A 42731-nucleotide genomic window follows, 5' to 3' on the forward strand; every position below is an offset into this window, starting at 1 on the left:
GGGGTTCAGCAACCGGATGCTGGATAACTGTTTGGCGTTGTGCCGGGCTGGCTGAGCATGACAAGGCATTTTCGGCGCCTATGAAATCGAGCGCCGCCCGCGCGGCGCATCGCGAGCAAGCTCGCTCCTACATTTGTTTCGGGCCAGTCCATCCTGTGCCACTGGCGCGCGACCGCCTTGTTTGTACGACGCGATATCGAGCCATACGCCAGGGCGTTCGCGCGCAAATCCCACAGGCATAATTGGCCCGAAACAAATGTAGGAGCGAGCTTGCTCGCGATGCGCCGCGCGGGCGGCGCTCGATTTCAAATACACAGAAAATCCACCGCCAAGCGCCCGCAGACTCACAATCTTTACCTTTTCCTGATAATTCCACACTTGACCTGCCGCACGGATGATAAGCATTATCATTAACCTTTCGTCGGCCAGGTCCCCCCGTGAGTCAGTCCCGGTTCAACTCCGTCTTCCTCGTTCAGCGCTTAACCCTGCTGCGTACCCTGCAGCGCATGGTCGGTAACCCCAGCACGGCCGAAGACTTGCTGCAGGAAACCTACCTGCGGGTGTCCCGCGCGCTGGGCGAGCGGCCCATCGAGCACATCGAGCCGTTCGTGTTTCAGACCGCGCGCAACCTGGCGCTGGACCACCTGCGCGCACGCCGGGTGCAGGCACGCATGCTGGTCGACGACGTGCCCGACGAAGTGCTGCACAGTGTGGCCGCGCCCGCCACCAGCAGCGAGGATGCCGCCCACGCCGAGCAGTTGCTCAAGCACCTCAGCGTCAGCCTCAATCAACTGAGCGAACGCCAACAGCGCATTTTCATCCTTAGCCGCCTGCATGGCGCCACCTATCTGGAAATCGCCGAACAACTGAGTGTTTCGCCCAGCACGGTACAAAAGGAACTGAAACTGATCATGGCAATCTGCATGGGTGTTGCCGATCGACTCAAGTAAGCTGACCGCAGGCGAACAGCAAGGCAAAGCCCTTGCCACACCCCGTCTTAGCCTTGATCATTCGCAAAAAACCATTCAAGGATTCACCGTGACCGACAGCCCTGCCCCTCGCCCGTCACTTGCCCGGCCTAGCGCCCGTGCTCGTGCCATGGACGAGGCGCTGGACTGGCTGGTGCGCCTGCAATGCGCGGATGCCGCAGACACCCAGGCCTTTGAAGCCTGGCTGAGCGCCGCGCCAGAAAACGCCGAGGCCTATGTCGAGGCCGAGGCACTGTGGAACGGTACGCCATTGCATCAAGTGGCCACACAGATGCACCAGCAACAACGCCGTTCATGGCGCGGGCGCCTGCGCAGCCACTGGAAACCCCTGGCCACCGCAGCGCTGCTGCTGGTCGGGCTGTTCACCGTCGGTAACCTGCCCATGCGCCTGCAGGCGGACCACCTTACCGTGGTCGGCGAGCGCCAGCGCCTGCAACTGGAAGACGGCGCAAAAGTGCTGCTCAACACCAATTCGGCATTTACCAGCGAACGCCAGGACGGCCACCAGGTCGCCCGCCTGCTGCAGGGCGAGGCTTATTTCCAGGTTCCCGACGGCGCGCAGCTGCCGCTGGAAGTGAAAGCCGGGCCTTTGCGCGCACAGGTGCGCGACACCGACTTTGCCGTGCGCTACCTTGACGGCGAAGCCCAGGTGCGGGTGCAACGCGGCGATGTCGACCTGCAGGGGGAGCGCGACCAGCGCATCCGCCTGAGTGCCGGCGACAGCATCAGCGTCGGCCCCCAGGGCTTTGGCCCGCGCCAGCGCCCCGACATGCACAAGGACCTGGCCTGGATCGACGGCCGCCTGGTGTTCGAGAACTGTCCGTTGAACCAGGTACTGGCCGAAGTGCAGCGGTACTACCCGGGCTGGATCATCAACCGCAATGCGCAGCTGGAGCACGTTGCCGTCACCGGTAACTACCGCCTCGACCAGCCGCTGGAAACCCTGCGCGCACTGGCCCACATCACCTCGGCACAGCTGCATGAGTACCCGGCGCTGGTCATCCTGAACTAACCCTGAATTATTTTTACGCGATCGCACTCGGCCGCCCGTCTCGTTATAGCCAATGCAACTGATTCTTGTTTGAGAACGAGAACAGCCATCACCTATAACAGCCCGCGCGTCTGGGAGCGCTTCCGATGTCCACTGGTCCTACCCGCTCGTCCAACCTTCCCCGCCGTACAGGACAACTGTCCCTGTTGACCCTTGCCCTGCTCGCAAGCGGTGCCTGCAGCCTACCGGCGCTGGCCGCCGAGCCGGCCCAGGCCAGCAGCCCGCGTATGGGCGACTACCGCTTCAGCATCGGCCAGCAACCGCTGGTGTCGGCGATCAACGCCTTCAGCCAGGTCACCGGCTGGCAGGTCGGCTTCAGCGCCGAGCTGGCCGACGGCGTGGCTTCGCCAGGCGTACAGGGTTCGCTGCCGCCAGATGCTGCCCTCAAGCGCCTGTTGCGGGGTACCGGGCTGAGTTTTCGCAAGATCAGCAACGGCAATGTGGTACTGGAGCGCCAAACCGCAAGCAACGTGATCGCCCTGCAGCAGGTGACCGTCAGCGCCACCCGCAGCGCACAGGACGTCAGCCAGGTGCCGAGCACTGTCAGCGTGCAGACCCGTGAGCAACTGGACCGGCAGAACGTGAACAATATCCAGGATCTGGTGCGCTACGAACCGGGGGTGTCGGTATCCGGAACCGGCCAACGCAGCGGGCTGAACGGCTACAACATCCGGGGTATCGACGGCGAGCGGATCCTCACCCAAGTCGACGGCGTGTCGATCCCCGACAGCTTCTTCTACGGCCCCTACGCCCAGACCCAGCGCAACTATGTCGACCCGGAAATCGTCAAGCGTGTGGAAATCCTCCGCGGCCCGGCCTCGGTGTTGTATGGCAGCAACGCCATCGGCGGTGCGGTGAGCTACTTCACCCTCGACCCGGACGACATCATCAAGCCCGGCAAAGACGTGGGTGCACGCCTGAAAACCGGCTACAGCTCGGCCGACGAAAGCTGGCTGACCTCCGCCACCGTCGCCGGCCGCCAGGGTAATTTCGACGGCCTGCTGCATCTCAGCCAGCGCAACGGCCACGAGACCGAAACCCACGGCAGCCACAGTGGCGACGGCCTGTCACGCACCGAGGCCAACCCGATGGACGTGCGCACCACCAACGTGCTGGCCAAGCTGGGCTGGAACTACGCCGACGACGCGCGCCTGGCGTTCACCTACGAGCGCTACAAGGATGACCGCGACCAGAACATCCTCAGCGCAGTGGGTGGGCCGTTCATCCCCGGCTTCGGTGGCATGAACTCGTACCGCATGCGCCAAGGCAACGACACGATCACCCGTGAACGCTTCGGTCTCAATCATGAATTCGACCTCGATAGCGTGGTCGCAGATCACGTCAAATGGAGCCTCAACTACCAGATCGCGAAGACCGACCAACGCACCGATGAGCTGTATGTCGCCTCGGGACGCCAAGTGTTTCGGGACCGGCAGACGACCTACAAGGATCGCCAGTGGGTATTCGACGCCCAATTGGACAAGGCCTTCAGCATCGGCCAAACCGACCACCTGCTCACCTACGGCACCACACTCAAACAGGAGAAAGTCACGGGTTCACGTAGTGGCACCGGCACTTGCCTGAACATCGGTGGTACCTGTACCGCCATCGGACAAGACAGCGCGCGTGACGGACAGGCCTTGGTCAGCGACTTCCCGGACCCGACCGTGAATACCTACAGCCTGTTCGCGCAGGATGAAATCCGCTGGAACAACTGGACCTTCATGCCCGGCGCGCGCTACGACTACACCCGTATGGAACCCAAATTCACCGAGGAATTCTTGCGTGGTCTGGAGTCCAGCGGTACGGCGCCTACCGCCCAGGACGATTCGGACAAGAAGTGGCACCGCGTCTCGCCCAAGTTCGGCCTGACCTACGCCTTCAACGACAATTACACCTGGTACGGCCAGTATGCAGAGGGTTTCCGCACTCCGACCGCCAAAGCCATGTATGGCCGCTTCCAGAACCTGGACCAAGGCTACCGCGTGGAGGGCAACCCGGACCTCGAGCCTGAAAAGAGCAAAAGCTATGAAACCGGCCTGCGTGGCAACTTCGACGCCGGCAACTTCGACGTGGCAGTGTTCTACAACAAGTACCGTGATTTCATCGACGAAGATGCCGTGCAAAGCGCCAACCTGGAGCAGACCTTCCAGGCCAACAACATCAAGCACGCCACCATCAAGGGTGCCGAATTCAAGGGCCGCCTGAACCTCGACCACTTCGGCGCACCGCAGGGCCTCTATGCCCAAAGCTCGATTGCCTACACCTATGGTCGTAACGATGACACCGGTCAACCGTTGAACAGTGTCAACCCGCTCAAGGGCGTATTCGGCCTGGGCTACGAGCAGCAGAACTACGGCGGCTTGCTGAGCTGGACGCTGGTCAAGCGCAAGACCCGCGTCGACGACAGCACCTTCTATTCGCCTGACGGTTCTACCTCGAAGTTCCGCACCCCGGGCTACGGCGTGCTGGACCTGACCGGCTACTACAAGGTCACCGACGACATCACCATCAATGCCGGGCTGTACAACCTTACCGACAAGAAGTACTGGCAGTGGGATTCGGTGCGCAGCTACGACGGCCAGGGTGAGGCGGCTGTGACTCAGCCGGCCAACATCGACCGGCTTACCATGCCGGGGCGCAACTTCGGTATCAATGTGGTTTGGGATATCTGATCGCTTTAAATGTGCATTGGTTGTGAGATCGAGCGCCGCCCGCGCGGCGCATCGCGAGCGAAGCTCGCTCCTACATCTGTTTCGGGCCAGTTATTCCTGCGCCTTATGCGCGCGGCCCCTTGGTGTCCGACTCTGTATTGTGTCGAACCAACAAGGCGGTCGCGCGCGCGGTCACAGGTGTTATTGGCCCGAAACAGATGTAGGAGCGAGCTTCGCTCGCGATGCGCCGCGCGGGCGGCGCTCGATCTCTCAGGCGCTGCAATAACCAATCTGAAAAAAACCTTTTTTACTGTCCCGCCCCCGCTGTTTCGTCTTGTATCTAGACGCCCCCTCTCCAAGGACTGCCCCATGACCGAACGCCCAGCCCTGCGCTCCCAACGCCTGAACCAGATCACCCACGCCCCGCACGCCGAGCTGGATGCCCTGGTCAAATCCCACGCGCCTTTCGACAGCCGCGAAAGTTTCGCCCGCTTCGTCGTCGCGCAATACCTGTTCCAGTCCGAGCTGCAGGCCCTGTACAACGACCCTCAACTGATCGCCATCGTCCCTGACCTGGCTGAGCGTTGCCGTGCCGACCAGGCCCGCCTGGACCTCGCCGACCTCGACACCGAAGTACCGGCCGCCGTGCCGGGCGCCATGGGCAAGCCGAGCCTGGGCGAGGCAATGGGCTGGATCTTCGTCTCCGAAGGCTCCAAACTGGGCGCTGCGTTTCTGATCAAGCGTGCCGTGGCCCTGGAACTGTCCGACAGCTTCGGTGCCCGTCACCTGGGCGAGCCCGCCGGTGGCCGTGCCGAAGGCTGGAAGCAGTTCACCCGCATCCTCGATGGCCTGGCGCTCTCGCCTGAAGAGGAAGCGGCTGCCGAACGCGGTGCAGTGGCCGCTTTCGAGCGTTTCACCGAGCTGCTCAAGCACGCCTACGCTGCGGATGCCGCGCTGGTCTGATACGCCGTAGCCGGCCACCCCTCCGGTGGCCGAACCGTTTTATGCAGTGAGAACATGACCCAACCAGCCCGCTCGAAACTCGCCCGCCTGTTGTATGGAATCCTGGCCTACGTGAGCCTCGGGGTGGGCCTGGTCGCCATTGTGATCCCTGGCTTGCCGACCACCGAGTTCATCCTGCTGGCCGCCTGGGCCGCCACACGCAGCTCACCGCGCCTGTCGGCATGGCTGGAAAACCACCGTTTGTTCGGGCCAATTCTGCATAATTGGCGCAACGGCAAGGTAATCCAGCGCCGCGCCAAGGTCAGCGCAACCATCAGCATGCTGCTGTGTGCGGGCCTGATGCTGACCTTTCTGGAACACCACTGGCCGGTATTCCTGGCAATCGCCGGGATGACCTTGGGCAACCTGTGGATCTGGTCACGCCCGGAGCACGCCTGCCCTGCCCCGTCACAAGCTCAGCAGCCCTGAATACAGGGCATAGGCCGCCAGCGCGGCACCCACCAGCACGGCGGCGAAAATCAGCTTTTCCCAGGCCGTGAACAACGTCTGCCCCTGCTCATGCTTGGCCCTCGCGAACAAGATGACGCCGGGGGCGTACAGCAGCGCCGAAAGCAGCAGGTACTTGAGCCCGCCGGCATACAGCAGCCACACGGCATACAGCAGGGCAACCAGCGCCACCAGCAAGTCCTTGCGCCGCAACCTCGGCTGCCCGGCATAGGTTTCTGCGCGCATCGCCAGCAGCACAGCATACGCCGCAGACCACAGGTAGGGCACCAGGATCATCGACGAGGCCAGGTAGATCAGACTGGTGTACGTACCGGCGGAAAACAGCGTGATCAGCAGGAAGCCCTGAATCATGCAGTTGGTCAGCCACAGGGCGTTAGCCGGCACATGGTTGGCGTTTTCCTTGGCCAGAAAGCGCGGCATGGTCTTGTCCCGCGCCGTGGCGTAAAGGATCTCGGCACACAGCAGCGCCCAGGACAGCAAAGCGCCAAGCAACGAGACCGCCAGGCCGAGGCTGATCAGCAAGGCGCCCCAGGGGCCAACGATATGCTCCAGCACCGAGGCCAGTGAGGGGTTCTGCAGCCCGGCCAGTTCCGGTTGGGTCATGATGCCCAGCGACAACACGTTGACCAGCACCAGCAACGCCAGCACACCAAGAAAACCGATGACGGTAGCCTTGCCCACGTCTGACCGACGCTGGGCGCGCCCGGAATACACGCTGGCACCCTCTATGCCGATGAACACGAATACGGTCACCAGCATCATGTTGCGCACCTGCTCCAGCACGCTGCCGAATTGTGGGTTGCTCAAGCCCCAGATATCCCGGGTGAAGATGTCGGCGCGGAAGGCAAATGCAGCGATCACCACAAAAATCAGCAACGGCACCACCTTGGCCACGGTGGTGACCTGGTTGATGAAAGCCGCCTCCTTGATGCCGCGCAACACCAGAAAATGCACCGACCACAACAGCAGCGAGGCACAACCGATGGCGATGGGTGTGTTGCCTTCGCCGAACACCGGGAAGTAGAAGCCCAGGGTGCTGAACAGCAGCACGAAATAACCGACGTTGCCCAGCCAGGCGCTGATCCAGTAGCCCCAGGCCGAGGAAAAGCCCATGTACTCACCAAAGCCGGCCTTGGCGTAGGCATACACCCCCGAGTCCAGTTCCGGCTTGCGGTTGGCCAGGGTCTGGAACACGAAGGCCAGGGCCAGCATGCCGACCGCGGTGATCGCCCAGCCGATCAGCACGGCGCCCACATCGGCACGCGCGGCCATGTTCTGCGGCAGCGAGAAGATACCACCGCCAATCATCGACCCGACCACCAGCGCGATCAACGCGCCCAGGCGCAGCTTCTGTCCCGGTTCGCTCATGAGCCTCCCTTCTTCAAACCTTGTCATGCGTTTGAAACAGCCTTGCGGGCTATATAAATATCGTTACTTATACTGAAGCTGTGGGTTCAACCTATATCACTCATAACTGCTTTGTCTATGTACCTGCTCTCTCAAAACTAGCAGCAGTCCGGCAACTGGAAAAGAAACTGATAAAACTCGAATTTCTTGTGAAAAATTTGCTAAAGCGGCAAAAGCGGCTAATTTCAAGCATCGCAGGCTGAACAGAGCGTTTGCTCTAGAAGTACATGGAGGTGCCAGCATTCAAGGCCTGCAGCCCAAGCTGTCGGCACTCTCCAGGAGCACCCGTGAAGGAAATTTCCTACCTTTACGGCGCCTTAAACTGACGCAAGTCAGCTCAAGGCAGCGGCGTCGGATCTATTCTGTCGTCAACTTTCTCCTGGCAGGAGTTGTTAAATGTCTGATTCATCCGGAAAACTAAAGCTCGGCGCGTTAGTTGCACTTGTCGTCGGCTCGATGATTGGCGGCGGTATCTTCTCGCTGCCGCAAAACATGGCCGCCAGCGCAGGGGTTGGGGCCGTGCTGATCGGCTGGGCAATCACCGCAGTCGGCATGCTGACCCTGGCCTTCGTGTTCCAGACCCTGGCCAACCGCAAGCCTGACCTGGATGGCGGGGTGTATGCCTATGCCAAGGCCGGCTTCGGCGACTACATGGGCTTTTCCTCGGCCTGGGGCTACTGGATCAGTGCCTGGCTGGGCAACGTCGGCTACTTCGTGTTGCTGTTCAGCACCTTGGGCTACTTCTTCCCGATTTTCGGTGAAGGCAACACCCCGGCCGCCATCATTGGCGCATCGATCCTGTTGTGGGCGGTGCACTTCCTGGTACTGCGCGGCATCAAGGAAGCGGCGTTCATCAACCTGGTCACCACTGTGGCCAAAGTGGTGCCGCTGGTGCTGTTCGCCCTGATCTGCCTGTTCGCCTTCAGGCTCGACATCTTCACCGCCGATATCTGGGCCGTGGGCACGCCAGAGCTTGGCAGTGTCATGAACCAGGTGCGCAACATGATGCTGGTCACCGTGTGGGTGTTCATCGGCATCGAAGGCGCGAGCATCTTCTCGGCGCGGGCGGAAAAACGCACCGACGTGGGCAAGGCAACGGTGATCGGCTTCGTGACCGTGCTGCTGTTCCTGGTGTTGGTCAACGTGCTGTCGCTGGGCATCATGACTCAACCGGAACTGGCCAAGCTGCAGAACCCGTCGATGGCTGCCGTGCTGGAGCATGTGGTCGGCCACTGGGGGGCGGTGCTGATCAGCGTCGGCCTGGTCATCTCGCTGCTCGGGGCGCTGCTGTCGTGGGTGCTGCTGTGCGCCGAGATCATGTTCGCCGCAGCCAAGGACCACACCATGCCGGAGTTCCTGCGCCGCGAGAACGCCAAACAGGTACCGGCCAACGCCCTGTGGCTGACCAACGCCATGGTGCAGATCTTTCTGGTCATCACACTGTTCTCAAGCAGCACCTACCTGTCCCTGATCTACCTCGCCACCTCGATGATCCTGGTGCCCTACCTGTGGTCGGCAGCCTATGCGTTCTTGCTGGCACTGCGCAGCGAAACCTACGAACAGGCCCTGGCCGAACGCAAGAAGGACCTGATCATCGGTGGTATCGCCCTGTTGTACGCCGTCTGGCTGCTGTACGCCGGCGGCGTGAAATACCTGCTGCTCTCGGCCCTGCTCTACGCACCTGGCGCCATCCTGTTCGCCAAGGCCAAGCGTGAGGTGGGCAAACCGGTCTTCACCAACGTGGAAAAACTGATCTTCGCAGCCGTGGTCATTGGCGCCTTGGTGGCAGCCTATGGCCTGTATGACGGCTTCCTGACCCTTTGACCCACGTCTTCGCTCAATTGGAGGAATGAAACCATGTCCGCTGAAAAACAGAAGTACGGTGTCCACTCCGAAGCCGGCAAACTGCGCAAAGTGATGGTTTGCGCCCCGGGCCTGGCGCACAAGCGCCTGACACCGAGCAACTGTGACGAACTGCTGTTCGACGACGTGATCTGGGTCGACCAGGCCAAGCGTGACCATTTCGACTTCGTTACCAAGATGCGCGAGCGTGGCGTGGATGTGCTGGAGATGCACAACCTGCTGACCGATATCGTGCAAAACAAAGAGGCCCTGAAGTGGATCCTCGACCGCAAGATCACCCCTGACACCGTCGGCGTAGGCCTGACCAACGAAGTGCGTAGCTGGCTCGAAGGCCTTGAGCCACGCCACCTGGCCGAATTCCTGATCGGCGGTGTGGCAGGTCAGGACCTGCCGCAGAGCGAAGGCGCCGAAGTCGTGAAGATGTACAACGACTACCTGGGCCACTCCAGCTTCATCCTGCCACCACTGCCCAACACCCAGTTCACGCGCGACACTACTTGCTGGATCTACGGCGGCGTGACGCTGAACCCGATGTACTGGCCGGCGCGTCGCCAGGAAACCCTGTTGACCACCGCCATCTACAAGTTCCACAAGGAGTTCACCGAGGCCGACTTCCAGGTGTGGTATGGCGACCCGGACAAGGACCATGGCAATGCCACGCTCGAAGGCGGTGATGTGATGCCGATCGGCAATGGCATCGTGCTGATCGGCATGGGCGAGCGCACCTCGCGCCAGGCCATCGGCCAGCTGGCGCAAAACCTGTTCGCCAAGGGCGCCGTCAAGGAAGTGATCGTCGCCGGCCTGCCAAAATCCCGCGCCGCCATGCACCTGGACACTGTCTTCAGCTTCTGCGACCGCGATCTGGTCACGGTCTTCCCGGAAGTGGTGAAAGAGATTGTGCCATTCATCATCCGCCCGGACGAAAGCAAGCCTTACGGCATGGATGTACGCCGCATCAACAAGTCGTTCATCGAAGTGGTGGGCGAGCAACTGGGCGTCCAGTTGCGCGTGGTCGAGACCGGCGGCAACAGCTTCGCCGCCGAGCGCGAACAGTGGGATGACGGTAACAACGTGGTGGCCATCGAGCCGGGCGTAGTCATTGGCTATGACCGCAACACCTACACCAACACCCTGCTGCGCAAGGCCGGCATCGAGGTCATCACCATCAGCGCCGGCGAACTGGGCCGAGGCCGTGGCGGCGGCCACTGCATGACCTGCCCGATCGTGCGCGACCCGATCGACTACTAACGACCATCACGCCCGGCCGCCCCCATGAAGTGGCGGCCGGGACATCACCGAACTCAAGGAGAAACTGTCATGGCGTTCAACATTCACAACCGCAACTTGCTCAGCCTGGAACACCACACCACCCGTGAGTTGCGCTACCTGCTGGACCTTTCCCGCGACCTCAAGCGCGCCAAGTACACCGGCACCGAGCAGCAGCACCTGAAGGGCAACAACATTGCCCTGATCTTCGAAAAAACCTCCACCCGTACCCGTTGCGCCTTCGAAGTGGCAGCCTATGACCAAGGCGCCAACGTCACCTACATCGACCCCAACTCCTCGCAGATCGGCCACAAGGAGAGCATGAAGGACACCGCCCGTGTGCTCGGGCGCATGTATGACGCCATCGAGTACCGTGGCTTCAAGCAGGAAATCGTCGAAGAGCTGGCCAAGTTCGCCGGCGTACCGGTGTTCAACGGCCTGACCGACGAATATCACCCAACCCAGATGATCGCCGACGTGCTGACCATGCGTGAGCACAGCGACAAGCCGCTGCACGACATCAGCTACGCCTACCTGGGCGATGCCCGCAACAACATGGGCAACTCGTTGCTGCTGATCGGCGCCAAGCTTGGCATGGATGTACGCATCGCCGCGCCCAAGGCACTGTGGCCGCATGACGACCTGGTCGAGCGCTGCAAGCAGTACGCTGAAGAAAGCGGCGCACGCATTACCCTCACCGAAGACCCGAAAGCTGCGGTCAAGGGTGTCGACTTTGTCCATACCGACGTGTGGGTCTCGATGGGCGAGCCGATCGAAGCCTGGGGTGAGCGCATCAAGCAGCTCAAGCCTTATCAGGTGAATGCCGAACTGATGAAGTCCACCGGCAACCCACGGACCAAGTTCATGCACTGCCTGCCGGCATTCCACAACTCAGACACCAAGGTAGGCAAGCAGATCGCCGAACAATACCCGGACCTGGCAAACGGCATCGAAGTGACCGATGACGTGTTCGAGTCGCCAGCGTGCATCGCCTTCGAGCAGGCGGAAAACCGCATGCACACGATCAAGGCAATCTTGGTATCGACCCTGGCTGATCTATAAGTAGCCCGCAGTCCCTGTGGGAGCGGGCGTGCCCGCGAAGGCGTCAGCCGCATCATCGATGATGTCAGGTCTGGCCTCTTCGCGGGCATGCCCGCTCCCACAGCGAACTCCGCAGCCTCCGTGCAGCGACAGTCGATTCATTCTTTCGCTAAAGGACATTCCACATGCGTATCGTTGTTGCATTGGGCGGCAACGCCCTGCTACGTCGCGGCGAGCCCATGACCGCTGACAACCAGCGCGCCAATATCCGCACCGCCACCGAACAGATCGCCAAGATTCACCCTGGCAACGAACTGGTCATCGCCCACGGCAATGGCCCGCAAGTGGGTCTGCTGTCGCTTCAGGCCCTGTCGTACAAGCCAGACGAGGCGTACCCGCTAGACGTGCTGGGCGCCGAAACCGAGGGCATGATCGGTTACATGATCGAACAGGAACTGGGCAACCTGCTGGCCTTCGAGGTGCCCTTCGCCACCTTGCTCACCCAAGTGGAAGTGGACGCCAACGACCCGGCCTTCAAGGATCCGACCAAGTTCATCGGCCCGGTCTATAGCAAGGAAGAGGCCGAGCGCCTGGCCAAGGAAAAGGGCTGGGTGGTCAAGGCCGACGGCGACAAGTACCGCCGCGTGGTAGCAAGCCCGAAACCCAAGCGCATCTTCGAAATTCGCCCGATCAAGTGGCTGCTGGAAAAAAGCAGCATCGTGATTTGCGCAGGCGGTGGCGGCATCCCCACCATGTACGATGAAAACCACAAGCTCAAAGGCATCGAGGCGGTGATCGACAAAGACCTGTGCTCGGCGCTGCTGGCCGAGCAATTGGAAGCCGACCTTCTGATTATCGCCACCGACGTCGATGCAGCCTACATTGACTGGGGCAAACCGACGCAGAAGGCCATCGCCCAGGCCCACCCGGACGCGTTGGAAACGCTGGGGTTTGCCGCCGGCTCCATGGGGCCGAAGGTGCAGGCCGCCTGCGACTTTGCCCGCAACACCGGCAAGGTGGCGGTGATCAGTTCGCTGGAGAACATCGAAGGCATCGTCAAAGGCAAAGCCGGCACTCGGGTTTCCACCGAGAAGCCGGGCATCAGCTACCGTTGAATGCAGCAGGCGGGCTTACGCGGCCCGCCATTTTCAACCTTCCAAAGGAGATAGCCATGGCCCAGTATCACTCCGGTCATGTACACATCGAGCGCACTGCGCTGAACCACGCCGACCACAGCTATGACCTGAACATCGAGTACGAGGCCGTGTCGGACCCCAAGGAAGGCAGAGGCATTCAATTCCACATGCATGGCAGCATCGAAGGCAAGACGGTGGAAGAAAAGTTCTTCCTCGCCAAGGACCAGGTCTTGCCCAGCTTCCTCATGCTACTGACCCGCAAGGCGCAGTCGTATCTGGCGCCGCCGAAGAAATTCGAGACCCTGAGTTCGCCGCACAAGCTCTATGACCATATGTTTGCGGACATTCGCGAAAAGCTCGATGTGAAATCGGGCGACCCGATCAAGCCTGAACATCTGGAGTGACCCTTTTCGCGAGCAAGCCCGCCCCACACATGGACAGCAGCAACCCTGTGGGAGCGGGCGCCCTTGATGCGCCAACCGACCTTGGGCCTGAACCCCGTCTCAGGGCATACTGACGACCTCCGTCGCCAACTGTTCGAACCCCATGCGCATCCACGTCAGCTTCATCGACCGCGTCGGCATCACCCAGGAAGTCCTCGCCCTGCTCGGTGCCCGCAACCTCAACCTGGACGCCGTGGAGATGGTCCCGCCGAACGTCTACATCGACGCCCCTACCCTCAGCCCCGCCGTACTCGAAGAACTGCACGACGCGCTGTTCGAAGTACACGGCGTGCAATCGGTGGACGTGGTCGACATCCTCCCAGGCCAGCGCCGCCACCTGCAACTCGATGCCCTGCTGGCCGCCATGAGCGACCCGGTGCTGGCGGTGGACAGCGCAGGCCTGGTGCTGTTGGCCAACCCGGCGCTGATCGAACTGTGCGGTCGCGAATCTGCCGGGCGCTCGGTGGGTGAACTGTTTGGCGACCCCGCACTGCTGCAAGCGCTGCTGGACAACAACTTCCACCTGCCCATGCGCGAAATGCAGCTGAACGGCCATAGCCTGCTGCTGGACGCCATGCCGATCACCAACGCCGGCGGCCTGCTGACGCTGTACCCACCCTCGCGCATGGGCGAACGCCTGTCGGCCCTGCACCACGATCACGCCGAAGGCTTCGATGCCTTGCTGGGCGAGTCGCCGGCCATCCGCACCCTCAAAGCCCGCGCCTTACGCGTGGCGGCGCTCGATGCGCCGCTGCTGGTGCATGGCGAGACCGGCACCGGCAAAGAACTGGTAGCCCGCGCCTGCCATGCTGTCAGCAGCCGCCACGCGGCCCCGTTCCTGGCCCTGAACTGCGCCGCGCTGCCCGAGAGCCTGGCCGAAAGCGAACTGTTCGGCTACGCACCCGGGGCCTTTACCGGCGCGCAACGAGGTGGCAAGCCTGGGCTGATGGAACTGGCCAACCAAGGCACCGTATTCCTTGATGAAATTGGTGAGATGTCGCCATACCTGCAGGCCAAACTGCTGCGGTTTCTCAGCGACGGCAGCTTCCGCCGGGTGGGTGGCGACCGCGAAGTGAAGGTGGATGTGCGCATCATCAGCGCCACCCACCGCGATCTGGAGCGCATGGTCGCCGAAGGCAGCTTCCGCGAAGACCTGTTCTACCGTCTGAACGTGCTTAACCTGGAGGTACCGCCGCTTCGCGACCGTGGCCAGGACATCCTGATGCTGGCGCACTTCTTCATGCAGCAGGCGTGCACGCAGATCCAGCGCCCAGCCTGTCGACTAACCCCCTCCACCCATTCGGCACTGCTGGCCAACCCTTGGCCGGGCAACGTGCGCCAGTTGCAGAACGTGATCTTCCGCGCCGCGGCTATCTGCGAGGGCAATCTGGTGGATATCGGCGACCTGGACATCGCCGGCACCTCGGTGGCACGCGGGCAAGATGGCGAAGTGGCCAGCCTGGAACAGGCCGTGGGTAATTTCGAGCGCGAGCTGTTACAGCGCCTGTATGCCAGCTATCCGTCAACACGGCTACTGGCCGGGCGCTTGCAAACTTCGCACACGGCTATCGCCCAGCGGCTGCGTAAATATGGAATACCCGGGAAACCATGACGCTCGTGGTAAAAACCCCTAGTTGAATCAGACTATTCCTAGCCGCCCAGCCGCATTTGACTGGAGTGCTCCCCGTAGAATGGGGACATTGTAATTTTGCATGTCACCTTGAACTAAGAGCACCCTGATGTTTGAACTCGATTTTTACGGGACACTTGTAGCCGCCTCTTTGGTACTGCTATTGGGACGCGGCCTGGTCGCACGTATTGGTTTCCTGCGCGCATACAATATCCCTGAGCCTGTTGCTGGCGGCCTGGTCGTTGCCTTGTCACTTCTGGCATTGCGCAGTTTCGATGTACACGTCCAATTTGATACCTCGTTGCAAACACCGTTGATGCTGGCATTCTTCGCTACCATCGGCTTGAGTGCAGACTTCGCCAGCCTGAAAAAAGGTGGACGCGTGGTCGCCGTATTCCTCCTGGTGGTGACGGGTTTGCTGATGGTTCAGAACGCCATGGGTATCGGTCTGGCAACAGCATTGGGGCTCGACCCGCTGATGGGCCTGCTGGCCGGTTCGATCAGCTTGTCGGGTGGCCACGGTACAGGCGTTGCCTGGGGCGCGACCTTCACTGAGAGGTTTGGCCTGGCTTCGGCGTCGGAACTGGCAATGGCCTCTGCCACTTTCGGCCTGGTGTTGGGCGGTTTGATTGGTGGCCCAGTCGCCCGGTTGCTGATCAAACGGGTCGAGACACCAGGGGTGCAAGAAGAAACGCCGCAGTTACCCAAGGGCTTTGAACAACCGGACAGAGAGCGCCTGATCACATCGTTTTCATTTATAGAAACCTTGGCACTTATTGCTGTCAGCTTATTAACTGGCACATTACTTAACAGCTTGCTGAAAGGTACAGCATTCGAACTACCGACATTCGTTTGCGTACTCTTCGTCGGCGTATTGTTGCGCAATGGGCTTCGGGCTTTCGGCTTTTACAAAGTATTCGAACGGGAAGTGTCGGTACTGGGCAATGTAAGTTTGTCCCTGTTCCTGGCCATTGCATTGATGTCGCTCAAGTTGTGGGACCTGGCAGCCCTGGCTTTACCCTTCTTTACCTTGTTGGCCGCACAGACACTGGTCATGGCGCTGTTCGCAATCTTCGTGACGTTCAAGGTAATGGGGCGCAACTACGATGCAGCAGTCCTGGCTGCCGGCCACTGTGGCTTCGGCCTGGGTGCTACACCGACAGCCATCGCCAACATGCAAGCGGTGACACAACGCTATGGTGCCTCGCACCTTGCCTTCCTGGTGGTGCCGATGGTGGGGGCGTTCTTCATCGACATCATCAATGTCATCGTGATCAAGCTGTACCTGGCATTGCCCTTGTTCATTACTGGTTAAGCGCTTTCAGGCCCCCTTAAAGCACAGGACCGGCAACCAGAAGGCCGCTCTGAGTTGCCTACCAACGCAGCATGCGGGGCCCCCACCAGGCACCGATCACCGTCGGAACAAGCATGCCAAGGACATACCACACACCCCAGAACGGTACGCCCATTTCCGGACAATGCAGGCAGTAGGCCACCGTTGCGGTCGAGCCCGCCAGCAGGCCACCGGCAGCGCCCGCTTGCCGTAACCGGGTGGGCGCCAGGCCTTTCAGCGCCCAGAACACGGTGACAAAAGCCGGCACCGACAGCAACGTGATATTCAGTGCGCAGGTACGCCATGTGCGCCCGAACAACAGGTCGGCGCGAGCATCCACAGGCGCCCCGGCGATACTCACGGCCGCCCCGCACCAGACCAGCAGCAGTGGCAAGCCAAGCATCTTCCAGCCTGCAGCGCCCTTCCCCCCTGGCCTGGCCAAGCGGCTTGTCAACCACAGCCCGATCAACGCCAAGCTGGTTGGAAAGGCGACTTTGCCCCAGAACAACGGGGTTTGTGCAACCTCTGTGATATCACTACGTACACCGTAAAGGGCAACTGTCAGCAGCAGTGCTGCGGTCAGCCCACCCAGCACAGCAACCGCCATCCGCCTGCAAACGGCGTGGCGCGGCACTGGCCCTTCGCCTGCGGCAAGCAAGGCAATCAAGTCGTCAGTCTTCATGGTTATTGGCTCCTCCAATCAGCCTGGCTAGCGCTTTCAGACCTCGATGTATCCCAACCTTTACCGCTGAACTGGAAAGCCCGGTAAGTTGTGCCGTCTCTTCGACAGACAACCCCTCCAGCTTGACATGAACAATCGGCAGTCGTTGCCGCTCTGGCAGTTGCTTGAGCAGCTTGGTCAGGTCTCGGCTGGCTTCGGCTGATTCAACCTCCGAGATGGCAAACAGTTGCGCATCATCGTCCAGAACATCATGCCGGGCTTCGCGACGTGAAACACTTCGCAGATGATCCGCCAGTTTGTAACGGGCGATCGCATGCACCCAAGCCGTCAAAGGCTGCTGTGCCTGGTAAGTGTGACGCGCGTTATGCACCGCCAGCAGCACATCCTGCACCATGTCCTCTATCTCGGCCGGCCGCCTGCTCAGACGGCTGCGCAGAAACGCACGCACATGCAGCGCAAGCGTGCCAAGAAAATCCTGATAGGCCAGCTGGTCGCCTGTCAGCCCTCGAAGCAACAGTGCTTTCAACCGGGCCTCGCGAGCCTCGAGCTCATCCTGTGAGTTAGTTCGCTGCATGGGCCGCCTGGGTTACACCCTGAATACAATTGACTTGATTCATCCGCTCCCGGCGTGTGGCACGCAGGTGCTGCAAATATGCCATGCCCTTGGCCTCGACATCAGCTTGTGAAGACAAGCCCTGAAAAAAATTCTCCCAAGGCTGTAACCCTTTTTACGCGAGGCACGAATTACTCCATGAGCCGCCGGTAAAGACCACGGCCACACTCTCAGGAGATTGACCCATGAAAACCCTCGCCCTCACCACTGCAGCACTTGCTCTCGCCTCGCTTGCAGGCGTTGCCATGGCGGCCGACAGCACGCAACCCGCAGGCAGTGGCGCTGCCATGGAAAAATGCTACGGCGTCGCCATGGCAGGAAAGAACGATTGCAAGGCCGGCGCCGGTACCAGCTGCGCAGGCAGTGCGAAGAAAGACTACGACGGCATGCACTGGAAAAACGTCCCCGCCGGCACCTGCACTTCGATCAAGACACCTGCCGGCATGGGTTCGCTGACACCTCACAAGTCTTGATCAGGGGAAACCGACCATGAACGCAGAAGCACGAATGGGCGCCGGAGTCAGCCTGAAGGCCGAGCACTACGACCAGGCGCTGGCGTGCAATCTCGAAGGGCTCTGGTTTGAAGTTCACCCGGAGAACTACATGGTCGGTGGCCCTCGCCTTGCCTGGCTGAACCGCATCGCAGAGCGGCACCCGGTCTCATTGCATGGTGTGGCACTTTCGCTGGCGGCTGACGCAGCCCCCGATCAGGACCACTTGCAGCGTCTGCGCGCACTGTGCGATCAGATCGAACCGGTACTTGTATCAGAGCACCTGGCCTGGTCCACCTGGCAGGGGCACTACCATCCAGACCTTCTGCCATTCCCGCGCAGCAACGAAGCCCTGCAGCGCATCGCTGAAAACATCCAGCGATGCCAGGAGGTATTGGGCCGGCGGATATCCATCGAAAACCCCAGTCATTACCTGCAGCTGCAGGGCCATGACTGGGACGAGATCGACTTTCTTGACGAACTGACACGTCGCACGGGTTGTGGCCTGCTGCTGGACATCAACAACGTGTATGTGAGTGCTCACAATCTGGGGTTCTCGGCAACTGCCTACCTGGACCGCTTTCCAGCGCAAGCCATCACAGAAATTCACCTGGCCGGGCACAGCGATGATGACCAAGCCAACCTGTTGATCGACTCTCATGATGCGCAGGTGGCCGAGCCTGTGTGGGCGCTGTACCGCCAACTGGTTTCCCGTGTCGGCCCGCGCCCGACACTCATTGAACGTGACGACAAGCTACCCCCGTTCACCGAACTGCTTGCTGAACGGTCCATCGCACAGTCGATCATGACTTGCCCGGGTGTATTGCCATGAACCTTTCCCTTGGTCAGTTCCAGCAAGCGTTCATCGAGGCACTCTATTCCCGCCCTGCTCCCCAGCTTTCGGGAGTGGCCGAACAAGCGGCGTTCGCGGTTTATCGCAACACGGTGCTGGCCGGCTGCGTGGATGCGCTGCGCGCAAACTTTCCGAGCGTGTGCACACTCGTCGGGCGCGCCTGGATGGATGAGACCGCGGCAGTCTATGCGCGGCAATTTCCCCCCAGCGATCCCCGGCTGATCTGCTACGGCGCAACCTTTCCGGATTTTCTCGAAGACATTCAGTCACAGCATGCTGTGCCGTATCTGGCGGATGTCGCGCGCCTGGACCTGCGTTGGACAGAAGCCTTCAGCGCGCCGAACGAAACGTGTCTGAACCTTGTCGAGCTGGCAGGCATGACCCCCAGCGATCTGGATCACGGTTGCCTGGCCCCCCGTGCCAGTGCCCGCTGGTACTGGTGCGAAGCGCATCCTGTGTACACCCTGTGGCGCTGCGCCCGCGAGCAGCTTGCCTGGCCCCATGAGCAGCCATGGGTGGGCGAAGGGGTACTGTTTGTCGGAACCGCTGATGGCGTATGCCACCAGCCGCTGGGGAAAGGTGGCCATGAGTTTCTCCAGGCCTGTGCTGCCGGACACTCGCTGATGCAGGCCTCAGACCTGGCGCGACACGCAGAAACCGACCTGGACTTCACCGAGATGCTCGGGCGCCTGATGACAGCCCAGGCTTTTCGCCCACTCGCCTTCACAGGAGAACACCACCATGGCTAGTGCCGATTTCACGCCCCCGGCCAGCAGCCTGCGGCGCGCCTGGAACCGTGTTGCGCAGAGCATCGAACGCCGGTTGAGCGATGACCTATTGTGCCTGGTCGCCCGGCTCGGGATCGCCTCGATATTCTTTCTTTCCGGGCGCACCAAAGTGGAAGGTTTCCTCACCCTCACACCCGGCACCTACGAGCTGTTCCGCACCGAGTACGCGCTGCCGCTCCTTTCACCCTGGCTTGCAGCACACCTGGCAGCCTACGCTGAGCACTTGTTCCCGCTATTGCTGGTACTCGGCCTGATGACCAGGCTATCTGCGCTGGCACTGCTGGGCATGACCCTGGTGATAGAAGTGTTCGTCTACCCCGATGCGTGGCCCACCCACCTGACTTGGGCAGGGCTCTTGCTGCTCCTGGTCGCACGTGGCGCCGGCGCGTTTTCGCTGGATCATCTGCTGAAAGTAAAATGACCGAAGGCCAATTGGCACCTGCCCTGTTCACGCAGCAATCGTATCGTTTTCGCTACACCGTAGCGAAAACGATACAAACTCCCCTCGACGTGAGTGCACAAGGGTTTGATGCTCAAACCCTTTTCCTCCCATGAGCACCTGTAACGATATCATTCCATACAAAAAATATGGTTTTCTACCATGATTACGTAAACCATTGATAAACAAGAAGTTTCTTATATTGGCCGCATTATTGCTAAAGGAATCCTACCCTAAGAGCGCGGCGCCACCGCGCCCCACGCCCTGCTTCCCGAGGATTTCCCATGAGCGAGTTGCGTTTCACTGAAGATCACGAATGGCTGCGCGTCGAAGCCGATGGCAGCGTCACCGTGGGCATCACCGCCTACGCCCAGAATGCCCTGGGCGACGTGGTTTTCGTGCAACTGCCAGAGTTGCAGCAGTATGAGAAAGGCAGCGAAGCGTCCACCGTCGAATCGGTCAAGGCCGCCAGCGGCGTGTACATGCCACTGACGGGTGAAGTGGTCGAAGTCAACGGCCAGCTCGAAGACAGCCCAGAACTGGTCAACGAAGACCCGATGGGCGAAGGCTGGTTCTTCCGCTTCATCCCTGCCGATGCAGAAGCCGTGACCGCTCTGCTCGATCAGGACGCCTACGACCGCCTGCTCAAAGCCAACGACGACGCCTGAGGACACCCGCCATGACCATCAACCTCGGCACCGCCAACGAGTTCATCGCCCGCCACATAGGCCCACGCGCCGCTGACGAACAGGCCATGCTCACTGCACTGGGCTTCGACTCGCTGGACGCCATGACCGCTGCGGTCATCCCCGACAGCATCAAGGGCACCAGCGTGCTTGGCTCGCATGACGGCCAAAGTGAAGCTGATGCGCTGGCCGCACTCAAGGCCATCGCCGGCAAGAACCAGCTGTTCAAAAGCTACATCGGCCAGGGCTACTACAACACCCACACTCCGGCGCCGATTCTGCGCAACCTGCTGGAAAACCCGGCCTGGTACACCGCCTACACCCCGTATCAGCCAGAAATTTCCCAGGGCCGCCTGGAAGCGCTGCTGAACTTCCAGACCCTGATCAGCGACCTCACCGGCCTGCCGATCGCCAACGCCTCCTTGCTCGACGAAGCCACTGCTGCGGCCGAGGCCATGACCTTCTGCAAGCGCCTGTCGAAGAACAAGGCCAGCCATACCTTCTTCGCTTCCGTGCACTGTCACCCGCAAACCCTCGACGTGCTGCGCACCCGTGCCGAACCGCTGGGTATCGAGGTTGTGGTTGGCGACGAGCGCGAGCTGGGTGATGTCAGCGCCTTCTTCGGCGCCCTGCTGCAATACCCGGCCAGCAACGGTGAAGTGTTCGATTACCGCGAGGTCGTGCAGCGTTTCCACGCAGCCAACGCCCTGGTCGCCGTAGCAGCAGACCTGCTGGCCCTGACCCTGCTGACCCCACCGGGCGAATTCGAGGCTGACGTGGCAATCGGCAGCGCCCAACGCTTCGGCGTGCCACTGGGCTTCGGTGGCCCGCACGCGGCTTACTTCGCCACCCGCGACGCGTTCAAGCGCGACATGCCTGGCCGCCTGGTCGGCGTGTCGATTGACCGCTTCGGCAAAACCGCCCTGCGTCTGGCCATGCAGACCCGCGAGCAGCACATCCGCCGCGAAAAGGCCACCAGCAACATCTGCACCGCCCAGGTGCTGCTGGCCAACATCGCCAGCATGTTCGCCGTGTACCACGGCCCTGCCGGCCTCAAGCGCATTGCCGAGCGCACCCACGCCCTGACCGCGATCCTCGCCGCCGGTCTGAAGGCGTTGGGCGTACAAGTGGTGGGCGCCAGCGCCTTCGATACCCTGACCCTGGCCACCGGCACTGCCACCGCCAGCCTGCATGACAAGGCACGCGCCCAGGGCATCAACCTGCGCCAGATTGATGCCGCCCATGTGGGCCTGTCTCTGGACGAAACCAGCACTCAGGCTGACGTTGAGTCGCTGTGGCAGCTGTTGGGTGGCGAGCAGGCACAGCCTGATTTCACCGCACTGGCCGCCAGTACCGGTTCCCTGCTGCCTGCCGCCCTGCTGCGCCAGTCGGCCATCCTCGAACACCCGGTGTTCAACCGCTACCACAGCGAAACCGAGCTGATGCGCTACCTGCGCCGCCTGGCCGACAAGGACCTGGCGCTGGACCGCAGCATGATCCCGCTAGGCTCGTGCACCATGAAGCTGAACGCCGCCAGCGAAATGATCCCGGTCACCTGGGCCGAGTTCGGCAACCTGCACCCGTTCGCCCCCGCCGAGCAGAGCCAGGGCTACCTGCAGATGACCACCGAACTGGAGGCCATGCTGTGCGCGGCCACCGGCTATGATGCCGTGTCGCTGCAGCCCAACGCCGGCTCGCAGGGCGAATATGCCGGGCTGTTGGCGATCCGCGCCTACCACCGCAGCCGTGGTGAAGGCCACCGCGATATCTGCCTGATCCCGTCGTCGGCCCATGGCACCAACCCGGCCACCGCACATATGGCTGGCATGCGTGTCGTGGTTACCGCCTGTGACGCCCGTGGCAACGTCGATGTCGAGGACCTGCGCGCCAAAGCCATCGAGCACCGCGAGCGCCTGGCTGCAATCATGATCACCTACCCGTCGACCCACGGCGTGTTCGAGGAAGCGATCGGCGAAATCTGCGCGATCATCCACGACAACGGTGGCCAGGTGTACATCGACGGCGCCAACATGAATGCCATGGTCGGACTGTGCGCGCCAGGCAAGTTCGGCGGCGACGTTTCCCACCTGAACCTGCACAAGACCTTCTGCATCCCGCACGGTGGTGGCGGCCCGGGCGTTGGCCCGATTGGCGTCAAATCGCACCTGGCGCCGTTCCTGCCAGGCCATGCACAGCTGGAAAACACCCAGGGCGCGGTATGCGCTGCGCCGTTCGGTAGTGCCAGCATCCTGCCAATCACATGGATGTATATCCGCATGATGGGCGGTGCCGGCCTCAAACGTGCCTCGCAAATGGCAATCCTCAACGCCAACTACATCGCCCGCCGCCTGGAAGAGCACTATCCTGTTCTGTATACCGGCGGTAACGGCCTGGTGGCTCACGAGTGCATTCTCGACCTGCGCCCACTGAAGGACACCAGCGGCATCAGTGTCGACGACGTGGCCAAGCGGTTGATCGACTTCGGCTTCCACGCCCCGACCATGTCCTTCCCGGTGGCTGGCACGCTGATGATCGAACCGACCGAAAGCGAGTCCAAAGAAGAACTGGACCGCTTCTGCAACGCCATGATCCAGATCCGCGAAGAAATCCGCGCGGTAGAGGACGGTAGCCTGGACAAGGACGACAACCCGCTGAAAAACGCACCGCACACTGCGGCGGAGCTGGTTGGCGAATGGACCCATGGTTACAGCCGCGAGCAGGCGGTCTACCCGCTGGCGAGCCTGGTGGAAGGCAAGTACTGGCCGCCTGTCGGCCGGGTCGACAACGTGTTCGGCGACCGTAATCTGGTGTGCGCCTGCCCGTCGATCGAGAGCTATCAGGACGTCTGATAGCCCATCCCCGCCACCTGGCTTGGGTGGCGGGCTCTGTGTAGGAGCGGGTTTACCCGCGAATGCGATGGTGGCTATACCGCCGCATTTGCGGGTAAAACCGCTCCTACAGGGCTCAACGTCCGCCCAACAACCTGGTAGGAGGTCCACATGTCACTGAGCGTCTTCGACCTGTTCAAGATCGGCATCGGCCCCTCCAGCTCCCACACGGTCGGCCCGATGCGTGCCGCTGCGCGGTTTGCCGAAGGGCTGCGCCGTGATGGCTTGCTTACCTGCACAGCCAGCGTCAGGGCCGAGCTGTATGGCTCATTGGGCGCCACAGGCAAAGGCCACGGCAGTGACAAAGCCGTGCTGCTGGGCCTTGAAGGCGAACACCCGGACATTATCGACACCGACAGCATTCCAGCCCGCCTGCAGGTCATCCGCGACAGCGGACGCATCAACCTGCTGGGCGAGCACAGCATTGCGTTCATCGAAAAGCAGCACCTGACGATGATCCGCAAGCCGTTGGACTATCACCCCAACGGCATGATCTTCCGCGCGTTCGACGACGCAGGCCTGCAAATCCGAAGCCGCGAGTATTACTCGGTTGGCGGTGGTTTCGTGGTCGACGAGGACGCTGCCGGCCACGATCGCATCGTCGAGGACACCACGGTGCTGGCCTATCCGTTCAAGACCGCCAAGGAGCTGCTTGGCCACTGCACCGCGCATGACCTTTCGGTGAGCCAGGTGATGCAGGCCAACGAGGCCGCCTGGCGACCAGAAGCAGAAACCCGTACCGGGCTGCTGCACATCTGGCAGGTGATGCAAGATTGCGTCAAAGCGGGTTGCCAGCATGAGGGCATATTACCGGGAGGGCTCAAGGTCAAACGCCGTGCGCCGGCCCTGTACCGCCAACTGAGCGGCCACCCGGAGGCCAGCCTGCGTGACGCCCTGTCGGTGCTCGACTGGGTCAACCTCTACGCCTTGGCGGTGAACGAGGAAAACGCCTACGGCGGTCGTGTGGTTACCGCCCCTACCAACGGCGCAGCGGGCATCGTCCCGGCAGTCCTTCACTACTACATGCGCTTCGTGCCGGGTGCCAGCGAGGACGGAGTGGTGCGCTTTCTGCTCACCGCCGCAGCCATCGGCATCCTGTACAAGGAAAACGCCTCCATCTCTGGCGCCGAAGTGGGCTGCCAGGGCGAGGTGGGCGTGGCCTGCTCGATGGCCGCCGGGGCGCTGTGCGAAGTGATGGGCGGCAGCGTGCAACAGGTGGAGAACGCCGCCGAGATAGGCATGGAACATAACCTGGGCCTGACCTGCGACCCGATCGGCGGCCTCGTACAGGTGCCCTGTATCGAGCGCAATGCCATGGGCTCGGTGAAAGCCATCAACGCGGTACGCATGGCCCTGCGCGGCGACGGGCAGCACTACGTGTCGCTGGACAAGGTCATCCGCACCATGCGCCAGACCGGCGCCGACATGAAAAGCAAATATAAAGAGACCGCCCGTGGCGGCCTGGCCGTCAACATCATCGAATGTTGACCCGACAATGACAGCAAGGAGTCATCGATGTCCGAAACACTGCTCAAGACCCCACTGCACGCTCTACACCTGGAACTGGGTGCGCGCATGGTGCCGTTCGCCGGCTACGACATGCCGGTGCAGTACCCGCTGGGCGTGCTCAAGGAACACCTGCACACCCGCGAGCAGGCCGGCCTGTTCGACGTCTCGCACATGGGCCAGATCATTCTGCGTGGCGCTGACGCCGCCAAGGCGCTGGAAAGCCTGGTACCAGTGGATATCATCGACCTGCCGGTGGGCATGCAGCGCTATGCCATGTTCACCAATGAGCAAGGCGGCATTCTTGACGACCTGATGGTTGCCAACCTGGGCGACGACACCCTATTCCTGGTAGTCAACGCGGCCTGCAAGGAGCAGGACCTGGCTCACCTGCAAGCGCACATCGGCAGCCGCTGCGAGGTGCAGCCGCTGTTCGAGGAGCGTGCCCTGCTCGCCCTGCAAGGCCCGGCTGCGGTCAAAGTGCTGGAGCGCCTGGCTCCAGAAGTGGCCGGCATGACCTTCATGCAGTTCCGCCGGGTAAAGCTGCTGGGTGTGGACTGCTTCGTCAGCCGCTCGGGCTACACCGGCGAAGACGGCTACGAAATCTCGGTACCGGTCAACGCTGCCGACGCCCTTGCCCGCCGCCTGCTGGCCGAACCGGAAGTTCAGCCGATCGGCTTGGGCGCACGCGACTCGCTGCGCCTGGAAGCCGGCCTATGCCTGTATGGCCACGACATGAACGGCGAGACTACGCCGATCGAAGCCAGCCTGCTGTGGGCGATTTCCAAGGTGCGCCGTGCCGAGGGTGCACGTGCTGCCGGCTTCCCTGGGGCCGAGGCGATCTTCGCCCACCAGCGCGATGGAGTGGCGCGTAAACGTGTCGGCCTGTTGCCGCAAGAGCGTACGCCAGTACGTGAAGGCGCGGACATTGTCGACGCAAACGATAAACCGGTAGGTAAAGTATGCAGCGGGGGCTTTGGCCCGACACTCGCTGCACCTGTCGCAATGGGTTATATCGATAGTGAACATGCGGCACTCGACACTGCACTGTTTGCCGTGGTGCGTGGAAAGAAGGTGGCCTTGAAAGTCAGCAAAATGCCTTTCGTGACACCACGTTACTACCGTGGCTGAAACGGCTTTGTGAAGGTTTTGGGCAGCGTCGACATATTCGTTTTCGAACCTGCCCAATAACTTTTGAACATGGCGCCAGGCCAGGCGCCATGCCGTTTCCGACAAATCGGTCGGTTATCGGCAAGCGGCCAGTTTTCCATACGACCAAGGGCTTGTTTTTCGCTCGGGAGTTGGCGTAGAGTCACTGCACTGTGTTTGCATGGGTCGCAACAGTTCGTGACCTGGGCCAGTAGCCGAGATTTGCTACAACCCGTTTGACGTCTCTTACTTCCTGCAACCCAGCCCAGTAATCTTTCGCTTACAAAAAAGTGCGAAAGAAACTGTCATCAAAATTTAAGTTTCATAGGAAATAAGACAATGGCTGAGCGTCAGAACGGTACCGTCAAGTGGTTCAATGACGAAAAAGGTTACGGCTTCATCACTCCAGAAAGCGGTCCGGATCTGTTCGTGCACTTCCGCGCTATCGAAGGTAGCGGCTTCAAAAGCCTGAAAGAAGGCCAGAAGGTTACCTTTGAAGCAGTTCAGGGCCAGAAAGGCATGCAGGCTGACAAGGTTCAACCTGTCTGATCCCGCGCCAGACTTTGAAAAGCCCCTGCCAAGTGCAGGGGTTTTTTTTTGCCCGTAGAATAGCGGGATCGTCTTTTGGAGCGTCCTGCATGTCCAAGCCTTTACTCACACCCCAGGGTGATTTTCCGCCGGTCGGCCTGGGCCGGCGCCTGGCTGCGATGTTCTACGACTTTTTGCTGTGCACCGCACTGCTGATCGTGACCGCCGGCGCCTACAAGATGATTCAGATGTCGATCATCGGCGAAGCACGTATGCGCGAGCTGACCGAGGCCGGCGCACTGGATGGCGACCCACTGCTATCTACGGTATTGCTGTTTGCCCTGTTCGGCTTCTTTGCCAAGTTCTGGACCCACGGTGGGCAGACGCTGGGTATGCAGGTATGGGGCGTTCGGGTGCAGAATGCCGATGGCTCGGCCATCAGCCTGTGGCAGGCGCTGTTGCGGTTTGTCGTGTCTATCGCCTCGTGGCTGTGCCTCGGGCTGGGTTTTGTCTGGGTGCTGATCGACAAGCGCAAGCGTGGTTGGCATGACATCTACTCGGAAAGCCAGTTGGTGCGGGTACCTAAACAGAAGAAATAAGCCAGAGGATTGGCGTTGCCGGTCCGGACCCTTTCTTGATGCCTGCGCGGTACCTGTAGGAGCGGGTTTACCCGCGAAGAGGCCGGGACAGATCAACACCCATGAAAAAGCCGACCCTGAGGTCGGCTTTCTTGTGCAACTCAGGCTATTACCCTGCCCGGCGCAACAACCAGAGACCGGCCAAGGCACAGATGCCCCCCGGTATCACTACCGCCAGCAGCGGCGGGAAGCCGAATACCTGGCTCGAAGGCCCGAGCAGGTCCTGGCCAATGCGAAACACGAAGCCCACCAGTACACCCGTGAACACACGCTGACCAAGGGTCACCGAACGCAGCGGGCCAAAGATGAACGAGATCGCCATCAGCACCAGGGCCGCCGTTACCATCGGCTGCAGCACCTTGGTCCAGAACGCCAGCCAGTAGCGGGAGTTGTTCAGGCCCTGGTCAGACAGGTAGTGGATGTAGTCCCACAACCCGGTAATCGAAAGCGACTCCGGCGCGAGGATCACGGTATTGAGCAGTTCTGGCGTGAGCGAAACATCCCAGCGCTCCTCCGGCGCGTTGACCACCTCGGTGTGGTCGCCACGGAAGTAGGTGGTACGCACATCGGCGAGCAGCCAGTGGTCGTTCTGGTACTGCGCGCGGCGGGCAAAGCTCGAGGTGACGATCTTGCGCTCGCTGTCGAAGCGGTAGCGGGTCACGCCCAGCAGCAGGCCATTGGGCTGTACGGCGTTGATGTGCACGTACTCCTCGCCCTGGCGGTGCCACATGCCACGCTTGGAACTTTGTGCTTCACCACCACCTTGGGCCAGGGAACGGTCGGCCTGGGCCTTGTTCTCGGTCACCGGTGCCACATATTCACCAATCAGCAGACCAACCAGCATCAGCACCAGCATCGGCTTCATCACCGCCCAGACGATACGACCGATGGACACGCCAGCCGCACGCATGATGGTCAGCTCGCTGCTGCTGGCCAGACTGCCCAAGCCGATCAGGCAACCGATCAAGGCGGCCATTGGCAGCATTTCATACAGCCGCCGAGGTGCGGTAAGCAGGACATAGTTGCCCGCTTCCATCACCGTGTAGGTGTCACTCAGGTCGCTCATCTCATCGATGAAGGCGAAAAGCGAAGCCAGGCCGAGGATGATCCCCAGCACAGCCAGAATGGCCAGCAGAACGCTCTGGCCGATGTAGCGATCGAGCTTAGCCATGGGCCACCTCCGCACGGCGGGCGGCGCGTTTGAGGCGCAGCGGCTCCCAGTACATCAGGCCAAGGCCGATCAGCAGGAACAGGCCGTGGACCCACCACATGCCCAGGGCGATCGGCAGTTTGCCCTTCTCGAGGGCGCCGCGTACGGAAATCAGCATTGTCAGGTAGGCCATGTACAGAAGAATTGCCGGCAGCAGCTTGAGGAAGCGGCCCTGGCGCGGGTTGACCCGCGACAGCGGCACCGCCAGCAGGGTGACGACGAACACCAGGATCGGCAGCGACAGCCGCCATTGCAGCTCGGCACGCTCACGCAGGCCCTCCTTGCCGATCAGTTCGGAAGTGGGAAGCGCTTCGCGCTCGGTCACTTCCTCGGCGACTTCCGGCTTGGGCAGCAGCACGCCGTAAGTGTCATATTTGATGGCGCGGTAGTCGGCCTGGCCCGGGTTGCCGTCGTAGCGGTAACCGTTTTCCAGGACCAGGTAGCGGTTGCCGTCGGCCTGGATTTCCTGGTGGCCCTTCTCGGCGACCAGCACCGACGGGGCGCGGTCCTTGGTCTTGTCCTGGTTGAAGCGCTTCTCGGAGATGAACACCCCGCCCAGGTTGATGCGGTCATCCGACAATTGCTCGGTATAGGTTACCCGCGAGCCATCACGCAAAGTCTGGAAGCGGCCCGGCACCAAGGTGTCGAACTCGGTCAGGGCATCCTGCTGGCTGATGATCTGCTGCACCTGGGCCACGCCCAGCGGGGCCAGGCTCAGGCTCAGCCAGGCCACCAGCAGGGCAACCAGGGCAGCCGGTGCCATGGTCATGCCCAGCAGGCGCTGCTGGCTCATGCCCGTGGCCGACAGTACGGTCATCTCGCTTTCCAGGTACAGGCGCCCGTAAGCCAGGAGGATGCCGAGGAACAGCCCCAGAGGCAGGATCAGTTGCAGGAAGCCTGGCAAGCGGAAGCCCATGATCAGGAACAACACGCCCGGGTCGAGCACGCCCTGGGCAGCCTGGGCCAGGTACTTGATGAAGCGCCCGCTCATGATGATCACCAACAGCACAGCGCTGACGGCGCTCAAGGTGACCAGGACCTCGCGGGACAGATAACGAAAGACGATCAAACCAGACACTCCTGGGTTGTCAGGGCGGACAGCCATGCAATGGCGCCAAACAATGACTTAGTACATCCAAGACCAATGCCGGTTCGCCAAAGGCGAACCTCCATGTAAAGTGCGCGCATTATCCTGTGATTGACCGCCCCTGTCACTTGGCCGCGTACGAAGGCGCACATCGGGGTTGTCAGCACGCTTGCCACAGGCTCAAACTGGCAGCTTTTCCGCTGGTGCGCGACGACGCGGCCAGGCCCGTCCAGAGCGCTGGAACATACAGCGCCATTCGTATTGATCATTCGGGGATCCTGACATGGAACTGGTTGTAAAAAGCGTAGCTGCTGCATCCGTAAAAACCGCCACACTGGTCCTTCCGGTAGGGGAAAACCGCAAGCTCGGCGCTGTTGCCAAGGCTGCCGACCTGGCCAGCGAAGGTGCCATCAGCGCCGTGCTCAAGCGCGGCGACCTGGCCGGCAAGCCGGGCCAGACCCTGCTGCTACAGAACCTCCCGGGCCTGAAGGCCGAGCGCGTGCTGCTGGTAGGTAGCGGCAAGGAAGAAGCCATGGGCGACCGCGCCTGGCGCAAACTGGTGACCAGTGTCGCTGGCGTGCTCAAGGGTCTGAACGGCACTGACGCAGTGCTGGCCCTGGACGATATCGCGGTCAGCAACCGCGACGCCCATTACGGCAAGTACCGCCTGCTGGCCGAAACCCTGCTGGACGGCGAGTATGTGTTCGACCGCTTCAAAAGCCAGAAAGCCGAGCCGCGCGCGCTGAAAAAGGTCACCCTGCTGGCCGACAAAGCCGGCCAGGCCGAAGTCGAGCGCGCGGTCAAGCATGCCAGCGCCATCGCCAGCGGCATGGCCTTCACCCGCGACCTCGGCAACCTGCCGCCTAACCTTTGCCACCCAAGCTTCCTGGCCGAACAGGCCAAAGACCTGGGCAAGGCACACAAGGCCCTCAAGGTTGAAGTGCTGGACGAGAAAAAGATCAAGGACCTGGGCATGGGCGCGTTCTACGCCGTGGGTCAGGGCAGCGACCAGCCACCACGCCTGATCGTGCTCAATTACCAGGGCGGCAAAAAGGCCGACAAGCCTTTCGTGCTGGTGGGTAAAGGCATTACCTTCGACACCGGCGGCATCAGCCTCAAGCCAGGCGCCGGCATGGACGAAATGAAGTACGACATGTGCGGCGCCGCCAGTGTGTTCGGCACCCTGCATGCAGTGCTCGAACTGCAACTGCCGATCAACCTGGTGTGCCTGCTGGCCTGCGCCGAGAACATGCCAAGTGGCGGTGCCACCCGCCCAGGTGACATCGTTACCACCATGAGTGGCCAGACCGTGGAAATCCTCAACACCGACGCTGAAGGCCGCCTGGTGCTGTGCGACACCCTGACCTACGCCGAGCGCTTCAAACCGCAGGCGGTCATCGACATCGCCACCCTGACCGGCGCCTGCATCGTCGCCCTGGGCAGCCACACCTCCGGCCTGATGGGCAATAACGACGACCTGGTCGGGCAGTTGCTCGATGCCGGCAAGCGCGCCGACGACCGTGCCTGGCAGTTGCCGCTGTTCGATGAATACCAGGAACAACTGGACAGCCCGTTCGCCGACATGGGCAACATTGGTGGGCCGAAGGCCGGTACGATCACCGCTGGCTGCTTCCTGTCGCGCTTCGCCAAAGCCTACAACTGGGCGCACATGGACATCGCCGGTACCGCCTGGGTCAGTGGCGGCAAGGACAAAGGCGCCACTGGCCGCCCGGTTCCTCTGCTGACCCAGTACCTGCTGGACCGCGCTGGCGCCTGATGCCGTGAATCCGGTGGTGCCTTGCGCGCCACCGGCCGGCGATTCCCACCATGAGCAAAGTCGACTTCTACATTCTGCCCACCGACTCGCTGTCGGCGCGGCTCGATTTCGCCTGCAAGCTGTGCGAGAAGGCCTGGCGCCTCGGCCACCGGGTCTATCTGCACTGCCAGGATGCAGAACAGCGCAGTGAACTGGACCAACGCCTGTGGCGCTTCAAGGGCGAGGCCTTCGTGCCCCACGACCTCGCCGAGGTGCATGCCGATGCTGACGTGGTTCTGGGCCTGGCTGACAACGCCGGCGAGCACCACGATCTGCTGATCAACCTCGGCGCCAGCGTGCCGGGCTTTGTCGGGCAGTTCGAGCGGGTGGCCGAAATCGTTGTTGAAGAGCCGGCTATCCGCCAATCAGCCCGTGAGCGATTCCGTTTCTACCGTGAACAGGGCTATGCTCTGCAAGACCACCGCTTACAGCGACTTTGACGACGATGGACAAGCCCTCCCCTTTGCCCGATTCCGCCCACCTGCTCGATGACCTCGAGTCGATCCGTCAGCTGCTTGGCGACGCCGACCTGCAACCGCCGCTGCTCACCGAGACGGTAGAGCAGATCCCGTTGCTGCTGGACGAAACCGCCAGCGCCCCCGCGGCGCCCGCCGAGCCGGTTGCTGCCGAACCCGAGGACGACCCGCAGGCCCGCCGCCAGGACACCCTGCTGCACCTGGAAAGCGAACTGCGCGCCGCAGCGCAGATGATCATGCAGGACGTGATCAACGACTTTACCCCGCATATCGAGAACGAAATCAAGCGCCGGCTGGATGCGCGGATCGAGCGGCTGATCAAGCGTTCCGAGTAGAACCGGCAACGGTGTCGCCTGCTTCGCGGGCGCGCCCGCTCCCACAGGTTCGAAGCCTGCGCTTTGCCCGCGAAGCAGGCGACACTGTTCCGACAGTTGTCAGCAGCTTGTCGCCTGCGGCCCCCAGCTTGGTTATACTTCCCGGCTTTCCCGAATAAATGCACAGGGTCCCGCCGCGCATGGATAAGACCTACCAGCCGCACGCAATCGAAACTTCCTGGTACAACACCTGGGAGTCCGAGAACTATTTCGCTCCACAAGGTGCAGGCGAGTCCTACACCATCATGATCCCGCCGCCGAACGTAACCGGCAGCCTGCACATGGGCCACGGGTTCAACAACGCGATCATGGACGCCCTGATCCGTTTCCGCCGCATGCAAGGCCGCGACACCCTGTGGCAGCCAGGCACCGATCACGCGGGTATCGCCACGCAGATGCTGGTCGAGCGCCAACTTGAAGCCAAAGGCCAGAACCGTCATGACCTGGGCCGCGAAAAGTTCCTGGAAAAAGTCTGGGAATGGAAGGATCAGTCCGGTGGCAACATCAGCCGCCAGATTCGCCGCCTGGGCTCGTCGGTTGACTGGAGCCGCGAGCGCTTCACCATGGACGACGGCCTCTCCGAAGCGGTAAAAGAAGCGTTCGTGCGCCTGCATGAAGACGGCCTTATCTACCGCGGCAAGCGCCTGGTCAACTGGGACACCAAGCTGCACACAGCCATCTCCGACCTCGAAGTGGAAAACCACGACGAGAAAGGCCACCTGTGGAACCTGCGCTACCCGCTGGCCGACGGCGCCAAGACCGCCGAAGGCCAGGACTACCTGGTAGTTGCCACCACACGTCCGGAAACCCTGCTGGGTGACGCTGCCGTGGCCGTCAACCCGAACGACGAACGCTACCAGGCACTGATCGGCAAATTCGTCGAACTGCCATTGGTCGGCCGCCGCATTCCGATCATCGCCGATGACTATTGCGACCCCGAGTTCGGTACCGGTTGCGTGAAAATCACCCCGGCCCACGACTTCAACGACTACGAAGTCGGCAAGCGTCACAACCTGCCGCTGCTGAACATCTTCGACAAGAACGCCTTCGTGCTGGCCAGCGCCCAGGCCTTCAACCTCGACGGCAGCGTCAACGAGCAGGTCGACACCCAACTGCCGGCCCAGTACGCCAACCTTGACCGCTTTGTCGCGCGCAAGCAGATCGTCGCCGACCTGGACGCCCAGGGCCTGCTGGTCAGCATCGACGACCACGCCCTGAAAGTGCCGAAAGGCGACCGCTCCGGCACGGTCATCGAGCCGTGGCTGACCGACCAGTGGTACGTTTCCACCAAGCCGCTGGCAGAACCTGCCATCGCCGCCGTGGAAGATGGCCGCATCCAGTTCGTGCCCAAGCAATACGAGAACATGTACTTCTCCTGGATGCGCGATATCCAGGACTGGTGCATCAGCCGCCAACTGTGGTGGGGCCACCGCATTCCTGCGTGGTACGACGAGGCCGGCCAGGTCTACGTTGGCCGCAACGAGGAAGAAGTGCGCGCCAAGCACAAGCTGGGCGCCGACGTGGTCCTGCGTCAGGATGACGACGTACTCGACACCTGGTTCAGCTCGGGCCTGTGGACATTCTCCACCCTGGGCTGGCCGGAACAGACCGAATTCCTCAAGAAGTTCCATTCCACCGACGTGCTGGTGACTGGCTTCGACATCATCTTCTTCTGGGTTGCGCGCATGATCATGCTGACCATGCACCTGATCAAGAATGAAGATGGCACCCCGCAGGTGCCGTTCAAGACCGTGTACGTGCACGGCCTGGTACGTGACGGCCAGGGCCAGAAGATGTCCAAGTCCAAGGGTAACGTGCTGGACCCGCTGGACATCGTCGACGGTATCACCCTCGACGCCCTGCTGGAAAAACGCACCAGCGGCATGATGCAGCCCAAGCTTGCCGAGAAGATCGCCAAGCAGACCAAAGCCGAGTTCCCCGAAGGTATTGCCAGCTATGGCACCGACGCCCTGCGCTTCACCTTCTGCTCGCTGGCCTCGACTGGGCGCGACATCAAGTTCGACATGGGCCGCGTCGAAGGCTACCGCAACTTCTGCAACAAGATCTGGAACGCTGCCCGCTACGTGCTGGACAAGGGTGAAGACTGCGGCCAGAACGGCGAAGCCTACGAGCTGTCGCTGGCCGACCGCTGGATCATCTCGCAGCTTCAGCGTACCGAAGCCGAAGTAACCCGCCAGCTGGAGCAGTTCCGCTTCGACCTGGCCAGCCAGGCGCTGTACGAGTTCATCTGGAACCAGTACTGCGACTGGTACCTGGAGCTATCCAAACCGGTACTGTGGGACGAAAACGCCCCGGTGGAGCGCGCCCGCGGCACCCGCCGCACCTTGGTGCGCGTGTTGGAAGTGGCACTGCGTCTTGCGCATCCGTTCATGCCGTTCATCACCGAAGAAATCTGGCAGCGCATCGCGCCGCTGGCCGGCATCGACGGCAAGACCATCATGCTGCAGCCTTGGCCAGTGGCCAACGAAGCGCGCATTGACGCCGCCGCCGAAGGCGACATCGAGTGGCTGAAAGAACTGATGGTCGGCCTGCGTAATATCCGTGCCGAAATGAACATCGGCCCAGGTAAGCCGCTGCCGCTGTTCCTGAAGAACGCCAACGCCGACGACCAGCGCCGCCTGCAGGAAAACGAAGCGCTGCTGAAGAAGCTGGCCAAGGTCGAGTCGTTCACCGTACTGGGTGATGCCGACGAAGCGCCGCTGTCCGCTACCGCTCTGGTCGGTGACCTGCAAGTGCTGGTGCCAATGGCCGGGCTGATCGACAAGGATGCCGAGCTGGCGCGCCTGAACAAGGAAATCCAGCGTCTGCAAGGTGAAGTGCAACGTGTTGGCGGCAAGCTGTCCAACGCAGCCTTCGTCGACAAGGCCCCACCAGCGGTGATCGAGAAAGAACGCGCCAAGCTGGCCGAGTCTGAACAGGCCTTGGCCAACTTCACCGAGCAGCATGCGCGGATTGCAGCGCTGTAATCACTAGAGAGACCGTTGGGGCCGCTGCGCGGCCCTTTCGCGACACAAGGCCGCTCCCACAGGACGGCGCCAACCTTCAAGGCGCCCCCCCGTGGGAGCGGCCTTGTGTCGCGAAAGGGCTGCGTAGCAGCCCCAGGTTCTTCAAGCCACCGCTCGTATAGGGCTGGACACTGCCATGACCCCGAACAAACCCACCTTGCACCCGCGCAACCGCCACCAGGGTCGCTACGACTTCCCCAGCCTGATCAAGGCCCACCCTGATCTGGCCCGTTTCACCATCACCAACCCCCACGGCAAGCCCAGCATCGACTTTGCAAACCCCGAAGCCGTACGCGTGTTCAACCGTGCACTGCTCAAGGCCCAGTACGGCATCCAGCATTGGGACATCCCGGCCGATTACCTGTGCCCGCCCATTCCTGGCCGTGCCGACTACATCCACGTAGCCGCCGACCTGTTGGCCGATGACAATTCCGGCGACGTTCCAAGGGGTACCCAAGTGCGCGCGCTGGACGTCGGCGTGGGGGCCAACTGCATCTATCCACTGCTGGGCCACAGCGACTACCGCTGGCGCTTCCTCGGCTCAGACATCGACCCCGTGGCCTTGGCCTCGGCCAAGGCCATCATCCAGGCCAACGGTTTGGGCAAGGCCATTACCCTGCGTCAACAGGCCAACCGAGCACACATCCTCAGCGGCCTGCTGCAGGAGGGCGAACGCTTCGACCTGACTTTGTGCAACCCGCCCTTCCATGCCTCACGCGACGAAGCCACCCGCGGCAGCCAGCGCAAATGGAAGAACCTCGGCAAGCAGGACCCCAAACGCAAGCTGCCGGTGCTGAACTTCGGTGGCCAGAACAATGAACTGTGGTGCGAAGGCGGAGAAATCCGCTTTGTCACCCAGCTGGTTGGCGAAAGCGTGCAGTACGCCGAACAAGTGCTGTGGTTCACCAGCCTGGTGTCCAAGGCCAGCAACCTGCCAGGAATCGAAGCCGCGTTGAAGAAATCCGGCGCCAAGGCCGTGCGCATCATTGAGATGGGCCAGGGGCAGAAACAGAGCCGCATGGTTGCCTGGAGCTTCCATGACGACATCGCACGCCAGGCCTGGCACGCCCAGCGTAAATCACAGGCATGAAAAAACCGCGCCCGGGCAAGCCGGGCGCGGTTTCGTCAAAGCAACAATTACTTGTTGATAGCGTCGGTCAGCACTTTGGCTGGAACGAACTTGACGACTTTCTTGGCAGCGATTTCGATGGCAGCGCCAGTCGAAGGGTTGCGGCCGGTACGGGCAGGACGCTCGGAGACTTTCAGCTTGCCGATGCCTGGCAGAGTGATTTCAGCGCCGTTTTCCAGTTGGTCGGCAACGATCTGGCCCAGTTGCTCCAGAGCGTTCTTGGCGGTGGCTTTTGGCGCGGCGATCGATTCGGCGATGTCGGCAATCAGTTGGTCTTTGGTCAATGCCATGGTGGTGTTCCTTCCCTATCAAATTCGATGGTTATGCAGCGGACTACGACGTTATCGGGCCAGCCCCTTGAAATGGAGGGCCGCGCCAATTGCGTATGTAGATACGTAAATCGGCGTTTGGTTCGACACGACGAAAGCAAGCTGCCAGCACTGCGCCACACGAGGGGCGCAAGACCGCGCAAAACTACCACAGGAATGGATAAATATCCGCTTCGCACTTTGATTAAATGCAGGTTTTTCGGGGGTTTCAGCTAAAAACACACAAAACTGAACAAAAAACGAACAACCGACATATCCGCCAACATACGGCCACTGCATCACCTTGTGTCTAGGGTAAACTTGGCAACTTTTGCAGCTCGCCGAGAATTCCATGCCAATCCGTCATTGCATCGTTCACCTGATCGACAAAAAGCCCGATGGCAGCCCCGCCGTGCTGCATGCTCGTGACTCCGAACTGGCTGCCTCCGACGCCATCGAGAACCTCTTGGCCGACCTCAATGACAGCTACAACGCCAAGCAAGGCAAGGCTTGGGGCTTTTTCCACGGCGAATCGGGTGCCTACCCGCTGAGCGGCTGGCTGAAGCAGTACCTGGATGAAGAAAAGGACTTCACCGCCTTCAGCCGCGTGGCTGTCGAGCACCTGCAGAAGCTGATGGAAGAGTCCAACCTGTCCACCGGCGGCCACATCCTGTTTGCCCACTATCAGCAAGGCATGACCGAGTACCTGGCAATCGCCCTGCTGCACCATAGCGAAGGCGTGGCGGTGAATGCCGAGCTCGACGTGACCCCTTCCCGTCACCTCGACCTGGGCCAACTGCACCTGGCAGCACGCATCAACCTGTCGGAGTGGAAGAACAACCAGAACTCCAGGCAGTATATTTCGTTCATCAAGGGCAAGAACGGCAAGAAGGTCTCAGACTACTTCCGTGACTTCATCGGCTGCCAGGAAGGTGTCGACGGCCCGGGCGAAACCCGCACCCTGCTCAAGGCCTTCAGCGATTTCGTCGAAAGCGAAGACCTGCCGGAAGAATCCGCCCGCGAAAAAACCCAGACCCTGGTGGAATACGCCACCACCCAGACCAAGCTGGGCGAGCCGGTGACGCTCGAAGAGCTGTCCAGCCTGATCGACGAGGACCGCCCCAAAGCGTTCTACGACCACATCCGCAACAAGGACTACGGCCTGTCGCCGGAAATTCCGGCGGACAAACGCACCCTCAACCAGTTCCGCCGTTTCACCGGGCGTGCCGAGGGGCTGTCGATCAGCTTCGAGGCGCATCTGCTGGGGGACAAGGTGGAGTATGACGAAGCGGCGGGGACCTTGATCATCAAGGGGCTGCCGACAACGTTGGTGGATCAGCTGAAGCGCCGCAAGGACTGATTTCCTCCAAGCCGCCAAAGGAGGCCACCAGTGCCTCCTTCGCCGACTTGCGCAGCCGTTTCACCAACCGCTCCTGGCGCAGCGCCGCCCCCTTGTCCGGCCACTGCTCCACATACACCAGCGCCTGGGCCGGGCTGGTCTTGAAATAGCGGGCGCCCTGCCCTTTCTGATGTGCGGCGAACCGACGCTGCGGGTCATCGCTGATGCCGCAATACAACGAGCCATTGGCTGCCCTTACCAGATAGACAAACCAGGGCTTACCAACGACAGGTTCGACGACTTCACTCACCCTGGGCCTGCTGGAATGCGCGCAACCCCTTGAATGCCTGCAGGCGGACCTTGTTCTGCATCAGGGGCGACCACCCCAGTAGCATGCCAGGAACACCCAACGCTTGCCGCGACCAGCGCCACAGGTCAAAGGTGTCGTCATGCTGGCAAATCAGCCCATCACGAATGACAAAGCGTGCCTGGATATCGTTGACCACAACACGGCCGGTCTGGCTGAACAGGTAGGTAGCCACCCAGTGCGCGCTGCCACTGTGCTCATCTGCACGTATGCTGTCGAATGTCAGGGTGAAGTTCTTGGCGCGAGTGGTGAGCATTCGCCACATATCGCCGGCGTCCTTGCCGCGCAGGGTGCCGAACACCGGGTCGCTGAAAACGATATCGTTGCTGTAGCAGGCCAGCATGGCGTCGGCATCCAGGCGCTGGAAGGCCTGGTAGAAACGGGTGATCAGGGCGCGGTTGGCATCGCTCATGGGGGGCTGGTCCGTCCTAGGTTCGAAAGCTGCACGATAATCTGCCCCGATGGCTTATGCCAGTACCGCCCTCTTGGCGGGTAAGAGGACGGTACTGCAAAACAGGCCTCAGACTTTCTCGCTGGTCACCTGCACATGCAGCGCCCGCCCGGCCCCCAGACCGAACACGATGGCGCCGACGCCCAGCACCGCAAAAATCCAGCCCAGGGCCGCCCAGCCGCCAGTCAGGTCATGCACCAGGCCCACCGCAAATGGCCCCATTGAGGCGAGGGTATAACCCACCCCCTGGGCCATGCTCGACAAGTTCGCCGCCACATGGGCATCCTTCGAGCGCAGCACGATCAAGGTCAGCGCCAGGGCAAAGGTACCGCCCTGCCCCAGGCCCAGCACAATGGCCCACCCCCACAACCCGGAAAGTGGCGCATACAGGCAACCGAACAGCCCCGCCAGCGTCCCCGACATGACTACCACGATCGCCAGCCGCTGGTCCTTGCCGCGGGTGGCCAGCCAAGGTGCGCTGAGCGAGCTGATCAACTGCACGATTACCGACCCTGACAGCACCAGCCCTGCCTCGGTAGGGCTAAGGCCGCGGCCGATCAGGATCGATGGCAACCAACCGAACACGATGTAAGCCAGTGATGACTGCAGGCCCATGTACAGGGTCACCTGCCAGGCCAGTGGGTCACGCCACAGGCCTCGCACGCGATAGGCCACCTTGTGCAGGCCATGCCCCTGACGAGCCTGTGGCAGCCACACCAGCATGGCCAGCAAGGCCGGCAGCACCCAGAAGCCCAACCCTAGTGCCCAGTTGCCGTCGAAATGCTGGGCCAAAGGTACGGTGGCACCCGCGGCCATGGCAGCGCCCAGGCATAATGCCATGGTGTACACGCCAGTCAGCGTGCCAGCATGCTGCGGAAAGTCGCGCTTGACGATACCCGGCAACAACACACCGATAATGCCGATGCTGGCCCCCGCCATCAGGCTGCCGAGGAACACCCCGATAGCCCCAAAGGTGCTTCGTACCACGAGGCCAAGTGCCAAGGTGACGAGGATGCCAAGAATCACCCGCTCGCTGCCAAAGCGCCGCGCCAGCACCGGCGCCAAGGGAGCAAACAGACCCAGGCAGAGCACCGGCAAGGTGGTCAGCAAGCCAGCCTGCGAAGCATTCAGCCCCAGGCCTTCAGATACTTGGCCAAGCACCGGAGCCATGCTCGACAATGCCGGGCGCAGGTTCAAGGCCACCAGCACCAGGCCCAGCAGCAACAGCCAGGGCCGCCGCAACACCACAGCCTGCTGCTGGACCTGCTCGTCGTCAGCTTCAGCGTCGATCAGCAGCTCATCGAGATCCCGCTCGTTCGAGGGGGTATTACGGGTGATGGATTCAGCCATGGCCTTCTCGGTGTCAGGATTCAATGAGGGTACGGCTCAGGCACTTGGCCCGTTCAGCGTCACGTTGCTTGATGGCCTCGAGGATCTGCCCATGCAAGTCGAACGTGGCCTGGCAGCGCGGAACGGTCGACAAACTGTGTTGCAGTGCGGCAGCCACGACCCCGGAAAAGTAACGGTACAACTCGCTTAATGCCGGGTTGTGGGCGGCATCGACCAGCCGCTGGTGGAACACCAGATCGCAGGCAACATAGGCATCGACATCGCCGTGAAAGTGCCTGGCACTGCCTTCAAGGGCATCCCGTAGCGCTTTCAGGTCAGCATCGGTACGGCGCAAAGCCGCCAGGCCGACGGCCTCCACCTCGAGGATATGGCGGGTTTCACGGGCCTGATCGGGCGTACACCGGGACATCGCATGCACCGCCTGCAGCGGGTCCTGGGCAGTGCGCAGGTAGCTGCCGTCACCCTGGCGAATTTCCACCAGACCACTGAACGCCAGCACACGCATGGCCTCACGCACGGTGTTGCGGCTGATGCCCAGCTGCAAGGCAAGCTCTGGCTCGGTAGGCAGGCGCTGGCCGACCTGCCAATCGCCCAGCACGATGCATTCGCGCATGCGCTCTACGGCCAACTCCACCAGGGAGCGCTTGGTCAGCTCTGTATTCATGCCACTCAACCAATCATCCGATGAATTGACGCAGCTTACTGGATCGCAGGCAAAAACGTAAACCACCTGGTATTTCTGCCAGTTGTGGGCAGGCCACTTTGTTGCAACGCTCGTTGCGTGCTTTCAAGGATGCGCCAACATGCGACTGGCGAGTTTGCTGTTACTGCTGTTCCTGACCCTGCAGCCAGGCTGTGACACGGCCCGGCACCCGAGCCGCCCTAAAACCTTGCTCATCGGCCTTGATGGCGTACAGTTGCAGCAATACCTGCAACTGGGCGATGCGACCAACCTGAAGCAGCGGCTGTATTACGGCAAGGCTTACGCCGGGGGTATCAATGGTAAAGCCAGCGAGCAGCTCACTTTGAGCGGCCCTGGCTGGATCACTTTGCTGACTGGCGTGTGGAGCAACAAGCATGGCGTTGAATCGGACGACGACTCGCAACGGGTAAACCCGGCGTTTCCTAGCCTGTTCAAGCGGCTACGCCTGGCCTACCCCAATGCCTACCTCTCCAGCATCGTAAACTGGTCACCCATCAACACGGCATTTCTGCTGGAGGACGCCCATGACGCCGATGTACGCGAAAGTGGATTGCCGGATGAACAGGTGATTGAGCGTACGTTGCAGATCCTCGGCGACACACCTGCTGATTTCACGTTCATTCAACTGAATGAACCTGACCAGATCGGCCATCACACAGGTTATGGTGAGCGCTATGCACAGGCGTTGCGCAAAGCCGACAGCGAGATCGGGCGGCTATTGGACAAGGTCGACCAGCGGCGTCGCATGTTCCCGCAGGAAGATTGGCTGGTACTCGTCAGTACCAACCATGGCCGCGACTATTGGGGGAAAGGCCATGGCGGCGCTTCGGAGCAGGAAAAGCGTATTTTCATCGCCAGCAACAAGCCGTTAAATCAGGAACTGACCGAGCTGAGCATTCCGGTGGAGATGCCTGGGCCCGGCAACCTGTACGGGCTACCCGCGCAGACCTCGGTAGCGCCCACGGTGCTGCGCCACATGGGCCTCAAGCTGCAGCCGGAATGGCTATTGGATGGCACGCCTTTACTGGGTGATACTGGCGTACGCAAGGCGCGGGCCGACGAGAACAAAGGACGGCTTCGCTGGAACAGCAACGCCAATGGCTATCTGACCATTATCAAGAACGGGCATGTGGTTGCCCAGGTTGCGGCCAGAGACGAGCAATGGACCGATCCGGAGGGCATGGACAAGCAGAACGATTATGTACTGGTGCTTGATGGTACACCGGCGGCGGTGCGCAACAGGCCGGCAGCCAAGTCGTTTGTGATCGAAGGCCACCGCTATTAAGCCCTTGAAGCAACTGTTCTGTCGCTTCTCAAGGGCTGGCGCGATCCCCGTAGGAGCGGGTTCACCAGCGAAGAGGCCGGCCCTGCTGGCCAATATCCCCGGTCATTCAACGTCGCAGCCGCCACCGTATTCGCGGGTGAACCCGCTCCTATGTATGGACTCGCCCACACTGTCTAGCTGCTTTTTTGAACATAGGAACCCGGTTGCATCTATGTATCAGGCCTGTTCGAGGAAGCTTTTTGCTTCTGGCCAACATCGTGGTGAGC

Annotated in this window: 41 protein-coding genes (1 of these 41 running past the window's edge); 30 read left to right on the forward strand and 11 right to left on the reverse strand. The window is 61.5% G+C overall.

Going from position 1 to position 42731, the window contains the following annotated elements:
- Positions 1-55, forward strand: partial view of a type I glyceraldehyde-3-phosphate dehydrogenase gene (gene gap / locus INQ47_RS12440; protein ID WP_404701788.1) — the 3' portion only. It extends 947 nt beyond the left edge of the window; 55 of the gene's 1002 nt are visible here — the last part of the coding sequence; its start codon lies beyond the left edge, outside the window; the stop codon is at positions 53-55.
- Positions 56-78: 23 nt separating this feature from the next.
- Here the strand turns inward: gap and INQ47_RS12445 are convergent, their stop codons facing one another.
- Complete coding sequence (locus INQ47_RS12445) at positions 79-405, reverse strand: hypothetical protein (RefSeq protein ID WP_338444616.1); 327 nt, start codon at positions 403-405, stop codon at positions 79-81.
- A 32-nt stretch (positions 406-437) separates the two neighbouring features.
- Here INQ47_RS12445 and INQ47_RS12450 point away from each other — a divergent pair, with 32 nt between their 5' ends.
- The 5 genes from INQ47_RS12450 (at position 438) to INQ47_RS12470 (ending at position 6125) form a co-directional block, all read left to right on the forward strand.
- On the forward strand, positions 438-950 hold the full coding sequence (locus tag INQ47_RS12450) for an RNA polymerase sigma factor (protein ID WP_021781899.1): 513 nt from the start codon (positions 438-440) through the stop codon (positions 948-950).
- An 88-nt stretch (positions 951-1038) separates the two neighbouring features.
- Positions 1039-2001: a FecR family protein gene (locus INQ47_RS12455; RefSeq protein WP_404701789.1), complete on the forward strand. Its 963-nt coding sequence runs from the start codon at positions 1039-1041 to the stop codon at positions 1999-2001.
- 125 nt (positions 2002-2126) lie between these two features.
- The gene (locus INQ47_RS12460; protein WP_404701790.1) at positions 2127-4715 is read left to right on the forward strand and encodes a TonB-dependent receptor; all 2589 of its coding nucleotides are present in this window, start codon (positions 2127-2129) and stop codon (positions 4713-4715) included.
- Positions 4716-5063: 348 nt separating this feature from the next.
- Positions 5064-5657, forward strand: a complete 594-nt coding sequence (locus INQ47_RS12465; protein ID WP_404701791.1) for a biliverdin-producing heme oxygenase — start codon at positions 5064-5066, stop codon at positions 5655-5657.
- A 54-nt stretch (positions 5658-5711) separates the two neighbouring features.
- Complete coding sequence (locus tag INQ47_RS12470; RefSeq protein WP_021781895.1) at positions 5712-6125, forward strand: YbaN family protein; 414 nt, start codon at positions 5712-5714, stop codon at positions 6123-6125.
- Here the strand turns inward: INQ47_RS12470 and arcD (INQ47_RS12475) are convergent.
- Positions 6105-7532, reverse strand: coding sequence for an arginine-ornithine antiporter (gene arcD / locus INQ47_RS12475; protein WP_021781894.1), 1428 nt, complete (start codon positions 7530-7532; stop codon positions 6105-6107). The genes INQ47_RS12470 and arcD (INQ47_RS12475) overlap by 21 nt on opposite strands.
- A 435-nt stretch (positions 7533-7967) precedes the next feature.
- On the opposite strand from arcD (INQ47_RS12475), the gene arcD (INQ47_RS12480) reads away from it, so the two are divergent.
- The 7 genes from arcD (INQ47_RS12480) to gltS all read left to right on the forward strand — a co-directional run bounded on the left by arcD (INQ47_RS12480) (position 7968) and on the right by gltS (position 16265).
- The gene (gene arcD, locus INQ47_RS12480; protein WP_021781893.1) at positions 7968-9395 is read left to right on the forward strand and encodes an arginine-ornithine antiporter; all 1428 of its coding nucleotides are present in this window, start codon (positions 7968-7970) and stop codon (positions 9393-9395) included.
- 33 nt (positions 9396-9428) lie between these two features.
- A complete protein-coding gene (gene arcA / locus INQ47_RS12485) occupies positions 9429-10682 on the forward strand; it encodes an arginine deiminase (protein ID WP_021781892.1) in 1254 nt (417 codons plus the stop codon).
- Between the two features lie 69 nt (positions 10683-10751).
- Complete coding sequence (locus tag INQ47_RS12490) at positions 10752-11762, forward strand: ornithine carbamoyltransferase (RefSeq protein ID WP_003255074.1); 1011 nt, start codon at positions 10752-10754, stop codon at positions 11760-11762.
- Positions 11763-11926: 164 nt separating this feature from the next.
- Positions 11927-12856 carry a carbamate kinase gene (gene arcC, locus INQ47_RS12495; RefSeq protein WP_209967796.1) on the forward strand — a complete coding sequence of 310 codons (930 nt, stop codon included), beginning with the start codon at positions 11927-11929 and terminating at the stop codon, positions 12854-12856.
- Between the two features lie 56 nt (positions 12857-12912).
- Positions 12913-13281, forward strand: a complete 369-nt coding sequence (locus INQ47_RS12500; protein WP_176683713.1) for a DUF5064 family protein — start codon at positions 12913-12915, stop codon at positions 13279-13281.
- Between the two features lie 142 nt (positions 13282-13423).
- The gene (locus INQ47_RS12505) at positions 13424-14932 is read left to right on the forward strand and encodes a sigma-54-dependent transcriptional regulator (protein WP_103443542.1); all 1509 of its coding nucleotides are present in this window, start codon (positions 13424-13426) and stop codon (positions 14930-14932) included.
- 127 nt (positions 14933-15059) lie between these two features.
- Positions 15060-16265 (forward strand): sodium/glutamate symporter, encoded by a 1206-nt coding sequence (gltS, locus tag INQ47_RS12510; protein ID WP_252458924.1) that lies wholly within the window; start codon positions 15060-15062, stop codon positions 16263-16265.
- A gap of 58 nt (positions 16266-16323) precedes the next feature.
- Here gltS and INQ47_RS12515 read toward each other — a convergent pair whose 3' ends face one another.
- Positions 16324-16965 (reverse strand): DUF1109 domain-containing protein, encoded by a 642-nt coding sequence (locus INQ47_RS12515; RefSeq protein WP_252458923.1) that lies wholly within the window; start codon positions 16963-16965, stop codon positions 16324-16326.
- Positions 16955-17539, reverse strand: coding sequence for a sigma-70 family RNA polymerase sigma factor (locus INQ47_RS12520; protein WP_252458922.1), 585 nt, complete (start codon positions 17537-17539; stop codon positions 16955-16957). The genes INQ47_RS12515 and INQ47_RS12520 overlap by 11 nt, the downstream gene beginning before the upstream one ends.
- Positions 17540-17763: 224 nt before the next feature.
- On the opposite strand from INQ47_RS12520, the gene INQ47_RS12525 reads away from it, so the two are divergent.
- The 10 genes from INQ47_RS12525 to INQ47_RS12570 all read left to right on the forward strand — a co-directional run bounded on the left by INQ47_RS12525 (position 17764) and on the right by INQ47_RS12570 (position 27505).
- Positions 17764-18051 carry a DUF2282 domain-containing protein gene (locus INQ47_RS12525; RefSeq protein ID WP_021781885.1) on the forward strand — a complete coding sequence of 96 codons (288 nt, stop codon included), beginning with the start codon at positions 17764-17766 and terminating at the stop codon, positions 18049-18051.
- Between the two features lie 16 nt (positions 18052-18067).
- A complete protein-coding gene (locus INQ47_RS12530; protein WP_392546003.1) occupies positions 18068-18901 on the forward strand; it encodes a DUF692 domain-containing protein in 834 nt (277 codons plus the stop codon).
- Positions 18898-19671 (forward strand): DNA-binding domain-containing protein, encoded by a 774-nt coding sequence (locus INQ47_RS12535; protein ID WP_404701792.1) that lies wholly within the window; start codon positions 18898-18900, stop codon positions 19669-19671. Before INQ47_RS12530 ends, INQ47_RS12535 begins: the two co-directional genes overlap by 4 nt.
- On the forward strand, positions 19664-20131 hold the full coding sequence (locus INQ47_RS12540; protein WP_404701793.1) for a DoxX family protein: 468 nt from the start codon (positions 19664-19666) through the stop codon (positions 20129-20131). The genes INQ47_RS12535 and INQ47_RS12540 overlap by 8 nt, the downstream gene beginning before the upstream one ends.
- 302 nt (positions 20132-20433) lie before the next feature.
- On the forward strand, positions 20434-20817 hold the full coding sequence (gene gcvH, locus INQ47_RS12545) for a glycine cleavage system protein GcvH (protein ID WP_003255087.1): 384 nt from the start codon (positions 20434-20436) through the stop codon (positions 20815-20817).
- Between the two features lie 11 nt (positions 20818-20828).
- Complete coding sequence (gcvP, locus tag INQ47_RS12550) at positions 20829-23684, forward strand: aminomethyl-transferring glycine dehydrogenase (protein ID WP_404701794.1); 2856 nt, start codon at positions 20829-20831, stop codon at positions 23682-23684.
- Between the two features lie 150 nt (positions 23685-23834).
- The gene (locus tag INQ47_RS12555; protein WP_252458917.1) at positions 23835-25211 is read left to right on the forward strand and encodes an L-serine ammonia-lyase; all 1377 of its coding nucleotides are present in this window, start codon (positions 23835-23837) and stop codon (positions 25209-25211) included.
- Between the two features lie 27 nt (positions 25212-25238).
- Positions 25239-26360, forward strand: coding sequence for a glycine cleavage system aminomethyltransferase GcvT (gene gcvT, locus INQ47_RS12560; RefSeq protein WP_404701795.1), 1122 nt, complete (start codon positions 25239-25241; stop codon positions 26358-26360).
- Between the two features lie 357 nt (positions 26361-26717).
- Positions 26718-26927, forward strand: coding sequence for a cold-shock protein (locus INQ47_RS12565; protein ID WP_003255093.1), 210 nt, complete (start codon positions 26718-26720; stop codon positions 26925-26927).
- A gap of 89 nt (positions 26928-27016) precedes the next feature.
- The gene (locus INQ47_RS12570) at positions 27017-27505 is read left to right on the forward strand and encodes an RDD family protein (RefSeq protein ID WP_252458915.1); all 489 of its coding nucleotides are present in this window, start codon (positions 27017-27019) and stop codon (positions 27503-27505) included.
- 148 nt (positions 27506-27653) lie between these two features.
- Here the strand turns inward: INQ47_RS12570 and lptG are convergent, their stop codons facing one another.
- Together lptG and lptF are read right to left on the reverse strand one after the other, a co-directional pair.
- Positions 27654-28715 (reverse strand): LPS export ABC transporter permease LptG, encoded by a 1062-nt coding sequence (gene lptG, locus INQ47_RS12575; protein WP_252458773.1) that lies wholly within the window; start codon positions 28713-28715, stop codon positions 27654-27656.
- Entirely contained in the window at positions 28708-29823 is a 1116-nt protein-coding gene (gene lptF, locus INQ47_RS12580) for an LPS export ABC transporter permease LptF (RefSeq protein WP_004575655.1), read from the reverse strand. The genes lptG and lptF overlap by 8 nt, the downstream gene beginning before the upstream one ends.
- Before the next feature lie 301 nt (positions 29824-30124).
- Here lptF and INQ47_RS12585 point away from each other — a divergent pair, with 301 nt between their 5' ends.
- The 5 genes from INQ47_RS12585 (at position 30125) to rlmF (ending at position 36623) form a co-directional block, all read left to right on the forward strand.
- Entirely contained in the window at positions 30125-31618 is a 1494-nt protein-coding gene (locus INQ47_RS12585; RefSeq protein ID WP_392546005.1) for a leucyl aminopeptidase, read from the forward strand.
- A gap of 50 nt (positions 31619-31668) precedes the next feature.
- Positions 31669-32097 carry a DNA polymerase III subunit chi gene (locus INQ47_RS12590; RefSeq protein WP_404701796.1) on the forward strand — a complete coding sequence of 143 codons (429 nt, stop codon included), beginning with the start codon at positions 31669-31671 and terminating at the stop codon, positions 32095-32097.
- Positions 32098-32102: 5 nt separating this feature from the next.
- The gene (locus INQ47_RS12595) at positions 32103-32468 is read left to right on the forward strand and encodes a DNA polymerase III subunit chi (protein ID WP_209967819.1); all 366 of its coding nucleotides are present in this window, start codon (positions 32103-32105) and stop codon (positions 32466-32468) included.
- A gap of 179 nt (positions 32469-32647) precedes the next feature.
- Entirely contained in the window at positions 32648-35494 is a 2847-nt protein-coding gene (locus tag INQ47_RS12600; protein WP_003255103.1) for a valine--tRNA ligase, read from the forward strand.
- A gap of 175 nt (positions 35495-35669) precedes the next feature.
- On the forward strand, positions 35670-36623 hold the full coding sequence (rlmF, locus tag INQ47_RS12605) for a 23S rRNA (adenine(1618)-N(6))-methyltransferase RlmF (RefSeq protein WP_252458777.1): 954 nt from the start codon (positions 35670-35672) through the stop codon (positions 36621-36623).
- 47 nt (positions 36624-36670) lie between these two features.
- On the opposite strand, the gene INQ47_RS12610 is transcribed toward rlmF, so the two are convergent.
- Positions 36671-36952 carry an HU family DNA-binding protein gene (locus INQ47_RS12610; protein ID WP_003255106.1) on the reverse strand — a complete coding sequence of 94 codons (282 nt, stop codon included), beginning with the start codon at positions 36950-36952 and terminating at the stop codon, positions 36671-36673.
- A gap of 370 nt (positions 36953-37322) precedes the next feature.
- On the opposite strand from INQ47_RS12610, the gene yejK reads away from it, so the two are divergent.
- Positions 37323-38330, forward strand: a complete 1008-nt coding sequence (gene yejK, locus INQ47_RS12615; protein WP_021781869.1) for a nucleoid-associated protein YejK — start codon at positions 37323-37325, stop codon at positions 38328-38330.
- Here the strand turns inward: yejK and INQ47_RS12620 are convergent.
- From INQ47_RS12620 to INQ47_RS12635, 4 genes are all read right to left on the reverse strand, one after another.
- Entirely contained in the window at positions 38278-38619 is a 342-nt protein-coding gene (locus INQ47_RS12620) for a GIY-YIG nuclease family protein (RefSeq protein ID WP_404701797.1), read from the reverse strand. The genes yejK and INQ47_RS12620 overlap by 53 nt on opposite strands.
- Entirely contained in the window at positions 38612-39088 is a 477-nt protein-coding gene (locus INQ47_RS12625; RefSeq protein WP_014589835.1) for a nuclear transport factor 2 family protein, read from the reverse strand. Before INQ47_RS12625 ends, INQ47_RS12620 begins: the two co-directional genes overlap by 8 nt.
- A 108-nt stretch (positions 39089-39196) precedes the next feature.
- Positions 39197-40477, reverse strand: coding sequence for a CynX/NimT family MFS transporter (locus tag INQ47_RS12630; RefSeq protein WP_404701798.1), 1281 nt, complete (start codon positions 40475-40477; stop codon positions 39197-39199).
- Between the two features lie 13 nt (positions 40478-40490).
- A complete protein-coding gene (locus INQ47_RS12635; protein WP_404701799.1) occupies positions 40491-41141 on the reverse strand; it encodes a FadR/GntR family transcriptional regulator in 651 nt (216 codons plus the stop codon).
- A 139-nt stretch (positions 41142-41280) separates the two neighbouring features.
- On the opposite strand from INQ47_RS12635, the gene INQ47_RS12640 reads away from it, so the two are divergent.
- On the forward strand, positions 41281-42465 hold the full coding sequence (locus INQ47_RS12640) for an alkaline phosphatase family protein (protein WP_404701800.1): 1185 nt from the start codon (positions 41281-41283) through the stop codon (positions 42463-42465).
- Positions 42466-42731 lie beyond the last annotated feature (266 nt).

Source organism: Pseudomonas sp. 3HC3 (assembly GCF_044904505.1).
Classification (GTDB): Bacteria; Pseudomonadota; Gammaproteobacteria; order Pseudomonadales; family Pseudomonadaceae; genus Aquipseudomonas; species Aquipseudomonas putida_Y.

Coding starts and splice junctions, on each gene's coding strand:
- INQ47_RS12445 (WP_338444616.1), bottom strand. CDS start 405: ATGCTTATCATCCGTGCGGCAGGTCAAGTGTGGAATTATCAGGAAAAG.
- INQ47_RS12460 (WP_404701790.1), top strand. CDS start 2,127: ATGTCCACTGGTCCTACCCGCTCGTCCAACCTTCCCCGCCGTACAGGA.
- INQ47_RS12465 (WP_404701791.1), top strand. CDS start 5,064: ATGACCGAACGCCCAGCCCTGCGCTCCCAACGCCTGAACCAGATCACC.
- INQ47_RS12470 (WP_021781895.1), top strand. CDS start 5,712: ATGACCCAACCAGCCCGCTCGAAACTCGCCCGCCTGTTGTATGGAATC.
- arcD (WP_021781894.1), bottom strand. CDS start 7,532: ATGAGCGAACCGGGACAGAAGCTGCGCCTGGGCGCGTTGATCGCGCTG.
- arcD (WP_021781893.1), top strand. CDS start 7,968: ATGTCTGATTCATCCGGAAAACTAAAGCTCGGCGCGTTAGTTGCACTT.
- arcA (WP_021781892.1), top strand. CDS start 9,429: ATGTCCGCTGAAAAACAGAAGTACGGTGTCCACTCCGAAGCCGGCAAA.
- INQ47_RS12490 (WP_003255074.1), top strand. CDS start 10,752: ATGGCGTTCAACATTCACAACCGCAACTTGCTCAGCCTGGAACACCAC.
- arcC (WP_209967796.1), top strand. CDS start 11,927: ATGCGTATCGTTGTTGCATTGGGCGGCAACGCCCTGCTACGTCGCGGC.
- INQ47_RS12500 (WP_176683713.1), top strand. CDS start 12,913: ATGGCCCAGTATCACTCCGGTCATGTACACATCGAGCGCACTGCGCTG.
- INQ47_RS12505 (WP_103443542.1), top strand. CDS start 13,424: ATGCGCATCCACGTCAGCTTCATCGACCGCGTCGGCATCACCCAGGAA.
- gltS (WP_252458924.1), top strand. CDS start 15,060: ATGTTTGAACTCGATTTTTACGGGACACTTGTAGCCGCCTCTTTGGTA.
- INQ47_RS12515 (WP_252458923.1), bottom strand. CDS start 16,965: ATGAAGACTGACGACTTGATTGCCTTGCTTGCCGCAGGCGAAGGGCCA.
- INQ47_RS12520 (WP_252458922.1), bottom strand. CDS start 17,539: ATGCAGCGAACTAACTCACAGGATGAGCTCGAGGCTCGCGAGGCCCGG.
- INQ47_RS12525 (WP_021781885.1), top strand. CDS start 17,764: ATGAAAACCCTCGCCCTCACCACTGCAGCACTTGCTCTCGCCTCGCTT.
- INQ47_RS12530 (WP_392546003.1), top strand. CDS start 18,068: ATGAACGCAGAAGCACGAATGGGCGCCGGAGTCAGCCTGAAGGCCGAG.
- INQ47_RS12535 (WP_404701792.1), top strand. CDS start 18,898: ATGAACCTTTCCCTTGGTCAGTTCCAGCAAGCGTTCATCGAGGCACTC.
- INQ47_RS12540 (WP_404701793.1), top strand. CDS start 19,664: ATGGCTAGTGCCGATTTCACGCCCCCGGCCAGCAGCCTGCGGCGCGCC.
- gcvH (WP_003255087.1), top strand. CDS start 20,434: ATGAGCGAGTTGCGTTTCACTGAAGATCACGAATGGCTGCGCGTCGAA.
- gcvP (WP_404701794.1), top strand. CDS start 20,829: ATGACCATCAACCTCGGCACCGCCAACGAGTTCATCGCCCGCCACATA.
- INQ47_RS12555 (WP_252458917.1), top strand. CDS start 23,835: ATGTCACTGAGCGTCTTCGACCTGTTCAAGATCGGCATCGGCCCCTCC.
- gcvT (WP_404701795.1), top strand. CDS start 25,239: ATGTCCGAAACACTGCTCAAGACCCCACTGCACGCTCTACACCTGGAA.
- INQ47_RS12565 (WP_003255093.1), top strand. CDS start 26,718: ATGGCTGAGCGTCAGAACGGTACCGTCAAGTGGTTCAATGACGAAAAA.
- INQ47_RS12570 (WP_252458915.1), top strand. CDS start 27,017: ATGTCCAAGCCTTTACTCACACCCCAGGGTGATTTTCCGCCGGTCGGC.
- lptG (WP_252458773.1), bottom strand. CDS start 28,715: ATGGCTAAGCTCGATCGCTACATCGGCCAGAGCGTTCTGCTGGCCATT.
- INQ47_RS12585 (WP_392546005.1), top strand. CDS start 30,125: ATGGAACTGGTTGTAAAAAGCGTAGCTGCTGCATCCGTAAAAACCGCC.
- INQ47_RS12590 (WP_404701796.1), top strand. CDS start 31,669: ATGAGCAAAGTCGACTTCTACATTCTGCCCACCGACTCGCTGTCGGCG.
- INQ47_RS12595 (WP_209967819.1), top strand. CDS start 32,103: ATGGACAAGCCCTCCCCTTTGCCCGATTCCGCCCACCTGCTCGATGAC.
- INQ47_RS12600 (WP_003255103.1), top strand. CDS start 32,648: ATGGATAAGACCTACCAGCCGCACGCAATCGAAACTTCCTGGTACAAC.
- rlmF (WP_252458777.1), top strand. CDS start 35,670: ATGACCCCGAACAAACCCACCTTGCACCCGCGCAACCGCCACCAGGGT.
- INQ47_RS12610 (WP_003255106.1), bottom strand. CDS start 36,952: ATGGCATTGACCAAAGACCAACTGATTGCCGACATCGCCGAATCGATC.
- yejK (WP_021781869.1), top strand. CDS start 37,323: ATGCCAATCCGTCATTGCATCGTTCACCTGATCGACAAAAAGCCCGAT.
- INQ47_RS12625 (WP_014589835.1), bottom strand. CDS start 39,088: ATGAGCGATGCCAACCGCGCCCTGATCACCCGTTTCTACCAGGCCTTC.
- INQ47_RS12630 (WP_404701798.1), bottom strand. CDS start 40,477: ATGGCTGAATCCATCACCCGTAATACCCCCTCGAACGAGCGGGATCTC.
- INQ47_RS12635 (WP_404701799.1), bottom strand. CDS start 41,141: ATGAATACAGAGCTGACCAAGCGCTCCCTGGTGGAGTTGGCCGTAGAG.
- INQ47_RS12640 (WP_404701800.1), top strand. CDS start 41,281: ATGCGACTGGCGAGTTTGCTGTTACTGCTGTTCCTGACCCTGCAGCCA.